The sequence below is a fragment of the Streptomyces sp. NPDC107575 genome, assembly GCF_055657265.1.
The window spans coordinates 1-54489 of the sequence record NZ_JBVKBG010000005.1 but is presented as its reverse complement, the minus strand read 5'-3'; the positions used below and the strand labels follow the sequence as shown (position 1 = coordinate 54489).

Here is a 54489-nt window from a genome sequence, read left to right as displayed (position 1 = left end):
CCTCGACCGCCTCGCCGTAGTCGTGGCCGTACGCGAAGACGTACAGGTCGAGCCGGCCGGGCTCGCGGGATGCCACCCACCCCTCGTCGTCGAAGAGGAACGACGCCGAGTCGTCGACGACGGCGATCCCGTCGCGGGCGGCGACACCGTCCTCCAACCGGATGCGGCCGTCCGCGTCGTCGAGGGTGCGGGCCGTGCCGCCCAGGTTGTCCGGGCGCCGCTCGCCGAACCGCCAGCGGCCACCGGCCGGCGACGTGACGACCAGGCCGTTCGCGCTGAACTCCCGTCGGTCGTAGAGGAGATGAAGGCGGCTCGTGGACACCTCGAGCGCGTCGTCGCTCTCGCGGACCGTGAACTCGGGTGTGAGCCGGTCGCGGTGGAGCGCGAAGCTCGACGCGCGGTCCTCGAAGCCGCCGTCCTCGGACCACTCCAGACGCAGCAGACCCTCGGTGAGCACGGTGACACGCCAGTGGTCGCCGCGCAGGACCGACGCGTCCCGGGCGCGGGGGTGGGCCGGGATCCTGCTGAGTGCTGTCGCTGTCATTGCTTGACGGCCCCTTGGGTCAGTCCGCTGATCACCCAGCGCTGGGAGAACAGGTAGACGAGTACGGTCGGTGCCATCGCCATGAGGTAGGAGGCGAAGGCGACGTTGTAGTTGGTGTCGAACTGGCTCTGGAAGATGTTCTGCAGGACCGGCAGCGTCTGCAGCCCGGGGTCGGATGTGATCAGCGAGGGCAGCATGAAGTCGTTCCACGAGGCGAGGAACGCGAAGATGCCGACCGTCGCGTTCATCGGCCCGAGCAGCGGCAGGATGATTCGCCGGAAGATCTGCCACGTGGTGGCCCCGTCCATCCGGGCGCTCTCCTCCAGTTCCAGCGGGATGGAGCGCAGATACGCGGTGTAGAGCAACACACTGAACGACAGCTGGAAGACGATGTGCAGCAGGGCGACACCCACCGGACTGTCGATGCTCAGGAGGGCGGTCAGCTTGATCTGCGGCAGCGCCACCACCGGGAACGGCAGGAACATCGCGCCCAGCAGATAGAAGAACGACCAGCGGAAGATCCGCCTGTCCCAGTTGCGGGCGATGGCGTACGCGGCGAGCGAGCTGAGCGCCAGCGTGCCGAGCACCGACGCCGCGGCCACCCCAACGGAGATCGTGAACGAGACGGGGAAGCGCGTGATGCGCCACGCCTCGGCGAAGTTGCCGGGGTTGATGGGCCACGGCAGTGCGAAGGCATCGCCGTCGGCCACCTGCGCGGAGGTCTTCAGGGACATCGCGACGGTGACGTACAGCGGTATCAGGACCGTGAGCGAGGCGACCATGAGCAGGAGGGTGGCCGGCCGGTTGGTGGCGTCCTTGCCGCGGCGGCGGGCGCGAGCGACGGCCTGCCGCAGCGGTGGGGTGCGGCGTGTGGTCCGCTCGGACGGCGGGAGAGTGGTGGTCATGACAGCCGGAGCCCCCTTCCTCGGGTGGCCAGGAGTTGCAGCAGGGACACCGCGACCGTGAGCACGAAGAAGATCGTGGCGTTGGACATCTGGTAGGCGTAGTCGCCGCCCGAGTAGCCGCTGAAGATCTTCATGGCGACGCTGTTGGTCGCGGTCCCGGGGCCGCCGTCGGTGAGGCCCTTGATGATGTCGTAGGCGTTCAGATAGCCCTTGACGCCGAGGATGGTGTTGATGACGACGTATCCGGACACCAGGGGCAGCGTGATGGACCGGAAGCGGCGCCAGGCGGACGCGCCGTCGATGGCGGCCGCCTCGTACAGCTCGCCGGGGATCGCGAGCAGACCGGCGATGTAGATGAGCAGCGCGCCCGGCAGCGTCTGCCACGCCGAGACGATCATGATGGCGACCCAGGCGAGCCCGGGATCGCCCAGGATGCTCTCCTCCAGCGGCCCGATCCCCAGCGACGTGGCGATCGAGGGAAGGGTGTTGGCGAACAGATAGCTGAAGACGTACGCGGCGACGATCCCGGAGATCATCATCGGGACGACGAAGATGCCCCGCAGCGCCGTCAGGAACCGGACGCGGCTCGTCAGCCCGATCGCCAGCGCCAGCGCGACGCTCTGCGCGAGCACCACGGTCACCAGGGCGAAGCCGAGGGTGAACTTGTACGACTCCCAGATCGCGGGGTCGGAGAACAGTGCCACGTAGTTCGTGAGGCCCGTGAACTGCCAGTCGCCGAAGCCCACATAGTCGGTGAAGCTGTAGAAGATGCCGACCAGGGCCGGGCCCAGGACGAGGCCGGTGAAGAGCAGGAGCGTCGGCAGCAGGAACCAGTAGTAGAGGGGTTCGACCCGGCGGCGCCCGCGGTCGGGCGGAGCGGCGGACGCGCCTCGTGGGACGGGGGGAGGGACTGCCATGAGGTCTCCTACTTCGTCTTCGTCGAGGAGCGGATCGCGATGCGCCGCCAGTCGGCGTCCAGTTGCCGGAGCATCCCGTCGAAGTTCCCGGTGGCGATCGCCGTCTGGAGGTAGTTGCCCACGGGGATGGACGGCGGGATGAAGGTGCCCGCACCGAGATAGAAGGCCGCCGAGTCGACGTAGGGCTGCAGGCCGGACAGCCGAGGGTCCTTCGCCGCCGGCGCGTCCTTGGTGACTCCGTACGCGAGGTTGTCCCGGTTGTACGCGTCGATGATCTCGGGCCGCATCAGGAAGTCGACCAGCTCCTTGGCCTCGTCAGGGTGGTCGGCCCCGGTCGGGATCCACAGCGCGAGGTCGATGTTCACGCGGGCCTTGCGGTCGGCGGCGCGCTCCGTCACCGGCAGCGGGAACGTGCCGATCTCCAGGTGCGGATCGACCGCCGCGATCTGCGTCAACGCCCAGGGGCCTTGCAGATACATGGCCGCGCGGCCCTTGCCGAAGGCGAGATTCCCGTCCGGGTAGGAGCGGGTGGCGGCGTCCCGGTTGTAGAACTTCGTGAGCGTACGGGCCCGGTCCATGGCCTCGGCGAAGTCCTTCTGGAACGAGACGGGGGAGGAAGGACCGACGTCCGTGCCCTGCTCCTGGAGCCTGCGGAAGAAGGAGGCGCTGTCGACCAGTCCGCCGGCGCAGTAGTCGAAGAGGCCCTGCCAGACCGTCCACACCTCCTTGCTGGTCGCGTAGATCGGGGTGACCTTCGCGGCCCGCAACTCCTTGCACACATCGACGAATTCGGACCACGTCGTCGGTACCGGCAGGCGGTACTTCGCGAAGATCTTCTTGTTGTAGATGACTCCGGCGGCGGCCAGCGAGTACGGCAGGACGCTGGTGCGTCCCGGGTACGTCGCGTACTGCTCGGCGAGCCGGGCGATGCTGCCGGTGATGCGGCGGGTCGCGGGCCGGTCCGACACGTCGGAAAGCACACCGCGCTCGATGTACCGGGCCAGCTCCAGGTTGTTGTTGAAGCAGCCCACGTCGGCGGGCTGGGCGCGGACGAACTGCGGTGCGATGGCATCCGTCGTGTCGTGCACCACCCGCACCCCGGGCCGGCTCCGCTCGAACTTCCCGAGCACCTTGTCGAAGTAGGCGATGACCTCCCGCTTCTGCAGATAGAAGCGCATGGTGGTCCGCGACTGCCCGGCCGCGTCGCCGCCACAGCCGGTGAGCCCGAGAGCGCCGAGCGCGGCGCCGGCACCGGCCGCCGCGACGAGGCCGCGCCGGCTCGGGCCGCGGGCACCCCGGATCGTGGCTCGCTCTGGTCCGATCGACACCTCGTCGCCTCCTGAGGTCGGGGTCACGCGACCGCGGGGCATGCGGACCCCGGGGTGTGTGAGTTCAGTTACGAGCAGAGCGCGGCGAACTTACAGCGCTGTAAATTTGGGTGTCAACAGGTAGGGTTCGGCGCGCAGTCGGCGGGGCGTCCGACCAGGCGCGGGCCCCGCGCCCGGTCCACGCGACTCCCGCGTAGGCCCACCAGGAGGCGAATTGCCCAACGTCCGCCTGAGCGATGTCGCCCAGCACGCAGGCGTCTCGACGAAGACGGTCTCGAACGTCGTGCACGGCTATGTGCACGTGCGCGAGAGCACGCGCGCCAAGGTCCAGCGCGCCATCGACGAGCTGGGCTACCGGCCCAACCTGCGCGGCCGCAACCTCGCCACCGGCCGCACCGGAATGATCGCGCTCGCCTTTCCCGACCTGCGCATCCCGTATTTCGCCGAGCTCGCGCACGTCCTGTCGCGGGCGGCCGGCGAGCGCGGCTACCGGCTGCTGCTCGAGGAGTCGGGCGACGATCCGGAGATCGAGCGCGCCATCCTGTCCGCGCAGGAGGCGGGCGTCGTCGACGGTGTGCTCCTGCAGCCCTCGTGGCTGAACTCGACGGAGATCGCCCAGCACCGTCGAGGGGTCCCGGTCGTGCTCCTGGGGGAGAGTGCCGCGCCGCTGACCGTCGACCACGTACGGATCGACAACATCGCCGCCGCCGCGCAGGTCGTGGAGCACCTCGCCGCTTTGGGGCGCCGCCGCATCGCCTTCCTGTGCGCCGAGGAGACGGCCCCCAGTGAGACGTCCAGGCAGCGCCTCATCGGCTACCAGCAGGGGCTGGAGGCCTGCGGACTTCCGGTCGATCCCGCCCTGATCGTCACCGGGCGGGTGGCCGACGCGGACTCCGGCGCGCAGACCCTCGGGGCCGCGCTCGACGGTGGGATGGCGCCGGACGCGGTCTTCTGCCGCGACGACCTGGTCGCGCTGGGCGCCCTGCGGGCGCTGGGGGAGCGGGGGCTTCGGGTGCCGGAGGACGTCGCGGTCACGGGCTGGGACGACAGCAGGCTCGCGTCGGCGGTGCGGCCGAGCCTGACCTGCGTACGGGCCGACGAGGCCGAACTCGCGCGGCGCGCGCTGGACTTGCTCATCGAGCGCATCGAGGGCTTCGAGGGGCTCGGCAGGCACGAGGTCGTCACGCACTCACTGGTGGTCAGGGAGAGCGCGCCGCGGCCGACGGGCTGAGCGGGGGGCGGGGCCGGGCAGACCGGCAGGTGTTCTGTGCGGATCTCCCGCGCAGTTCTCCGGTTCTCGTTTACAGCGGTGTAAAACGATGCTGTGATGACTGCCGAGGGCATCCGGTTCGGCGGCGCGTGGACCGTGCCGCACCCCGCTCCTCGCACGTACCCGTCACGACGCCCCAGGAGAGTGCATGGCCCAGGACCTGCCCCGCCCGGAGTACCCGCGCCCCGGCTTCGTCCGGACGGACTGGCTCAACCTCAACGGCCCGTGGCAGTTCGCCCGGGACCCCGGCGACAGCGGGCTCGAACGCGGCCTGGTCGACGCCGAGTTGCCCGAGCGGATCACCGTGCCGTTCTGTCCGGAGTCGGAGCTGTCCGGCATCGGTGACACGGACTTCCACGCCGCCGTCTGGTACCGGCGCACCGTGCGGGTGCCCGCCGAGTGGGCCGGGCGCAGGGTCGTGCTGCATTTCGGAGCCGTCGACCACGACGCGACGGTCTGGGTGAACGGGCGGGAAGTGGCCCGGCACAGCGGCGGGTTCACCTCGTTCAGCGCCGACCTGGGCGACGCGGTGCGGCCCGGCGAGGACGCCACCGTCGTCGTGCGGGCCAGGGACGAATCCAAGGGCCCGCAGGCACGCGGCAAGCAGTCCGACCGCTACGCCAACTACAGCTGCCTCTACACCCGTACGACCGGGATCTGGCAGACGGTGTGGATGGAACCGGTCGCCGACACCCACCTCGGCCGCCCGCGCATCACCCCCGATCTGGCCGCGGGCTGCTTCCACCTCGAACTCCCGCTGTCCGGGAGCCGCGTGGGCCACCGCGTCCGTGCCCGGCTCACCGACGCGCAGGGGACGGTCACGGAGGCCTCGGTCGCCGCCCACCTCGACCTCGCACCGCGCCTCGTCCTGCCCATCCCCGAGGAGCGGCGCAGGAGTTGGTCGCCCGAGGACCCGCACCTGTACGAGATCCACCTCGACGTCGTCGACGCGTCCGGCGCCGTCGTCGACTCGGCGGTGTGCACGGCGGGCCTGCGCTCGGTCACCGTCGACGGCAAGCGGGTGCTGCTCAACGGCGAGCCGGTCTTCCAGCGGCTCGTCCTCGACCAGGGCTACTACCCCGACGGCCTGATGACGGCCCCCGACGACGCCGCGCTCGTCCGCGACATCGAGCTCTCCCTCGCCGCCGGCTTCAACGGGGCCCGCCTGCACCAGAAGGTGTTCGAGGAGCGCTTCCTGCACCACGCCGACCGGCTCGGCTACCTGGTGTGGGGCGAGTTCGGCGACTGGGGTGCGAGCACGGGGCCCGTGAGCACCGACAACCAGCAGCCCACCAGCGGGTTCGTGGCGCAGTGGCTGGAGGCCGTCGAGCGCGACTACAACCACCCGTCGATCATCGGCTGGTGCCCGCTCAACGAGACACGTCAGCGGCTCTCGGACCGCCGGTCCGTCCTCGACGAGGTCACCCGCGCGATGTTCCTCGCCACCAAGGCCGCCGACACCACACGGCCGGTCCTCGACGCCTCCGGCTACGCGCACCGCGTACCGGAGACGGACATCTACGACTCCCACTGCTACGAGCAGAACCCGGAGATCTTCGGCGAGCTGATGAGCGGCCTCGCCAAGGACGAACCGTTCGTCAATCCGCAGGACGAGGCGCCGGACGCCACCTGGTCCGTCCCCTACCGCGGACAGCCGTACTTCTGCAGCGAGTTCGGCGGCATCTGGTGGAACCCCGACGAGGCGGAGGCCGCGGGCGAGGACCGCGACGTCTCGTGGGGCTACGGCCAACGCCCCCGCGACGAGGAGGAGTTCCACCACCGCTTCACGGGGCTCACCGGCGTCCTCCTCGACGACCCGGACATGTTCGGCTACTGCTACACGCAGCTCACCGACGTCTTCCAGGAGCAGAACGGCGTCTACCGCTTCGACCGCTCCGAGAAGCTGGACGTGGCGCGGGTTCGGGCGGCACAGGTGCGGCCCGCGGCCATCGAGGGCAACGGTCAACCGAGGACATGACGTAGATAGCTGTGCGGGTCGGCCAGATAGCGGCGCCAGTGGTCGACCAGCGCCAGCTCCTGCCAGGTGCTGCGCCGCATCCCGTGCTCGCCGAGCTCCAGGATGTCGGCGCCGGGCAGCGCCGTCAGGAGAGGGGAGTGGGTGGCGCAGACGACCTGGCCACCCGCCTTCGTCAGCTCGGAGATGTGGCCCAGCAGCTCAAGGCACGATGTGAAGGAGAGCGCCGCCTCCGGTTCGTCGAGGACGTACAGGCCGGGCTGCAGGAACTTGCCGCGGAACGCGGCGAGGAAGCCCTCGCCGTGGCTGACCGAGTCCGGCTCGAACCCCTCCCGGTCCAGCGCGTCGATCGCCGTCTCGGCGCGCAGGAAGAATCCCTTGCGCGCCGACCAGCTGCCCAGCATGCGCCGCCCGCGGGGCGCGGCGTCGAACCGTATGTGCTCGCCGAGCACCGACTTCCGCCGGTGCGACGCGTAGCGCCAGTCGTGCGAGCCGCCCCAGGAGTCCAGGCCGAAGCCTTCCGCGAGCGCCTCGACCAGCGTCGACTTGCCCGAGCCGTTCTCACCGACGAGGAACGTGACCGGCGCGGTGAAGCGGAGCCCCTCGGTGGTGAGGGTCCGTATGCACGGCACCGACCACGGCCATGTGTCGGCCCGCGCGGTCGGGACGACCGGCACATGGGCCCGCTCGACGATCATGTGGCGCGGCCCTTCGCGGGGTGCGCGGACGGTGCGTTCGGCATGGCTTCATCATCACAGGCGGCACTGACAGTCGCCGTCCCGCGCGTCGGCCCGTGAGCGCGGCGCCGAGCTCTCCGCCGAGGTGCAGGAACGCCGGGCGCCCGCACCGGTGGGTGCTCGGGACGGCCCGGCGCGGCGGCACCCGCCGCGAGACCGAAAGGCCGACCGGCGTCTGCCCCCGGTGACCTGGTCACCCACCGCGACGCGCGACTCCGCGACGGCTTGCGTGCCACGCGTGAGACACGACGATGGACGAGGAAGGAAGCGACACCGATACCGATACCGACACCGATGCCGTCAGTTGCGCGGACGCAGGTGAGTGACGAACCCGGTGATCCGGGCAGTCGTTCGGACACCGCGGTTCGAACCGGTTGGAGGCCCCGCATGACACCGAAACCCCTGCAGATCGCCGCCCTTGTCATCGACGCCGAGGACCCCGAACGGCTGGCCGCGTTCTGGTCCGAGCTGCTCGGGCGGCCCGTCGAGAGTCGTACGGGGCCCTACATCTGGCTGCGCCGGGAGGGCGGCCTGGTGTTCGGGTTTCAGCGGAATCCTCGGCCCACGCCCGGCAAGGACCGCATGCACGTCGACCTGACCTCGCCCGACCTGGCCGCCGAGCAGCGGCGCGTCGAGGCGCTCGGCGGGCGGCGGCTGACGGAGTACGACGAGGGCGGGTTCCTGGTGATGGCGGACCCGGAGGGCAACGAGTTCTGCATCCTGCCCGAAGGGTCCGTGGACATGGACGACGACGGGCGCGCCCACTACCTGGAGTGATCCGGCGCGCCGGACGGATCCCGTGGCGCGCGGGCGGGCGGGACCACGCCCTCCGGCACCGTGCTGTCCGGCAGCGCGCCGGCCGTCTCGTACCGCCGCGCGCCGAACCGGTACACCAGCACCAGCACGGCGAAGAACGGCAGGCCCGCCTTCCAGGAGTCCTCCAGGCCCTCGATGAACACGGTCGAGACCAGGATCGCCGCGAGGGCGAGCGCCGCCGCGACGGTGGTGAACGGCGCGCCGCGCAGCCGGGCCGGTGAGGCCGGGAGGCCGTTCCGTGTGCGATGGCGGCGGAAGGCCAGATGCGTGGCCAGGATGAGGATCCACACCACCAGCGCGCCGAACACCGAGATGCCGAAGAGCAGGATGTACGCCGTGTCCTCGGAGTGCACTGACAGGAGCGCCGCCGCGCCGAGGCCGATGCCGGACACGGCGAGCGCCCGGTGCGGGACGCCGCGCGTTCCGACCCGTGCGAAGAGCCGCGGGGCGTGCCGGTCCACCGCCAGGGAGTGGATCATGCGGGTGGCGAGATAGGTGTTGGCGTTGGCGCTGGAGAGGGCCGCGGTGAGCACGACGAAGTTCATGATGCCTGCCGCCGCCGGGATGCCCGCGACGTCGAAGAGCTGCACGAACGGGCTCGCCGTGACGTCGCCGCCCTTCGCGGTGCGCGTCCACGGCACGACGGTGACGACGACCGCCATGGCCAGGACGTAGAACAGCGCGAGGCGGACGACCATCCGGCGGGCCGCGCGGGGGATGTCCCGCACCGGGTTCTCGGACTCGGCGGCGGTCACCGCGATGATCTCGGTGCCGATGTAGCTGAAGATGACGAACACGAAGGCCGTGGCGAGGCCGCTCATGCCGTGCGGCAGCAGTCCGCCGTGTCCCGACAGGTTCGAGGTGCCGACCGCGGTGTGTCCGGGCAGGCCGAGGAACACGTACGCGCAGCCGAGCAGGACGAAGACGCCGATCGCGGTGATCTTGATGGTGGAGAACCAGTACTCCAGGCGGCCGAACACCCCGACGCTCAGCGCGTTCGCCGCGAGCAGCAGCAGCGAGAACGCCACCACCGGGAGCCAGAGCGGGAGTTCGGGCCACCAGAAACGCACATAGATGCCGGCCGCGATCACCTCGCCACCGATCGCGATCACCTGGATCGTCCAGTACGTCCAGCGGATCACGAACCCCGCCAGCGGTCCCAGATAGTGCCGCGCGATGCTGCCGAAGGAGCCCGCCGCCGGGTGCACGGACGTCATCTCGGCGAGCGCCCAGCCGATCACCAGGGCGATCAGCGCACACACCACGTACGCGATCACCGTGGCGGGGCCCGCGGCCGAGATGGCGAGACTCGAACCGAGGAACAGGCCGGTGCCGATGGCGCCGCCAAGACCCATCATGCTGAGCTGACGCCCGGTCAGGGACCGTTTCAGACCGTGGTCCTGCGGTGGTGCCGAGTCGATGCGCGGGTCGTCGGGCATGTCACTCGCTCCGTGGTGGGTGCGGTGTTCCTGGACGTGCGGCTGCTTGGCCACATGAACTACGTGGCGACGTGGCTACTTGGCGCGTATCTCGCCGAGCGCGGCGATCAGCGCGTCGACGTCGGCGAGGGTGTTGTAGTAGTGGAACGAGACGCGGAGCAGGGTGCCGCGCGGGCTGGTGACGATGCGGCGCTCGCCGAGCGCGGCGGCCAGCGTGTCCGGGGCGGAATCTGTGATCGCCACTTGCGGTCCACGGAGTTCGGGATCCGCGGGCGAGGCAAGGGTCTCGCCGGCCTCGGTGAGGCGTTGGTGTGCATACGCGGTGAGCTCGCGGATGTGCGCCTCGACGTCCTTGGCGTCGACCTCCGCCAGCGTGCGCAACCCGGCCGCGGCGGCGTACGCGGAGGGAATCGACGGCGTGCCGGTCTCGAAGCGCCGGGCGGTCTCCGGGAAGTCGAGCGTACGAGGGTCGAACCCGAAGGGATCCACCCGCCCGAACCACCCGGTGAGCTGCGGCGCCACCTCGTCCCGCACACCATCGCGCACGTACAGGAAGGCGATGCCGGGAACGCCAAGGAGATACTTCAGCGCGCCGCACACCAGGTAGTCGCAGTCCAACTCCCGTACGTCGACGGGGAGTACGCCGAGTCCCTGGTACGCGTCGACGAACACCCGCGCGCCCGCGGCCCGCGCCGCCCGGACGGTCTCGGCGACGGGCAGCCGGACACCGTTGCGGTACGACACCAGGGGGATGGAGACGAGGTTGGTGGAGTCGTCGATGGCATCGGCGTATCCCGCGGCGGGAACGATCCCGTCCTCGTCCGGCACGTGCCGCACCTGCGCGCCCCGCCCGCCCTGCGCCAGCCACACATGCGCGATGGACGGGAACTCCATGTCCGTCGTGACAAGGCCGGGACGGCGTGACCAGTCCAGAGTGGACGCCACCTGGTACGCCCCGTCGGAGGCGCAGCCCACCACCGCGATCTCGTCCGCGGTGGCACCGATGTGCGCGGCGAACGCGGCCCGCGCGGCATCGACCTGGACCATCCACTCACCCCACGGCGCGCCGTGGCTGCGCATGGACCACTGGAACTCCTGCAGCGCCGTCAGCACGTGCTCGGACGCCGCCCCCTGGCTGCAACTGGCCAGGTGGACCGTGTCCTTGAGGGAGGGGAAGCGGGCGCGGAAGCGTTCGGGGGTGTCCAGGGTGTCGATCGGCACGGGGCGACTCGCATTCAATCCCGGTGAACTTGTTCAGTGCGGGTGATCGAACCAGCCGGGTGTGCGCCGCGTCAATGGGTGTGCGGGCACGGGTACTTGTGGCCGCGGGGGCCCGTGGGCTCACCGGCTCGGCGGCGTCACGCTCACCAGGAAACGTGCGGTCTCCTCGCCCTCGTTGACGTAGCGGTGCGGGACACGGGAGTCGAAGGTGCAGCTGTCGCCCGGCCCCAACTCGTAACGCCCGTCGCCCGCTTCGACGACGAGGCTGCCGCTCAGCAGCAGCACGCACTCCTCGGACGGATGGCTGTACCGCTCGTCGGAGGACGACCCGCCCGGCTCCAGCGTCCCTTCCAGGACCTCGAGCCGCGCCGACCCGGCCGACACCCGCGTGTACTCGATCCCGCCCTGCGGCGAGCGCACCTGAATCCGCCGCTCGCGCCGCACCACCGCGACCTCCTCCGCCTCGTCCTGCCGGAACAGGTCGAACAGCGGAAGCCCGAGCGCGGCGGAGAGCCGGCGCAGCGTCTCCAGACTGGGGTCGGTGAGCCCGCGCTCGACCTGACTCACCAGCCCGGTCGACACCCCGGCCGCCACCGACAGCTGGCGCACGGTCATCTTGTGGGCCTTGCGCAGCTCACGTATCCGATTACCGATCACGGGGCGAGGCTAGACCACCGCCGCTCGTCCTCCGAGGGGCCGGTCAATTGATCCGCCGCGCCGTCCCCGCCCACGCCTTGTCCCGCAGGACGTACTTCTGGATCTTGCCGGTCGACGTCTTGGGGAGTTCGCCGAAGGTCACCGACTTCGGGGCCTTGAAGCGGGCGAGGCGGGCGCGGACGTGGTCGATGATCTCCGCGGCGGTCGCCGAGGCGCCGTCCCGGAGGGTGATGTACGCGGCCGGAACCTCGCCCCAGCGTTCGTCGGGGACCGCGATCACCGCCGCCTCCAGGACCGCCGGGTGGTCCATGATGGCCTGTTCGACTTCGACCGACGCGATGTTCTCGCCGCCCGAGACGATGACGTCCTTGGAGCGGTCGCGGAGCTCGACGTAGCCGTCGGGGTGCACGACGCCGATGTCGCCGGTGCGGAACCAGCCGTCCGGAGCGGCGGCCGCCGTCGCCTCCGGGTCGTCCAGGTAGCCGAGCATGACGTTGTTGCCGCGCAGTGCGATCTGGCCGGTGGTCGTGCCGTCCGCCGGGACGTCGGTGCCGTCGTCGGCGATCACGCGGGCCGTGCACGAGATCATGTTGCCCACGCCCTGCCGGGCCTTGAGGCGGGCCTGCGCCGCGCCGTCCAGGGAGTCCCACTCGGGCCGCCAGTCGCAGAGCATCGCGGGCCCGTACGTCTCCGTGAGCCCGTACAGGTGCGTGACGTCGAAGCCCAACTCGCCCATCCTGCGCAGGATCGCGGGGAAGGGCGGGGCGCCGCCCGTCGCCATGCGGATCGTGCGGCCCTTCGGCAGCGGGGCGGCCTCCGGGGCGTAGGCGATCATCGAGAGGACCGTGGGCGCGCCGTTGAGGTGTGTCACGCCCTCCTCGCGGATCAGCCGCCACACCTCGGCCGGGTCGAGCTTCGGAAGGCACACATGTGTGGCCGCCGCCGCGGTCACCGCCCACGGGAAGCACCAGCCGTTGCAGTGGAACATCGGCAGCGTCCACAGGTGCACCGAGGACGGGGTGAGTCCCGTGTGGGCGACCATCGCGACCGCTTGCAGGTACGCGCCTCTGTGGTGGTACATGACGCCCTTGGGGCGGCCCGTCGTGCCCGAGGTGTAGTTGACGGCGAGGAGGGAGCGTTCGTCGGCCGGGGTCTCGTGGAGCGGCTCGGCACCGGCGAGCAGCGACTCGTACTCCTCGCCCGACCTGATGCGGCGGGGCGGGGTGTCCAGGCGGGCCAGCGCGTCGTCCACCAGGAGGTCGAAGGACGGGTCGTGGATCAGCACGGCCGCCTTCGAATGGCTCAGGATGTACGCCACTTCGGCCGCCGCGAGCCGCGTGTTGACCGCCACGAGCGGCACGCCTGCCCACGGCACACCGTAGTGCGCCTCCAGGAGTTCGTGGGTGTTCGGGGCCAGGACCGCCACAGGCCGTCCGTCGGCCAGCGGGGCGAGAGCGCCCGCCAGACGGGTGCAGCGGTCGTGCAACTCCGCGTAGGTCCAGCGCCGTTCACCGTCGATGACCCCGATCCGGTCGCCGTGCGCCGAGGCGGCACGGTCCAGGTACGCGGTGGGGGTCAGCGGCTCGTACGACAGGGCGTCGAGGTCGGTGACGGTTTCCGGCATGGTGGCCTCCTGAGGGAGAGCGGGGTCCCGACACCGGCTCTACCCCGTTCCGTGGCGGCCAAGCCGTGGGAACAGCGCCCGCCGCGCCTCGCCCGCGACGTCGTGCACGAGCGGCGCCAGTTCCTTGAAGTCCACCGCCTGCCGGTCCCCGCACAGGGACAGCGCCGCCGTGGCCTGGCCGCAACCGCGCAACGGCGCGGCGATGCAGCGGACGCCGGACAGCGTCTCCTCGTTGTCGACGGCCAGGCCCTCGCGCCCCCGGATCCTGGCCAGTTCCTGGCGCAGATCCGCGGCCGTGCGCAGGCTGCGTGCGGTGCTCTGGGGGAGCCGGCCGCGGTACGCCGAGTCGACCAGGCCGGGTTCGAGGGTCGCGAGGATCGCCTTGCCGACGGCCGTCGTGTGCGCGGGCAGCCGGGCGCCGAGCCGGGTGGGAAGGCGGGCCGCCGGGCGGCCGCCCGCCTTGTCGAGGAAGACCACCTCGCGCCCGTCGAGGACGGCGAGGTGTCCCGCGAGCCCGGTGCGCCGGCACATCTCGTGCAGCAGCGGCGTGACGACGTCCCTGATCTCGCTGTGCCCCGCGGCCCGTCCGCCGAGCTCCAGCGGGCGCATGCCGAGGCGGTAGCCGCCGGTGGAGTGGGTGAGCCAGCGCAGCCGGATCATCTGGTCGAGGATGCGGTGCAGCGTCGAGCGCGGCAGGCCCGTGCGGTCGATGAGGTCGAGCAGGGAGAGGCTCGGGGTGTGCGGCTCGAACGCGTCGAGGATGACCGTCATGCGTTCGATCATCGAGATCGGGGCGGCGGGGGACGGGCCGCGAGGCTCTGCTGTGTTGGTGTCTGCCGTCGCCGGTGTCGTCATGGTCGCCTCCCTGGTGGGTGTGCTGACCGGGATCGCCAAGTGTCGACCGAACGGGGGCACGCGGGGGAGTCCCTTGCGGGCTTCGCGTCGCGCATATACAGAATCCTCACTTCTGCGCAGGGCTCGGACCGGCTGCCGGCCGTCCGTCGGTGAGTCCCACTGAGCGGGAGTGGCGGGCCCGGTGAGCGGGACGCGGCCGCCGGGCCCCTTCCGGGTGGCGCCGCGCACCCACAGAGTGCGGCACGTCAGCCGGATCTGACGGTCTGTCAAGTCTGGTGGGCCCACCCGAGCCTCAAGGCCACGTCTACGTGAAGGGCATCGATGTCCGAGCGAGGAACTCACGCCGTCCCCCGGCGGGCCCGCGCGCTCTGCGGGGCGGGCACGGCCGTGCTTCTGGTGCTGTTGCCCGCGGCGACCGGTGCGGCGGGCGCCGCAGAACCGGAAGCGGCCGAGGGAGAGGACTGCCCGGTGACCGCGACGGCGCAGGGCGTGCAGGTGACCGTGAGCGCGAGCAACGACACACTGCTGTCGGCGCCCGCCGGGGTGGGCATCCCGGTGGCCAGGTCCTGTGTGAACTACGCGGTCGGCGAGTCCTCGGGGTGGGCGAGCAGCCCGTTCCCCGGTGAGACGGTCATCTCCGCCCCCGCGCTCATCGGCGGCCAGACAGGGCAGAAGTTCCCCGACTACCCGCTGTACGCGGCCTCCAAGTACCCGTCCGAGGACAGCGCGAAGGCCGGCAAGGCCCCGCACACCATGCGCGCGCACAGCACCAAGACGTCCACCGACGCGGTGGCCGGCACCGTCCTGGGCAAGGACGCGACCGGCGCCTCCACCAGGACGGCCGCCCACTCCTCCGTCGACCCCGACGCCCTCACCGGCACGGCGGAGGCGAGCGCCGACACCCGGCCCTGGTCCGTGAACGGCGTCCTCGACATCGGCCGCATCCGCAGCTCGGCCGACGCCTCCGTCGACCGCTCCGGGAAGGTCGTCCGCGACTCCGAACTCGCCATCGGCCGCACCGAGATCGCGGGCCAGGGCGTGGAGATCACACCGGACGGGCTCAAGGTCGCGGGAAAGGCCCTGAAGCTGCCCGGCGGAGGCACCGGCGGGGCGGACCCGGCCGAGACGCTGACGCAGGCCCTCGCCAAGGCCGGCGTCAAGCTCCGCTACCTGGACGAGAAGCGGACCAAGCACGGCATCGTGTCCGCCGGACTCGAGGTGCGGGCCCGCCAGCAGGACACCCGGTCCGGGTCCGTCTACACCGTCACCTATGTCTTCGGCCGCGCCTCCGCCGACGCAGGACGCGTCGAGGCACCTCCCGGCACCGGCGGCATGCCACCCGCCCCCGCCCCGCAAGCCCCCTCCGGGACGGGCGGCGGTGATGGTGCGGGGGCGCCCGCACCCACCGGCGGAGGCGGCGCCGACACCCCGAAGACACCGTCCGACGGCGGCGGATCCCCGTCAGGGCCCAAGGACACCCGGACCGTCCGACTCGCCACCAATCCGACCGACATGGGTGTCACCGGCCTCTACATCGTGCTCGCGTTCGGCGCCGTGGCCACGTTCGCCGCCGGCACCCTGCTGCGCCTGTTGGGAGTGAAGACTCGATGGACCTCGTGACCCGGATACGCAGTCAGTGGGACCGGCTGACCGCCGCGCTCACCGCGCTCGCGGGCGCCGTGACCCTCGTCCTCGGCTGGCGCGGGGTGAGCGGCACGCCGTACCCCGCCGAGCAGCTGCCGTACGTGATCAGCGCCGGGCTCGGCAGCCTGTTCCTGCTCGGCCTGTCCAGCGCGCTCTGGCTCTCGGCCGACCTGCGCGACGAGTGGCGCAAGCTCGACCGCATCGAGCAGGCGTTGCGGACGGGCGGCGGGGCGGCTCCCTCCGTCGCGGCCCCCGGCGGCTCCGAGACACCGACTTCCGCGGCCGTACCCGAAGGGAGCCTCCGATGACCGGCGCCGACCCGCGCGCCGTCCCCTGGCGCGACCGCGACGTCGTCACCGTCTGCGGTACGAGCCTGGCCGGGATCGCCCTGATCGTGACCGCGTGGTTCGGCGCGAGTGCCACGGTGTCGACCGCCCGGCAGGCGGCCTGGACGAACCTCGGCGTCGCCGGATTCGCGGTCGGCGCGGGCGGCCTCTGTCTGTGGCTGCTGCGGGCCCGCCGGGCGCTGGGGGAGCGGCGCGTGACGCTGATCGCCCTCGCGCCCGCGGACGACGACGAGGACACACGGACCAGGCCCACGCCTCGGACCAGGAGCACGGACGACACACTCGCCCTGCCGCTCGTGCGCGCCGAGGGCATGGACCGCCCGCACCGGCCTCACTGCCCGCTGGTCGCGGGCAAGGAGGTGACGCCGGCCGCGGTCGGCGCGGGTGAACCGTGCGGGGTGTGCGCGCCGTGAACGAACTGCTGCCGTTCCTCGTCGTCGGCGTCACCACCGGATCCGTGTACGGACTCGCCGCCATGGGACTCGTCCTCACCTACAAGACCTCGGGCATCTTCAACTTCGCGCACGGGGCCATCGCCGCGATCTCCGCGTTCGTCTACTACGACCTGCGGACGCTGCGCGGCCTGCCCTGGCCCGTGGCGCTCGCCGTCGCCGTGGTCGTGGTGCCGCCGGTCGTCGCGCTGCTCATGGAACGCGTCACGCGCACCCTCGCCGCTGCGACCGTCGCCACCAAGGTCGTCGCCACCGTCGGCCTGCAACTCGTCGTCACGAGCGCGCTGATCGCCGGCTACGGCAGCTCGGCCCTCGACTTCCCCGGCTTCCTGCCCACCGACACGGTCACGGTGATCGGCGTGCACGTCGGCATCGACCAGCTGACCTCGGCGATCGTCGCGGCGGCCGGAGCGCTCGGGTTCTTCGTCTTCTTCCGGCTGTCCTCGATGGGCGTACGGATGCGGGCGGTCGTCGACGACCCGGATCTGCTGGAACTCTCCGGTACGAGTGCGTTCGCGGTACGCACCCGGGCCTGGCTCATCGGCTGCTGGTTCGCCGCCGCGTCCGGCATCCTGCTGGCGCCCCAACTCGGCCTGGACGTCCTGCTGTTGACCCTCCTGGTGGTGCAGGCGTACGGAGCCGCGGCCGTCGGACTCTTCTCCAGCCTCCCCCTCACCTACGCGGGCGGGCTGCTCATCGGCGTCCTCTCCGCGCTCGCCACGAAGTGGGTCGCCACGTCCGAGACACTCTCGGGCCTGCCGCCCGCGATGCCGTTCGTGGTGCTGTTCGCCGTGCTGCTGCTCGTCGGCCGGGGCAGGCTCGCCGAGATCGGCGCACACCGTCCCGCGCCCGCCTCGAAGCCACTGGTGAGCCGCGCCACCGGCCGGATCGTGGCCGTGGTCGCGGTGGTGCTCGCGGGCTGCGTCCCGCTCGTCGCGGCGTCCAAACTCCCCGTCTACTCCTCGGCGTTGGTGTACGTCCTGATCTTCGCCTCGCTGCAGCTCCTCGTGTGCACCTCGGGGCAGGTCTCGCTGGCGCACGCCGCGCTGGTCGCGGTGGGTGCCTCGACGTTCTCCCACCTCGCGGTCGGCGCCGGACTGCCCTGGCTGCTGGCCGTGCTCCTCGCCGGCGTCGTCGCCGTGCCCGTCGGCATGCTGGTGGCGATCCCCGCGATCCGGCTCTCCGGCCTCTATCTCGCCCTGGCCACCTTCGGCCTCGGACTGCTCCTGGAACGGGCGATCTACGGCACGACCTGGATGTTCGGCAAGACCAACACGCTGCCCGCGCCCCGCCCCGGCCTCTTCGAGGGCGACGAGGCCTTCTACTACGTCCTCCTCGCCTTCGCCGTCGCGGGCTCCCTGCTCATCGCCCTCGTCGGCCGAAGCCGCCTCGGTCGGCTGCTGCGCGCCATGGCCGACTCGCCCACGACGCTCTCCACGCTCGGCCTCGGGGTGAACGTCACCCGCGTCACCGTCTTCGCCATCTCGGCGTTCGTCGCCGGTGTCGCGGGCGCTCTGTACGCGTCCCAGGGCCGCTCGGCGACGGGCGCGCCCTTCCTCTCGTACACCTCGCTGACCTGGCTGACCGTCCTGATCCTGTGCGCGGGCCTGCGCTCGGCGGGCCCGCCCCTCGCGGCGGTCCTCGTCGCGGTCGTCCCCGCGTATCTCACCAACGACACCTTCGCCCAGGCACTCCCGGTCCTCTTCGGCTTCGGCGCGCTCCTCGTCGCGCTGTACGAGGCGGGTGCGGCGAGGCGCCGCGGCACGGGAGCGCCCGCCCCGGAGGAGTCGCACGGCTCGCGCGCCGACGAACGCCTCGGGGCGCCGGGCCCGGCGGCGCAGCGCCTGACGGCGGCGAGGAAGGCCCGCGCCGCGCGGTCGGCGCCGGCGCGGATCCGGGTGGGTCCGGGGCTGCGGAAGGAGACGGCGCGATGAACGGGACATCCGACGCGAACGTGGACGGGCTCGAGATCGACGACCTCACCATCCGTTTCGGCGGGAACACCGCCGTCGACTCCGCCGCCTTCGCCGCCCCGCTCGGCCGCGTCACCGGACTCATCGGGCCCAACGGGGCCGGGAAGACCACCACCTTCAACGCTTGCTCCGGGCTGCTGCGGCCCACCCAGGGGGAGATCCGGCTGTTCGGCAGGAACATCACCGGACGGACGCCCGCCGCTCGCGCAGGGCTCGGCCTCGGCCGGACCTTCCAGCGCATGGACCTGTTCGACTCGCTCACCGTCGAGCAGAACATCGCGCTCGGACGCGAGGCCGGGCTCGCCCGCGGCAACCCCTTCAGACAGCTCGTGGCCACCCCCGCCGAGTCGAAGGCCGTACGGGCCGCCACCGAGGAGGTGCTCGAACTGTGCGGCCTCGGCGCCCTGCGCCACGAGATCGCGGGCTCACTCTCGACCGGGCAGCGCCGCCTCGTCGACCTCGGCCGCGTTCTCGCCGGGGACTTCAGGCTGCTGCTGCTCGACGAGCCGTCCTCGGGCCTCGACACCGCCGAGACGGAGAAGTTCGGCGCCATCGTCACCAGGGTCGTCGCCGAACGCGGCTGCGGAGTGCTCCTCGTCGAGCACGACATGGGCCTCGTCATGTCGGTCTGCGACCACCTCTACGTACTCGACTTCGGCCGGCTGATCTTCGAGGGCACACCGGCCGAGGTGCGTGCGAGCCCCGCCGTGCGCGCCGCCTACCTCGGATCGGAGGCCGCGTAGTGCTGGAACTCGACGACATCGACGCCGGATACGGCGGCGCCCGCGTCCTGCGCGAGGTGAACGTGTGGCTCCCGCCCAAGTCCGTCGTGGCGCTGCTCGGCACCAACGGGGCGGGAAAGACAACCCTGTTGAGAGTCGCGTCCGGGCTGCTGGCACCCACCTCCGGGCGCCTCACCATCGACGGCAAGGACCTCACGGGCAAGCGCCCGCACGCCCTCGCCCGCGCGGGTGTCTGCCATGTCCCCGAAGGGCGCGGGGTGTTCCCGACCCTGACGGTCAAGGAGAACATCCTCATCCAGGCGGCCGGCGGCGACGTCGACGAAGCCGTGGAACGTGCCGTCACCGCCTTCCCGGTCCTCGGTGAGAAGCTCGGCCAGCTCGCGGGCTCGCTCAGCGGCGGCCAGCAGCAGATGCTGGCCCTCGCCCGCGCCCATGTCACCGACGCCGACTACGTACTGCTCGACGAGGTGTCGATGGGCCTCGCCCCCGTCGTCGTCGACGAGATCTTCGAGTTCCTCGGCAGGCTGGCCGAGGACGGCCGGGCCCTGCTCCTCGTCGAGCAGTACGTCTCCCGCGCCCTCGAACTCGCCGACTACGTCTACCTGATGAACCGGGGCCGTATCGAATTCGCCGGAGAACCGGGCGAGTTGGACGGCGACCGGCTCGTCGCGCAGTACCTGGGCGCGCACACCTGATCCCCCTCGCATGCCACTTCGTTCCCGCTCCGGAGGAGAACCATGACCCCAACCCGTACACGCGCCGGCCTGGCGGCCGTGGCGGCGCTGAGCCTGGTGCTCGCCGCCTGCGGCAGCCGGGTCGACCACGACACCGTCGTACGCTCCGTGGGCAGCGGCGGAAAGGTAGCCACCGGGGCCGCGGGCTCGGACACCGGAGTGGGCGCCGACGGCTCGTCCGGCTCCACCACGCCGGACGACGGCTCGAAGGCCGACGGGACGTCCGGCAGCGGGACCGGAGCCGGTGGGGCCGGTGCTGACGGTGGCGGCTCGGCGTCCGGCGGCGGTGGCGGAAAGGCGGGCGGCGGCAGGTCCGGCGGCGGCCCCATCGTCATCGGCAGCGTCGGTACGACATCGGGACCCGGCGGCGTCGCCTTCGCCCAGGGCCCGCGCGCCCTCCAGGCATGGGCGGCCACCGTCAACGCGAACGGCGGCATCAAGGGCCGCCAGGTCAAGGTCATCGTCATGGACGACGGCGCCGACGCCTCCAAGGGCCGCAGCCAGATGCAGGAGCTGGTCGAACAGCGCAAGGCCGTCGCGATCGTGGCCTCCTTCACCACCACGCAGACCATGAACGCCTGGAGGAGCTACGTGGAGAAGAAGCAGGTCCCCGTCATCGGCGGCGACTGCTCCACCACCGCGTGGACCGCGAGCCCCATGCTGTTCAGCGAGTGCCCCGGCACCAACTCGGCGCTCGACGGACTCGCTCAGGTCGGCGCGAAGTACGGCAAGGGCAAGAAGCTCGGCGCCCTCTTCTGCACCGACTCCGACGCCTGCACCCATGTGCACGAGCGGTTCTTCGGCAGTGGGAACGCCGCCAAGCGCTACGGCCTCGACCCCGTCTACAACGCGAAGATCTCCGTCACCCAGCCCGACTTCACGGCCGAGTGCATCCAGGCGCGCAACGCGGACGTCGACCTGATGCTGGTGACCGGCGACCCCAACACCGTGAACCGGGTCGCCTCCTCGTGCAGCCGGCAGAACTTCAACCCGCAGTTCCTGCAGCCGGGCGCCACCGTCGACGGCACCACCGCCTCCAAGCCGGGCCTGAAGAACGTCCTGGCGGTGACCCCGGTGTTCCCCTTCAAGGGCTCGTCGGCGGCCGGGTTCGGGCAGTTCAACTCGGCCTGGAACAAGTACGGCGGCGGCAAGGTGCCCGGCCCCTCGGCCGCGCAGGGCTGGGCCTCGGCGAAGGTGTTCGAGAAGGCGGCGCGCGGCGCCGGTGACATCACCAGGGCCGGACTGATCAAGGAGCTGCGCACCTTCCGCGGCCAGCGCTTCGACGGCCTGACCGTCCCGCTGACGTACACCGGTAAGGGCTCGAACGACACCAAGTGCGCCTTCGGGATGCGGGGTTCGGGCGGCCGGTGGACGGCGATGTCCGGTGGAAAGGCGTTCTGCTGGTGAGCCGCCGACCGGACCGCACCCGCGACAGGCGGCGCACCCTGCTGTGGCACCAGATCCTCACCGGGGCGGTCGCCGTGGCGGCGACGGGCGGCATGGCCACGGCGACGGTCTGGCAGCTGGCGGACATGGCACCGGTGTCGGCCACGCGTGCGCCGTCGCCCGGCGCGCAGGCGGGCGGCGGCAGCCCACCGCTGTACCCGCAGGCGCCGACGGAGATCCCGGGGACGCGCCCGGTGCCGTTCAAGACCGGGAAACGCGACGGTGGGAAGCCTCCGAAGGACCTCCCGGCGCTCCCGACGGCGCACGGGATTCCCGGCCGGGTCCTCGCCGCCTACCGGAGCGCCGTCAAGGATCTCGCGTCCGAATCGCCGGGGTGCGGGCTACGCATGCCGCTGCTCGCGGCGATCGGCCGGGTGGAATCCGGGCATGCGCGCGGCGGCGCCCTGGACGGGAACGGCCGTACGCGAACCCCGATACTCGGCCCGCGCCTCGACGGCGGCCCGGACATGGCCGCCATCCACGACTCGGACGGCGGGGCCTGGGACGGCGACCGCACCTGGGACCGTGCCGTGGGCCCCGCCCAGTTCATCCCCTCCACGTGGCGCCACTGGGGCAGCGACGGCAACGGTGACGGAGCCCGCGACCCGCACCAGATCGACGACGCGTGGCTGGCGGCGGGCCGCTACCTGTGCGCGGCGGGCGGCGACCTGACGCGCGGCGCCGGAATCCGCAGGGCGGTGCTGGCGTACAACCACTCGGATTCCTACCTGGAGTTGGTGCTGAGCTGGATGCGGGTGTACGGGAACGGGGCCGTGCCGACGGCCGGGTTGCCGGGAGACGGGGAAGCGCCGGGCAAGCCCGGGAGGTCCGAGAAGCCGGACAAGGGCCAGGGGAGAGGGAAGGAGGAGGACGGAAAGCGGAAGGGCCACGGAAAGGGCGGCAAGGAGCCGGGCTCGCCCTCTGCCACCACGCCCGGCCCCTCGCCGTCGGAGAGCCCGTCGGGCGGCGGCAAGCGGCCGTCGGAACCCAAGCTGCCGAGCCTTCCCAGTCCCACCTTCCGGTTGCCGACCTCTGGTCACACGCCCTCGCCGCTGCTTCCCTCGCGCCGGTCGAAGTGAGCCCGGGAGGTCAGGCGTCGGCGAGCTGCGTGTCCAGCGCGGCGAGGAGCCAGTCGTGGGCCGTGCCCGGAGTCGGCTCCGGGCGACCGCCTTCCGGGGTGGTCAGCTCCGCCACCAGGTCCCAGTAACGGTCGAGACGCGGATCGGAGGCGAGCTGCCCTGCGAGGCCGCGGCGGAAGGCCGGGGTGTCGCGGGCCCTGGTCACGCTCGCGTACGTCGCGACGAAGCAGTCGAGCGCCTCACCAGGGGTGGGGGCCCGGCCCGCCCGTATCGGCTCGGCCGCCAGGTCGTAGGCCTCGGCCAACCCGGCGTACAGGACCGAGGATTCGCGCGCCCCGGCCGTGCTGTGCGCGGCGGGCTGCGTCGGTCCCGTGTCCGGCGTGCACGGGCGTGACACCAGCGCGCACAGCCGCGCGAAGGCGAGCACCTGGCCCGGGGACGGGGAGTCGGGCGGGGACGGAACGGCGGCCTCCAGAAAGGCCGTTCGCGACGAGGCCAGCATGCGGGGCGGCAGCCAGGCCCGCCAGAATCTGGCCAGTGGCGCCGTGCTCGGCGGGGTGTCCAACGCGCCGACGAGCCGCAGCCGGTCCGCCCGCTCCTGCGGCGGGCACTCCTGAACGAGGCGCAGCGCCGCCTCCTGCCAGCGCAGCGCACTGAGCTGCGAGCCGAGGGTGCGCAGCTGTCCCGCGACGGCGTCCTCCAGCACCCCGTCCGCCCCCGACCGCTCGTCGACGATGCGCCGCACCTCGGGAACGGGCAGGCCCAGACCGCGCAGTGAGCGGATCATGCGGAGCCGGTCGAGGGCGTCCGAGTCGTACCGGCGGTGCCCGCCCGCGCTGCGGGTGCGCTCCGGCAGCAGGCCGTTGTCGGAGTAGAAGCGGACCGTCTTGACGGTCGTGCCCGCATGCTCGGCGAGCTCACCGATGGACCACAGCCCGTCGGGCGAGCCGGACGGCCCGGGCGAGTCGGTCGACAGCTGCACTTGAACCTCCCTCAGGGGGAGTTCCTAACGTACCTCCCGCCACTGACAGCCACTGCTGGAGGACGGGGAAATGACGGAGTTCGTACTGGTGCCGGGCCTGTTCACGGGCCCGGACGCGTGGCGGGAGACGGCCGGGAAACTGGCGGCCGAGGGCGCGAGGACCCACGTGGTGGACCTCGGGCCGGCCCAGGACCTGGACGCGCACATCGCAAGGGTCGTAGCGGCCATCGACACGATCACAGAGGGAGCCGAGGAGGGCCAGGGTGTCGTCCTCGTCGGGCACGATTACGGCGTGTATCCGGCGGTGGGCGCGGCCGACCTGCGGGCCCATCGCATCGCGCGGCTGGTCTACCTCGACACGGGACCGGTGCAGGACGGCGCCGTGGCCCTCGCCGCGGTCCCCGACCAGGAACTGCGCGAACGCCTCACCAAGGAGGAGAACACCAAGGGAGAGCTTCCGGCCCCCACGCGGGAGGAATGGCGGCGCTGGGGAAGCACCGTCGGCGTCTCCGACGAGGCCCTCGACCGGCTGACCGCCCACGCCGCTCCCCACCCGCTCGGCACGCTCCTGCAACCGTTGCGTCTGACCGGCGCGGGGGACCGCCTGCCGACCACCGGGGTGCTGTGCGCGGAGAGCGGCGCGACCATCGACACCGTCCGCATGCTGCTCAGCTTCGGCGACCCGACGATCAAGGCGCTCGCCCGCCCCGACGTGACCTTCTTCGAACTGCCCACCGGGCACTGGCCGATGCTGTCCTGCCCGGACGAACTCGCCGACGTGCTGCTGCGCGCGGCGGCCGACGAAGGCACGCGGCTCGAACCCGTGGGCGAGCCGGAGACGACACAGACCGGATACCTCCGGCCCTTCCTCCTGGACGTGCCGGAGATCCCGCGCGAACGGCGCGGCGCCATCGACCTGTACGTTCCCGAGGGCGTGTCGGCGGAGCCCCGCCCGGCGGTCGTGATCGTGCACGGCGGCCCCGTCCCTGAGGACGCACGGCCGTCTCCGCGCGACTGGCCGACCCTGATCGGCTACGCCCGCCTCGCGGCGTCACGCGGCGCGATCGGCGTCACCCTGGACCACCGGCTGCACGCGGTCACGGCGTATCCGACGGCGGCCGAGGACGTGGCCGCCGCGGTGGCCGAGGTGCGCGCCGACCCGCGGGTCGACGCCGACCGGATCGCGCTGTGGTTCTTCTCCGGCGGCGGCCCCCTGACGGCGCCGTGGCTGAGCGAGGCCCCGCCGTGGCTGCGCTGCCTGGCGGCCAGCTACCCGATCATGGCGCCGCTGCCCAGCTGGGGCGTGAACGATCCCCGGTTCCGGCCCGCGGAGGTGGTGGCCCACGGCGGGACGTCCCCATTCGTCCTCATCCGGGTCGGCCGCGAGGCCCCCGCGGTCGCGACGACGGTAGCCGAGTTCGTCGCCGCGGCCGAGTCGGCCCACGCCCCGCTGGACATCATCGACGTACCGGGAGCGCCCCACGCCTTCGAGGGCCTCGACCACAGCGATGCCGCACGCGAGGCGGTGAGGGAGGCGATGGGGCGGGTGTTGGGCCGGTTGGGGCTGGAGTGAGGAGGTCCGCCCCGACGGCTGCTCTATCGCGCCTGCCGTCCACCGCCGTCAGCCTCCGTACAACTCGCTGAGCAACGCGATGGCCGCGTGTGTACGGGGGTGTGGGTCCCGCTCGTCCCATATCACCCGCACCGGCACCGGATCTGCGCCCGACACCGGGCGGAAGACGACGCCCTCGCGCCGGTACTGGGCGACGGTGGCCTGCGGGGTGACCCCGACGCAGCGGCCAGTGGCGATGGCGGCGAGCCAGTCGTCCACGTCGGCCGTGTACTCGACGTCGCCGTGCGGATCGCCCGGCCACAGGTCCGCGGTCGTCGTGCCGGTGCGCCGGTCCACCACGACGGTGCGTTCACGGATGTCCGCGAGGGGGACGCGGCGGCGTTTGGCCCAGGGATCGTCGGCTGCCATCACCACATAGCGGGGCTCGTGGCCGACGACGGCGGAAGCGCAACGTCCGCGCAGATCCGCCCGGTGGCGTACGACGGCGAGATCGCAGGCGCCCTCGGCGAGGCCGCCAGTGGGGCTGTTGTGCCGCACAAGGTGCAACTCGACGTCCGAGTAACGCTGATGCCAGCGCCGCTGGAACTCGGTGGTGTGCCGACCGAACGCTCCCCAGGCGTGCCCGATCCGTAGCCGCGTGTGCCCTGTGGTGGCCTCGCGCACGAGGTTCTCGGCATCGGTGAGCAGCTGCCGGGCGTGGTGGACGACCCGGACGCCGGTGGTGGTGGGCGTGACGGTGCGACTCGTGCGGTGCAGGAGGCGGACGCCGAGCACGTTCTCCAGCGCGTGCAGGGTGCGGGACACCGAGGCCTGGGAAATGCCGAGTTGGATTGCCGCGTCGGTGAAGCTGCCCGTGTCGACGATCGCGAGCAGACAGCGCAGATGCCGCAGTTCGAGACCGGCGAGACCGCTTCCTTCATCCATACGCTCAGCGTATGCGAGACACGCGTCATGCATTTTGCGTATGGCTTGGGCGGGGCGAACCTCACACCATGACGATCACACCCCACCCCTCCGCGCAGCCGACCCGCAGTGCCGCCGGTGCCCACGCGGGCGGTGTCGCACTGATGCTCGGCAGCGGCCTTTCGAACCAGGTCGGCGCGTCGCTGGGAGCCCTGGCGTTCCCCGTGCTCGGCCCGGCGGGTGTCGTGTCCGTACGTCAATGGGTCGCCGCCGTCGTGCTGTTGACGGCGGGCCGCCCGCGCATACGCTCCTTCACCGCCGCTCAGTGGCGCCTGGTGCTGGCCCTGGCCGCCGTCTTCGCCACGATGAACCTGACGCTGTACCTCGCCATCGACCGGATCGGCCTGGGCCTCGCGGTCACCCTCGAATTCCTCGGACCGCTCACCGTCGCCCTTGCCGGGTCGAGGCGTCGCCTCGACCTGCTCTGCGCCCTCGCGGCGGCGGGGGCCGTCGTCGTGCTGACCCGGCCGCGGCCGAGCACGGACTACCTCGGCATCGGGCTGGCTTTGGTCGCCGCAGCGTGCTGGGGCTGCTACATCCTGCTCAACCGGGCCGTGGGCAACCGCCTCCCCGGCCTCCAGGGCTCGGCCGCGGCGGCCGGCGTATCCGGCCTGCTCTACCTGCCGATCGGCATCACGGTCCTGTACCTGCACCCGCCGACCGTCACGGCGTTCCTCTGCGCCCTGGCGGCCGGCGTCCTGTCCTCCGCCGTCCCGTTCCTTTCCGACCTCCTGGCCCTGCGCCGGGTCCCCGCCCGTTTCTTCGGCGTGTTCATGAGCGTCAACCCGGTCTTCGCGGCACTGGTGGGACTCCTGGTGCTGGGCCAGCACCTCGACCGCCCGGCTTGGTTGGCGATCGCCGTCATCGTGGCGGCGAACGCGGCCGCCGTGAGCACCGGTACGCGAGTCGCTCAGCGGTCTACCGACATCTGAACCCGCGGGCCCGCGGTCTCGCGCACGCCCAGCACGACCGTGACGAGTGCGTGTCCGGATCCCTGTCGGCCCTAGACCTGGCATCCAGGGAACGTGAACTCGCGGGAAGGGCCATCGAGTACGCGGACCAAGTGTCGTCGGCGCTCGGCCATTTGCACTGAGTGACCGGCCTCTGGATCACTCCGACCACGCTGCTGTCGCGACAGCACGCTCCCGCCACTGCCGCGCCCCCGCCCCGCCCACCTCCCACCGATCGCAGAACTGGCGCAGCTCCTCACACCTGGCCAGCATGGCTGCCCTGCGCACAGGCCAGGTAGGCACGTCTCCGCCGTAGGACCGAAAGAAGGGGGCCAGCGCGACCCGGTGCGCGGGGTGGTGCATCCGCACGATCCACTCGCACCAGGCCAGGTCCTCCACCGGAGCGCCGAAGTGGGTGAACTCCCAGTCGACGACGGCCGTGACCTCGAACGTGTCCGGGTCGAAGAGCAGGTTGTTGGGGCCGAAGTCGCCGTGTACGAGGACCTCGTTCGCCCCGCGCGCGCCCAGGGCGGGCACGGGCGGAGTGAGTTCGTGGATCCGGCGGAGCAGCTTCCCGCAGCGCGCCAAGACCTGCGCGGCGTGCCCGGCGTCCAGCAATTCCTGCCCCGGTATGCCTGGCAGGCACTCGAGTTTCAGGGTGGTCGCGGTCGCGCCAAGTACTGGAGGGACGGGCAACTGGCCCTGGAGATGCGGGAGCAGCGTGCGTTCGCGGCGCAGTCTCAGTGCGGCGTCGGGGCCGTCGTAGGCCTTCTCCACGACCGTGCCGTCGGCGAGCGTGCGGTTGGTGTAGCCGTGTTTCAGCGGACGCATGCGCTGATCATCGGCCAAGGGCGGGCTGTCGGCAACGGCATCGATCGGGGCCAGTTGCCGTCTCACATGTCCCGCTCCAGCAGCGCGCGAAAGCTGCCCGGTGCTCGCCCGGTGACGCGCTGGACCGTGTCCGTGGTGCGGTCCTCCGTGCCCTCGGCGATCGCCCGGTCCATGGCGGCCAGCATCGCGGCGAATTCTTCCGGGACCGGGTCCGGGATCTGCGTCGCCAGGCGGTCGCGCAGCTGCTCGTACGAGAGTTGCTGGTGGGACACGGGGTGGCCGGTGACCTCGGTGAAGAGGCGTGCGATGTCGTCGTAGGAGAGGGCCTCGGGGCCGGTGAGGACGAGGTCGGTGTTGGGGGCGACGTCGTCGGTCAGGGCGCGGACGGCGACGGCCGCGATGTCCTCGGCGTCGACGAAACCGACCCGGCCGCTCCCGGTCGCGGTCCGCACGACGCCCTCCTCGCGGATGCTCACGGCGTGCGCGTGCGAACCGGTGAAGTTCTGCATGAACCACGAGGGCCGCAGCACCGCCCAGTTGTCGAAGAGTTTGGGCAGTTCCTGGTGGACCGTTCCGACCGCCGGTCCGCCCTCGGGGATCGCGGAGGCGCTCAGCAGCACCGCGCGGTGGACACCTGCTGCGCGGGCCCGGCGGAAGAACGGCAGCATGACCGCCGCGGGGTCGGAGTCGCCGACGGGCGGGACGAGGTAGACACGGTCGACTCCGTCGAGGGCGGTGTCGTGGGTGGCGGGGTCGTACCAGTCGAAGCGGACCGGCTCCGTGCCGGGGACCGGCGTCGCGCGACGGCCGGCGGCTCTGGCCCGGTGGCCGGCAGCCGTGAGGTGTGCGGCGACGCGACTGCCCGTCGTTCCGGTGGCGCCGATGACCAGTGTGGTGGCGGAGGCGGTGGTCATCGGGTGCTCCCGGCGAAGTCCGCGCCGTCCTGCTGGACGGCCAGAGGGTTCCAGTAGTCGCGGTACGACGTGATGCGTCCGGCCTCGACGGTGACGACGGCGATGTAGGTCATGTCGAAGGGGCGGTCGGTCTCGATCAGGCGGCCGACGCCGCGCATCTCGACCACGATCGTCCGCGGATCGGTGGTCTCGTGAATGCGCAGTTCGGGGAAGTCGTGCAGGTCGATGTGGTCGGGATAGTGGCGCATGTACGACGCGACGGCCTGCTTGCCGTCCAGTCGCGGCGGCCAGCCCGGGGGAGCGAAGGGGAACTCCATCACGCCGTCCTCGGCCCACAGGCCGACCCAGCCGGCGATGTTCTTGTCGAGGAGCAGTGTGAGGCTGTGGCGGAAGAGGTCGGCCGGGGCGGCAGGTGCGGACACGCGTGTCTCCTTCTCGTAGAATGCGGACCGTGGGTCCGTTTCGAAGGTAGCGGACCGCGGGTCCGTTTTGCAATGAGAGGAAGAAGCGCATGCCGCCCGAGCGCAAGCCCCGCAAGGACGCCGCCCGCAACCGCGAGGCCGTCCTCGCGGCCGCCGACGCGCTGTTCGCCCGTGGCACGAGCCCCGAGGACGTCACCATGGCCGACATCGCGGCGGAGGCGGGCGTCGGCAAGGGCACGCTCTTCCGGGCCTACGGCGACCGTTCAGGACTGCTCCGCGCGCTGTACGAGGCACGGTTCGAACCGGTCACCGAGGCCGTCGAATCCGGCCCGCCCCCGCTCGGCCCCGACACACCGCCGCGGCAGCGTGTCCCCGCCCTGCTCGACGCCGTGCTGTGCTTCAAGCTGGACAACCGGCGCCTCGCGCTGGCCCTCGAGGGGAGCGGCAGCGGCAGCCCGTACCAGGCGGAGCACTACGAGCGGTGGCACGGCCTGCTCCGAGCCGTGCTGGAGCGGATTCCCGGTCTCGGTGACGGCGACTTCACCGCCCACGCCCTGCTGGCCGCCACACGCGCCGACCTCGTCGAGCATCTGGCCGGGCAGGAGCACGTCCCGCGCGAACGGATGCGGGCCCAACTGGCGGACTTCGCGGCCCGCGTGATGGCCGACGCGCCGAGCGAGTCGTGAGGTCCCGCCACTGTCTCAGTGCAGCGCCTGCGCCCCTATGACGGACAGCAGCCGCAGCTTCTCGTGGCTCTCGCTGCCGGGGACGGCCGTGTAGACGAGGAGCAGATGGGACTGGCCGGGGTCGACGAGCGTCTGGCACGTCAGCTCCAGCGCGCCGACCTCGGGGTGCACGAAGTGCTTCACCTCGTGCGGGCGGATACCGACCTCGTGGTCGTCCCACACCCGGCGGAACTCCTCGCTCTGCGCGAGCAGCAGGTCGGCGTAGTGGGCCGCGCGCGAACCGGGCCCCCGGAGCGTCGCCACGCCCCGCAGGCCCGAGACGAACATGCGGGTCAGGAAGGCGTGGTCCTCGGGGGCGTAGAGGCTGCGCGTGGCGGGGTCGGTGAACCAGCGGTAGCCGATGCTGCGGGACGGGCCGGTGTGGACGGTCTGGTCGCCGGTGAGCGCGACGCAGAGCGGGGTCTGGCGCAGGGTCTCGCCGAGCTCGGTGACGATCTCCGCGGGGGTGTCGTGGAGGCGGTCGAGGATGCGCAGCAGGCCGGGGCCGATGTGCGCGCTGTCCGCGCCGCGCGGGGGCGGGGTGTGTCCGGCGAGCCGGAACAGATGGTCGCGCTCGTCGAGGGAGAGATGGAGGCCCTGCGCGATGGCGGCGATCATCTGCTCGGACGGGTGGGGGCCGCGCTCACGCTCAAGCCGTGCGTAGTAGTCGGTCGACATGTGGCACAGCCCGGCGACCTCCTCGCGGCGCAGACCGGCGGTCCTGCGGCGTCGCCCACGGGGCAGGCCGACGTCCTCGGGCTGAAGCGACTCACGGCGGCGCCTGAGGAACTCCGCGAGTCCGGTCCGGTCGATCACTCTTGCCTCCGTCACGCCGCGCACCGCTCCTGACGCCCATTTCTACCGCCCCGACGAAGCCCCAACCACGGACTGACGATCCCCCCTTCACGGGTTGCCGTCACCACGGCGCCGTCCGAGGCTCTGGGCATGCCCCGCAAACCGATCGACATCACCGTCCCCGACCTGTCCGGCAGGCGCGCCGTCGTCACCGGAGCGAGCGACGGCATCGGGCTCGGCCTCGCCACCAGGCTCGCCGCGGCCGGTGCCGAAGTGGTCCTGCCCGTCCGCAACCCGCGCAAGGGCGAGGCGGCGCTCGCCACGATCCGCGAGCAGGCCCCGCACGCGAACGTGTCGCTCCGCGAACTCGACCTGTCCTCGCTCGACTCCGTCGCGGCCCTCGGCGAGACCCTGCGGGCCGAGGACCGGCCGATCCACCTGCTCATCAACAACGCCGGCGTCATGACCCCGCCCGACCGGCAGACCACCACGGACGGCTTCGAGCTGCAGTTCGGCACCAACCACCTCGGCCACTTCGCCCTCGTCGCCCAGCTGCTGCCGCTGTTGCGTGCCGGCCGGGCACGGGTGACCTCGCAGGTCAGCGTCGCGGCCAACCAGGGCGCCATCAACTGGGACGACCTGAACTGGGAACGCTCCTACGACGGCATGAAGGCCTACAGCCAGTCGAAGATCGCGTTCGGACTCTTCGGCCTCGAACTCGACCGGCGCAGCCGGGCCCACGGCTGGGACATCACCAGCAACCTCTCCCACCCCGGCGTCGCCCCGACGAACCTGCTCGCCGCCCGCCCCGAGGTCGGCCGCGCCAAGGACACCCTGGGCGTCCGCCTGATCCGGGTGCTGTCCGCCCGCGGCATCGTCGTCGGCACGGTCCGCACCGCGCAGCTCCCGGCCCTCTACGCCGCCACCTCCCCGGACGCCGAACGCGGCCGCTTCTACGGCCCGCGAGGAATCGGGCACATGGGCGGCCCGCCCGCGGAACAGAAGCTCTACTCGCGCCTGCGGGGCACGGAGGAGGCGCGGCGGGTGTGGCAGGTCTCCGAAGACCTCACGAAGGTGACCTTTCCCCGCGATGACTAGCCGACTGGGGGCACGAGGGCAGCCGCGTACGTAAGCTGGCTCGCATGCGTACGCGACCGACCCTGACCTGGGAACCGTCCGGCGATCTGCCGCCCGCCACGACCGACCCCGCCCCCGTCGTCGAGGCCGTGCGGGCCGGTGGGGTCGTCGTGCTGAGCGGGGCCGGGCTCTCCACCGAGTCGGGGATCCCGGACTACCGCGGGGAGCACGGCTCGCTGCGGCAGCACACCCCCATGACGTACCAGGAGTTCACCGGCAGCGAGCACGCCCGGCAGCGGTACTGGGCGCGCAGCCAGCTCGGCTGGCGGGCCATGATCCGGGCCAGGCCCAATGCCGGACACCTCGCCGTGGCCGAGCTGGCCGAGGCGGGCCTGGTCACCGGCGTGATCACGCAGAACGTCGACGGGCTGCAGCAGGCCGCCGGCGCCCCGGACGTCATCGAGCTGCACGGCAGCCTGAGCCGCGTGCTCTGCCTGCACTGCCGCGCCTTCACCACCCGCGCGGAAGTCGACCGGCGGCTGCGCGAGGCCAACCCGGACTTCGAGGCCGAGGCCGAGCGGCACCGCACCGCGCGCGTCAATCCGGACGGCGACGTGGAGCTCCCCGACGAGGCCGTGCGCGACTTCCAGGTGGTGACGTGCGCGGCCTGCGGCGTCGGGGTGCTCAAGCCGGACGTCGTCTTCTTCGGCGAGAACGTGCCGCCGGACCGGGTCGCCGCCTGCCGCGAACTCGTCGCCGGGGCTGCCTCGCTGCTCGTCCTGGGCTCCTCGCTGACCGTCATGTCAGGGCTGCGCTTCGTGCGGCAGGCCGCGGACGCCGGAACGCCGGTCCTGATCGTCAACAACCAGCCCACCCGCGGCGACCGGTGGGGTGTGCGGGTGGAGCTGCCGTTGGGGGAGGCGCTGCGGGACGTGGTGGCAGGGGTTCGCGGGTGAACGTCAGCGCAGGCCGGTTTCCGCACGGAGCCGTTCGAGCCACTCCCTGCCCATCTGCTCACCGTCGGGGTACTCGTCGTCCCGGTCCCAGCGCCACGTCGTGACGACCGCCAGGACGAGCGTCCGGCACGCTGCCAGCAAGTCCATGTCGATGCCCGCATAGTGCGCGGCGACTTCCTCCGGAGCATGCGCGAGGTCGAATTCGACGGGCCCGCGGCAGCACGTCTCCAGGTCGATGAAGAGCAGCCCGTCGTTCTTCGTGTCGAGCACGTTGCCGGGGTGCGGCTCACCGTGCAGCAACTGCTCGCCGCCGCCGCGCTCGTTGATCGTTCGACCCAGCTCGCGCAGTGTGTCGCGCAGCAACTCGCGGTCCGCCTCGGTCAGTTCCGGGGTGCGATCACGGTCCGCGAGCAGGCGTTCGGCCTGGGCGATCCGGTCCGTGATGTGCGGGGCCCGGACGTCGACGGTACGCATGCCGGCGTGCAGACGTTCGAGCGCGTGGGCGTAGTCGGCCGCTGCGGCGTGGCGCGTGTCACCGGGTGCGTAGTACGTCCACAGCGTGACCACGAAGCCGTCCCGCTCGTACACCCGTGGCTCCACCCGGGGCTCGAGCGCCGCCACCGGACACCCGGCGTCGGCGAGCGACCGCGCGAGCCCGACCTCGAACTCCGCCACCTGGTCGGTCACCGGTGCCACCCGGGCCAGGACGTCGCAGGGCAGCAGCCGCGCGGTGAGCTTGTTGGAGTCGTGCAGGACGGTCGCGTCGTCGGCGGCAAGGCCCAGCGACGTGCCCACCGATTGCGCCGCCGCCAGCGCCCGAGCGGCCTCGGATGCGCGCATCGTCACCTTCCGTTCCGTTCCGTTCTCAGACGGTGTAACCACCGTCCACCGCGAGGTGCTGTCCCGTGATGAACCCGGCCCGGTCCGACGCCAGGAACGCGACCGCCTCCGCGATGTCCTGCGCGGTACCGAAGCGACGCAGGGGAATGTTACGACGCGTCACCTGCAGGGCCACGTCGTCGAGTTCACCGTCCTCGATGAGGCGGGCGGCGATGCCATCGGTGAGCATGCCGGGGCCGACGCAGTTGAAGCGGACCCCGTAACGGCCCTCCTCCGCGGCGAGCGCGCGGACCACCGCCTCCACCGCGCTCTTCGTGCCCGAGGACAGGCCGTCGCGGACGGGATAGCGGTGGGTGGCGGCGGTGGTGACCGCGACGACGCTGCCTGCGGCTTCCCGCAGCGGGGCGAGCGCGGGGTGGACCAGGTTGTAGAACGCCTGGGCCTCGGTGTGGAGTTGCTGCCGGTACCGGGACGGCGGCACCTGACTCAGGTGCACCATCGGGACGTGCGGGCCCGCCGCGTGGACGAGCGTGTGCAGGGCACCGAAGCGGTCCACCGCCGCCCCGATCGCGCCCGCCGCCCCGTCCTCGTCCGTGAGGTCCGCGCGCAGGGGCTCCACCTGGCCGCCCTCGGCGCGGAGTTCGGCGGTGAGGGCCTCGGCAGCCTCCTGGTTCGAGCGATACGTGAACAGCACCGTGCTGCCGCGCCGGGCCAGCGCCCGGACGACCGCCGCGCCGATGCCTCCGGTGCCGCCCGCCACGAGCGCGGCGCCCTTGCGGGAGCCGAAGTCCTGTTCCGTGTCCGTATGTGTGCCGTTCAACGCGCCAACTCCCTCACAAGCTCCGGACGGTCGGCGACGGCCGTCGTCACGATGTCGCCCGTCCCCGCGTATATATCCGCAACCGCCGAAGAGTTGAAGGCATGTTCGGCCGCCGACGGGTGCCACGGAGGTATCTTCGATGCCCTGACGAAGGAGCGGATGTGGAGTCGCCGACGAGCGGTGTGGCCGAGCGTGTCGACCGGGCGTCGAAGGGCGGCCGCCCGCGCGCCACCTCCCGCGCCGACCTGGAACGGATCGGCTTCGAGCTCTTCGCCCGGCAGGGCTTCGACGCCACGACGGTCGACGACATCGCGGGCGCGGCCGGCATCGCACGGCGGACCTTCTTCCGCTACTTCGCGTCGAAGAACGACCTCGTGTGGGGCGACTTCGAGCAGCAACTGGCCGGATTCCGCAAGCTGTTGAGCGCGACGGGCCCCGACGTCCCGATCATGACGGCGCTGCGCGCGGCCGTCGTCGACTTCAACCGGTTCGACGCCACCGTCGTGCCCTGGCACCGACAGCGCATGCGGCTGATCCTGTCCGTGCCCACCCTGCAGGCCGACGCCACACTGCGGTACGCCTCGTGGCGCGCGATCGTCACGGACTTCGCCGCCCACCGCCTCCGCCTCGCCCCGTCCGACGTGCGCCCGCGGCTCTACGGCCACTCCGTCCTGGCCGCGGCGGTCACGGCGTACGAGCACTGGCTCGCGGTGCCGGACGCGGAGCTGAGCGAACTGCTCGACACGGCGATCCGGCACCTGGAGGTCGGGCTCGGCGGGGCGCCTTCCGCGTAGTCCGGGTCTCAAGGCAGCTCGAGGTAGTCCCGGTCTCAAGGCAGCTCGCGCCGCATCGCGTCGGCGATCAGCTCACCGATCAGCACGGCGGTCGCGGCCGGGCCGCGATGCGGTGTGTCCGGCAGCATCGACGTGTCCGCCACCCGCAGCCCGCGTATGCCGTGCACCCGCCCGTACTGGTCCACTGCCGGGCCCATCGGGACGGTGCCGCAGGTGTGCTGCGCCGTGCCGAGGTGGTCGCGGATCCATGTGTCGAGCGTGCGGTCGTCGCCGAGGACGTCCGGTCCGGGGGTGAGCAGGCCACCGTCGGAGAGCGTGGTGAACGGCGCGGTGTCCAACAGCTCGGCCGTGGTGCGCACGGCCACGCGCAGGCGGCGCAGGACCTCGTCGTCGCGCAGATAGTCGTAGTCGATGGCGGGGGAGACGGCGGGATCGGCGGAGAGCAGCCGCAGTCGACCGGTGGGGCGCGGAGTCTGGACGGAGGCGAGGAAGGAGAGTGGCGCGCCCGGCACGCGTGCGGTCCCGGTGACGAGCCCGGCCATCGGGACCAGTGACTGGAGGATCTCGATGTCACCGGGCCGATCGGTCGCCCCTGTGCGGGAGTTGAGGTGCAGACACCCGCCGAGCCAGCCGGTCGCGGGCGGCTCGACGTCCTCGCGCGGCAGCCAGTCCAGGACCAGTTGCGGATGGTCGGACAGGTCGGCCCCGACCGCGGGCGCGTCGCGGACGACGGTAACCCCGGCCCGTTCGAGATCCGCGCGGGGCCCGATCCCGGAGAGCAGCAGCAGGTGTGGCGTGACCAGCGCCCCCGCGCTCAGCACCACGCACCCGGCGTCGAGCGTCTCCCGTACCCCGTCGCGCTCGACCACGACCCCCGTGGCCCGGCCGCGCTCGACCACCACCCGCCGTACCGAACAGTCGCCCAGCACAGTGAGGTTGGGGCGTGCGAGCACCGGTGCCGACACGTACGCGAGCCCGGTGTTGTGCCGCACGCCGTCGACGGAGTTCGAGGGCACGGGCCCGAAGCCGGGCGGGCCCTGGCCGTTCTTGTCGGGCTCGGCGGCGAAGCCCAGCTGTCGGGCGGCCGCGCGGAAGGCCGCGGAGGCAGGGTGGGCCAGCGGTTCCCGGGCGACAGGCATCGGACCGCCACGGCCGTGCATCTCGTCCGGACCGAAGTCGAGATCGTCCTCCATGGTGCGCAGCAACGGCAGCACCCGTTCGTACGCCCAGGCCGGACGGCCCGCCGCGGCCCAACGGTCGAAGTCGGGGCGCCGGGCCCGGACGAAGTACCCGCCGTTCACCGTGGTGGACCCGCCAAGGATCCGCCCGCGCGGAACCGACCACGGCCGCCGCGGAGTGAGCCGTACGGGATGGGAGGACGTGGCGGGATGGTTCGGCTGGGCGCCCGGAACGAGGCGTGCGTCCAGCAGGGCCGGGTCGAACGCCGCCCCCACCGGTCCGGCCTCCACCAGCAGCACCCTCCGGTCGGCATCCTCGCTCAGCCGCGCCGCCAGCACGGCACCCGCGCCGCCGGCGCCGACGACCAGCACATCGGGACGGGCTGACGCGATCGGAGCCATGGGACCGGATCCAATCCCGCCACGACGGCAGCGCGCAAGACCTCCGGCGATGCCCGCACCCTTTCTTTTGGCATCGCATGCCAATACTCTCGGTCCCGTTCGCGCACACCCTCAACCACCCTTCGGTATCAGGGAGTTCCGCATGAACGAACAGCTCGAAGCCACCGCTGCCCCCGAGGCGCCCGCCACCTCGACCGCTCCGGCCGACGAACCCCTCATCGAGGCCGACGACCTGGTCGAAGAGGTCTCGATCGACGGCATGTGCGGCGTGTACTGATCGTGCCCGCCCCCGCCTCAGGACTCGACGCCCCCGCGTTCGACCTGGACCGCGCCTGGGACGTGCACCCCCAGGTGTCGGTCAGGCCCGAACCCTTCGGCGCGCTGCTGTACCACTTCGGCACGCGCAAACTGTCCTTCCTCAAGGACCGCGGACTGCTCGCCGTCGTCCAGGCGCTGTCGACGGCCCCCACCGCCCGCGCCGCCTGCGCGAGCGCCGGCGCGGGCGACGCGGACACGGCGCGGTACGCGCGCGCCCTCGCCGTCCTGGCCCGCTCGTCGATGCTGGTCGAAAGGAGCCCGACATCGTGACCTCAACTCCCGTGGCGGCCAAGCCCGGTGAACGCCTGGTGGACCTCTTCGAATACGGCCTCGACGCCCCGATCTGCCTCACGTGGGAACTCACCTACGCCTGCAACCTGTCCTGCTCCCACTGCCTGTCCAGCTCGGGCCGCCGAGACCCGCGCGAGCTGTCCACCGCAGAGGCCAAGGCGGTCATCGACGAGCTGGAGGCCATGCAGGTCTTCTACGTCAACATCGGCGGCGGCGAGCCGACCGTGCGCCCCGACTTCTTCGAACTCCTCGACTACGCGACCGCCCACCACGTCGGCGTCAAGTTCTCCACCAACGGCGTGCGCCTCACCCCGGACGTCGCCCGGCGCCTCGCCGCCAACGACTACGTCGACGTACAGATCTCCCTCGACGGCGCCACCGCCGACGTCAACGACGCGGTGCGCGGGACGGGTTCGTACGACACGGCGCTCAAGGCGATGGCGAACCTCGCCGACGCGGGCATGAAGAACTTCAAGCTGTCAGTCGTCTGCACCCGGCACAACATCCCGCAGATGGACGACTTCAAGGCCCTCGCCGACCGGTACGGCGCCCAACTCCGCCTCACCCGCCTGCGCCCCTCCGGCCGCGGCGCCGACGTATGGGACGAGCTGCACCCGCTGCCGACGCAGCAACGCCAGCTCTACGATTGGCTGGTGGCGCACGACGGGGAGGTCCTCACCGGCGACTCCTTCTTCCACCTGTCCGCGTACGGCGAGCCGCTGTCGGGGCTCAATCTGTGCGGGGCCGGGCGGGTCGTGTGTCTCATCGACCCCGTCGGGGACGTGTACGCGTGCCCGTTCGCCATCCACGACGAGTTCCTCGCGGGGAGTGTGCGCGACACGGGTGGCTTCGCCGGTGTGTGGCGGGAGTCGGAGCTGTTCCAGCGGCTGCGCGAGCCGCAGCACGGCGGCGCCTGCGCCTCCTGCGCCTTCTACGACACCTGCAAGGGCGGCTGCATGGCCGCGAAGTTCTTCACCGGCCTGCCGCTCGACGGGCCCGACCCGGAGTGCGTCCAGGGATACGGCGAGCAGCTCCTCGCCGACCGAGGCCCTGGCCAGGTACCGAAGCCGTCCGGCGACCACTCCCACCGCACCGGACCGGTCACCGTGCCACTCATGCGACGGCCCCCGGTGAGCGCGTGCGACGAGAACCCCGTAGCCGGAATCCGCTGATCCACGAGGAGACAGCCGCCCCATGGCAAGAAACCCATGGTTCGAAACGGTCGCCGAGGCCCAGCGGCGCGCCAAGAAACACCTCCCCAGCAGCGTCTACGGCGCCCTGGTCGCCGGCTCCGAACGCGGCCGCACCATCAACGACAACATCGGCGCGTTCGCCGAACTCGGCTTCGCACCACGGGTGGTGGGCCACCACGCCGACCGGAGTCTGACGACCACCGTCCTCGGCATCGAGTCCGCGTTCCCGGTGCTGATCTCGCCGACCGGTGTGCAGGCCGTGCACCCGGAGGGCGAGGTGGCCGTGGCCCGCGCCGCCGCCAACCGGGGCGTCATCATGGGGCTCAGCTCGTTCGCGAGCCGGTCCGTGGAAGACGTCGCCGAGGCCAACCCGAACACCTTCTACCAGATGTACTGGATGGGCAGCCGCGACTCCATGGTGCAGCGCATGGAGCGCGCCAGGGCCGCCGGGGCCAAGGCGCTGATCGCCACCCTGGACTGGTCGTTCTCCAACGGCCGCGACTGGGGCAGCCCCTCGATCCCGGAACGCCTCGACCTGCGCACGGCCGTGAAGTTCGCCCCCGACGTGCTGCCGCACCCGCGCTGGCTCCTCGCGTTCGCCAAGGCCCGCCGCGTCCCCGACCTCACCACGCCCAACCTCCAGGCACCCGGCGGACAGGCACCGACCTTCTTCGGCGCCTACGGCGAGTGGATGCAGACCCCGCCTCCCACCTGGGACGACGTGGAGTGGCTGCGCAAGGAGTGGGGCGGCCCGTTCCTGCTCAAGGGGGTCAGCAGGGTCGACGACGCCAAACGGGCGGTCGACGCGGGCGTCACCGGCATCTCCGTCTCCAACCACGGCGGCAACAACCTCGACACCACCCCCGCCACCATCCGGCTCCTGCCGTCCATCGCCGAGGCGGTCGGCGCCGACATCGAGGTCCTGCTCGACGGCGGTGTGCGGCGCGGCGGCGACGTCGCCAAGGCCCTCGCGCTCGGCGCCCGCGCCGTCCTCATCGGCCGCGCCTACCTGTGGGGCCTGGCCGCGAACGGGCAGGCGGGCGTGGAGAACGTCCTGGACATCCTGCGCGGCGGCCTCGACTCCGCCGTCCTCGGCCTCGGGCACGCCTCCGTCGACGAGCTGGGCCCGGACGACCTGGTGATCCCGGACGGCTTCACCCGCACTATCGGGGTCCCGCGTGCCTGAACCGGTGGACCTTGCGCGCGCGACCTGGCCCAGGGTTCCGGAGGGCGCCCTGGTCCTCGTCCCGGTCGGGTCCACCGAACAGCACGGCCCGCACCTGCCGTTGAACACGGACAGCGTGATCGCGGAAGCGGTGGCGCGGGGCCTGGGGCGCCAACTCCCCTACGAACACGTCATCTTGGCGCCCGCCCTTGCCTACGGTGCCAGCGGTGAGCACGCCGGATTCCCCGGCACGCTCTCCATCGGCCACGAGGCGCTGCACGCGGTCCTCGTGGAGACCATGCGGTCCCTGTCCCTGTGGGCGGGCCGCGTCGTCCTCGTCAACGGCCACGGCGGCAACGTCACCACCCTCGACGCGGCCTGCACCCAACTCCGCCACGAGGACCACGACGTGGCGTGGCTCGGCTGCGCCCCGCCCGGCGGCGACGCCCACGCCGGCCGCACCGAGACCTCGATCATGCTGCACCTCGCCCCGGACGACGTACGTCTCCCGAAAGCGGCCCCCGGCGACACCCGTCCGCTGCCCGAACTGCTGCCGCACCTCATCGCCCACGGCGTGCGCGGTGTCGCCCCGAACGGCGTCCTCGGCGACCCGACCGGCGCCACCGCCGAAGAAGGGCGTGAGCTGGTCGAGGCGATGGTGTCGCGCGCCGCACACCTCGTCACGGCGGGCCACGCGGACGTACGGGGTCGGCTCCTGGCCGCCGCACCGCAAGGAGCCGTATGACCCTCCCGCACGGTTTCGTCGTCGCGCTCGACCGGCGCACCCGCGTCCTCGACGGCGGCGGCGCCCTGCTCGGCGGATACCCGACACGCCTGCTGCGGCTGACACCACGCGCCCGCGCGCTCCTGACCGGGCGCACCCTGCGCGTACGCGACCGGGCGGGCGCGGTCCTCGCCGACCGGCTGCTCGCCACCGGCCTCGCCCACCCGCTGGTCGGAGAGCTGCCACCGAACGACCCGAACGCCACGGTCACCTACGTCATCCCCGTACGCGACCGACCCGATCAACTCGACCGCGCACTCGCGAGCATCCGGGCCACCACGGCCGACGCCCCGGTGCTCGTCGTCGACGACGCCTCGCACGAACCGGCTCCCGTCGCCGCCGTGGCCGCACGCCACCACGCGCGCGTGCTCCCGCTCCCCGCCAACCTCGGTCCGGCCGGAGCCCGCAACGCGGGCCTGCGCGAGGTCACCACGCCGTACGTGGCGTTCGTCGACTCCGACATCGTCCTCGCGCCCGACACGGTCGACGTCCTGCTGCGCCACTTCGCCGACCCGGCCGTCGTGATGGCAGTGCCCCGGATCACCGCGCTGCCGGGACCCGACGCCGAGCGCTGGCTGGGTCGCTACGAGAGCGTCCGCTCCTCCCTCGACCTGGGCAGCCGACCGGCCGCCGTACGCACCGGCACCCCCGTCTCCTGGGTCCCCAGCGCCTGCATGATCGCCCGCACCGACGCGCTCCTCAAGGCCGACGGCTTCGACGCCGCGATGCGCGTGGGGGAGGACGTCGACCTGTGCTGGCGGCTGACCGCAGGCGGCGGCCGCGTCCGCTACGAACCCGCCGTGCGGGCCGCCCACGAGCACCGCGTCGAACTCGCGGACTGGTTTCGCCGCAAGGCCGTCTACGGCACCGGGGCCCACCCCCTGGCGTGCCGTCACCCCGACAACATCGCCCCCGCGATCCTCGCCCCATGGAGCGCGGCACTTCTGGTCGTCCTGCTCGCGCAGCGCCGCTGGTCGCTGCCCGTCGCGGGCGGGCTCGCCGCCGTGGCCACCGTGAGCAACGCCCGGAAACTGCGGGGCATCGCGCATCCGCTGCCGCACGCGGCCCGGCTCACCGCTCTCGGCACGCTCGCGTCGCTCACCCAGGGCGCCGCGCTGCTCACCCGGCACTGGTGGCCGCTGACGGCGGCGGGCTGCCTGGCCTCGCGCCGCCTTCGCCGGGCCACGGCCGTCGCGGCGGTCGCGGACGTCGCCCTGGAAACCGTCGGGCGCGGCACGAACCCCACCCGCCTCGACCCCGTCCGCTACGCCGTCGCCCGCCGCCTCGACGACCTCGCGTACGGCTCCGGGGTGTGGCTCTCGGCGCTCAAGGGCCGCTCAACGGCTGCCTTGCGCCCTCGGATCGCGTGGCCGGCCCGTCCACCCGGGTCAGCACCCAGGAGCGCCACACCGCCGCGAACGGATCGCGGCGCTCGAGGACCGTCTCGGCGGTGGCCCCGGAGAGCCGGAACCGGAGCAGCGGACCCAGCGACCAGATGACGATCGGCAGCACCCGACCCACCAGCGTGTACGGCGAACAGACGTGGACGGGTGCGCCGCCACAACTCGTCGACGGACAGCGGACCAGCGCCGGCATGAGGAACACCGGCGCCGCCACGGCCCCGACGGCCCGCAACGGATCCAAGCCCCCGTCCGCGTACGCCGCATAGGAGGCACGAAGATCATGACGCCCGGCGCGACACGCGGGGTTCCCGGTGCGGGACGGTCACCCCGCGTACGTCGCTCCGAACGCCTCCAGGAACTCCAGCGTCGCCGCCGCCGACCGGTTCGGACACGACACGGCCACCCACGTCACCCCGGCCTTCTCCAGCGCGGCGAACGTCTCCCGGTGCCGGTCCGCGTCCAGGGCCGGCTCCGCGAGGGCGTCGTCGCGGTAGGAGTGCAGGACGTCGACGTCGGCACCGCGCCCAGCCGCGGCCGTGGCCTCGCGCACCTCCGCGATCGCGCCCGCCAGTTCGGGCAGCGGGCCGAGCGTCGGGGTGCGGGCCGTGGTGCTCAGTTCGGGGCCGCCGGACATCGGCATCCAGCCCTGCGCCCGCTCGGCCACGCGACGCCGGGTCAGCCGCGAGTTGCCGCCGATCCACAGCGGGATCGGCCGCTGCGCCGGCCGGGGCAGGGCCTGCGCGTCGCGGACGTTGAAGTGCCGGCCCTCGTAGCTGAACGGTTCGCCGCTCCAGTGCAGCGGCAGCACGTCGAGCACCTCTTCGAAGAGCGCGTTGCGCTCCTCGAAGTCGACGCCCAGGGCGTGGAACTCGCCCTTCAGATACCCGGCGCCGAGGCCCAGGATCAGCCGCCCGCCGGAGAGACGGTCGAGCGTCGCAGCCTGCTTGGCGAGCAGCAGCGGATTGCGGTAGGGCGCGACGGCCAGGTAGGTGAGCAGTCGCAGCCTGCTGGTCACGGCCGCCGCGTGGGAGAGCGCGACGAACGGATCCAGGGTCTGGTGCCCGCCGTGGTTCAGCCATCGCGCGCCGGGCGCCGGGTGTTCGCTGAAGGAGAGCCCGGAGAACCCGAACCGCTCGGCCGCGCGCGCCACTTCGGTCAGCGGGCCCGCGTCCAGCATGTCGGCGTCCGGTCCGTGCGCCTCCGGGTAGTGAAACAGGAATCGCATGGCACGCATCTACCCACGCGCGCCGCAAAAGGGAAGAGCTTCGGCGGCTCTCCTTGTGTGGTTCAGGCTGTTCAGGAGCGGGGCCAGGGCTGACCGCTGATCCGTTCGATGCTGGTGTTGAAGCGCTGCAGGTAGTGCGCGAAGGTCTCCACGTCGTCGGCCGACCAGTCCTCGAAGACCTTGTCCAGCTCCTGGACGTGGGTCGCGCGCTCGTGGTCGAGACGCTGCTCGCCCTCTTCGGTGATCCGGAACTTGCGGGCCATGCCCCCGTCCGGATCGGGGATCCGCTCCAGGAGACCGGCCCGCATCGCGCTCGCCGTCTGCCGGTTGAGCGTGGAAGCGTCGAGCAGCAACGCCTCGCTGAGCTGCCCGATCGACATCGGTCCCTGAACCCTGATCCGGCTCAGCAGGATGTATGCGCTGCGCTCCATGCGGGCCGCCTCGCGGCGCCGCTTCTCGCTGCCGAGCTGATGCCGGCCGAGCACCATGTGCTCGAACTCGACCAGGTGCGATGGCTTGTCCATGTACGTGCGTCCTCCCAGGTCGACCGTATCGCAGGGCGTCGCGGCCGAAGCCCTCCGTCCCGGCTCCCGCCCCGCTCGAGCGCCGCACCGTTACATATGTGTGCCATGCATGGAGTATGTACGGTGCACAAGATGTGTACGATGCATATCGTTGCACACGCTGAAGAGTTTGAAGAGATTGAGGAGTCCTTCATGGATGCGCCCCAGTCGAGCGGTCGGTCGGGCGTCGTCGTCGCCACCCTCGCGCTCGCCGGAACCGTCGCCGCGATCATGCAGACGCTGGTGACCCCGCTCATCGCCGAACTGCCCCGGATCCTGGACACGTCCGCATCGAACGCGGCCTGGGTGATCACGGTGACCCTGCTCGTCTCCGGTGTGTGCGTGCCCGTCTCCGGGCGCCTCGGCGACCTGATCGGCAAGCGCCGCATGATGCTCGCCTGCGCGGTGCCGCTGGTCGTCGGCTCCGTGGTGTGCGCCCTCTCGTCGTCCGTCGTACCGATGATCATCGGGCGCGGGCTGCAGGGGATGGGCATGGGCATGGTGCCGCTCGGCATCGCGCTGCTGCGCGACGTCGTGCCGGCCGAGAGGCTCAGCGGCTCCATCGCCCTGGTCAGCGCGTCCATGGGGATCGGCGGCGCGATAGGCCTGCCGATCGCCGCCGCGGTCGCGCAGTACGCGAACTGGCGTGTGCTGTTCTGGGGCGCCGCCGTGCTCGCCCTGATCATCGGCGCCATGATCTTCCTGATCGTGCCGGACGTCCCCGCCGCCGCCAAGGGGCAGCGCTTCGACGCGCCCGGCGCGATCGGCCTGGCCATCGGCCTCGTCTCGCTGCTGCTCGCGATCTCCAAGGGCGCCGACTGGGGCTGGTCGTCCGGCACCACGCTGGGCCTCTTCGGTGTAGCCGTCGTGGCGCTCCTCGTGTGGGGCCGCTACGAACTGCGCACCCGTGACCCGCTGGTCGACCTGCGGACGACCGCCCGCCCGCGCGTGCTGTTCACCAACGCCGCCTCGATCCTCGTCGGCGTCGGCATGTACTCCTTCATGCTGATCGCGCCCCAGGTCCTGCAGTTCCCCGAGGCCACCGGATACGGACTCGGCCAGTCGATGCTGGCGGCCGGCCTGTGGCTGGCACCCGGTGGCGTCATGATGATGCTGATCTCGCCGCTCGGCGGAAAGCTCATCAACGCCCGCGGCCCGAAGTTCGCCCTCATCAGCGGGGCCCTCGTGATCGCCCTCGGCTACGGTGCCGCACTGCCGCTCATGGGTACGGCCTGGGGCATCATGCTCGCCGGAATCATCATCAACAGCGGTGTCGCCCTCGCCTACGGCTCCATGCCCGCGCTCATCATGGGCTCGGTGCCGATCTCCGAGACGGCCGCGGCCAACGGCTTCAACACCCTGATGCGTTCGCTCGGCACGACGATCGGCTCCGCCGTGATCGGTGTGGTGCTCGCGCAGATGACCGTCTCCATGGGCGGCTTCACGCTCGCCTCCGAGGGCGGGTTCCGCACCGGACTGATGATCGGCTGTGGTGTCGCCCTGCTCTCCGCCGCCGTCGCGACGCTCATCCCGGCGCTGCGCCAGGCGGGCGCGGAGTCGGCCGCCGACGCGCGACCGGCCGAGGACGGCCAGGCCGCGGCGCGCGCCTGACGTGGTTCCCGGGGGAGGGGTGGCCTGCTCACGGGCCACCCCGGTCACCCGCCCCACGCATACGCGGAGGGGCGGTTGTCATGCGAAGTGCCGGGCAGGAGTGGTAAAAGGTCACTCGGGTTCCCTTGCCAGGCACGGCACTTGGAGGTGCACCGTGATGCTCCCGGCTCGCCGACACGCAGCGGGCGCTGACTGCGAGAGGGCAGAACGGGCCGCCGAACTCGAGGCCAAGGTCGAGCAGTTGAAGGAAGCGGTGACCTCGCACGCCGAGGTCGACCAGGCCATCGGTGTCGTGATCGCCGTGGGCGGTGTCACGCCGGCCGAGGCCTGGGACGTGCTGCGCGAGGTCTCCATGCGCACCAACACCCGGCTCCGGCTGGTCGCCCGGCAGCTGATCGCCTGGCCGCGCACCCATGAACTCGACCCGGCCATCCGCGTCGAGCTGGAGCGTCAGCTCGCCCAGCGCCGGACCACGGCGAGCCCGGTGGCGACCGAACCTCGCTGAAGCCCCGCTCCCCGGCTTGGGCCGCGAAGGCTCCCGCCGAGAAGCGGGAGCGGGCTCACTGCCGAACCCGCCACGGCCAGCATTGACCGCTTCACCCCTCGGAGTAACACGCAGGCCCGCTCACTAACGCAAATGTGCCCGGAATCTTCACGGGTGCTGGCCCGCCCGGTCACCGAGTGCCTCAGGCGCGTGCCAGCGCCGCCTCGATGAGCCGGCGGGCCGCCGCGTCGGTGCGGTCCGCGTCGCCCGTGACCAGCCGGTCCTGGCACAGGCCGCGCAGCCCGGAGACGAGCAGCGTCGCGCGCTCGCGCGCCGCGGGTGCCGGGTGGCCGAGGCGGGCATAGGCGTCCGCGATCGGATCGACCATGAAGGCGACGGTCTCGCGGGCCAGCTCCCCGTACTGCTCGGGATCGGTCGCCGCCAGGCTCAGCAGCTGGAGCAGCATCCGGATCGGCCCGGCCTGCTCGCCCACCGTGATCGCCTCCCACAGGTCGTGGGACGAACGGCGCAGCGCCTCGACGTCCTCGACCGGGTCGAACATCGCGTGGGCGTCGGGCCTGCTCGCGGCGAGGGCCCGCGCGATGAGCGTCTCGCGGCTGCCGAAGTAGTACAGCAGCATCCGCTTCGTCGTGCCGATCTCCTCGGCGAGCGGGGTGAGCGACAGCTGCGCGAGGCCGTGGCGCTGCACGTACTCGACCACCTGGCCGAGCAGCTCGGCGCGCTTCTCGGTGTTCACGGTTCGGGGCACCCTTTGAACGTACCGGACGGTACATGTATCGTCCATTCATCATGGATTCCTGTTCCGACCGGTACAACAACGGGTGGCCGCGCGGCGCCGCGCTCAAGGCCTTCGCCGAGGCCGCCTGGTTCCCCGCCGTCCTCTTCCTCGGCATCCTCTGCTTCTTCGCCCCGGCCCTGCACGCCCCGAAGCCGCACCACGTCCGGGTGGCCGTCGCGGGCTCGGCGGACCGGATCGAGGGCGAACTGCGCGCGCGGTACCCCGACGGCTTCGACGTGACGCCCGTGGATACCGCCCGCCAGGCCCGCCGGGCGGTCCTCGACCGGGACGCCTATGCCGGATACGTCACCGGGGACCACCCCGTCCTCTACGTGGCCAAGGGCAACGGCGCCTCCCTGGAACAGACCCTCACCAGCGCCTTCGGCGATCTCACGGGCGGCGCCCCCACCGTCCGCGACGTCGCGCCCACCGCGCCGAAGGACCTGCTCGGCTCGACGGTGCTCTACTTCGCCATCGCCTGGAACATCCCCGCGTACATCCTCGCCACGACCCTGCTGCGCGCCGTCGCCCTCGACCGGCGCCGCAAGCTCCTGGCCATCGCGGCCGTCGCCGCCGTGTTCAGCCTCGTCGGATACGCGGCCGGGGCCGGGCTCGGCTACTTCGACGCCCACCCGGCGGTCCTGGCCGTGGCCTTCCTGCTCACCACGGCGGTCGCCACGGTCGCCTCCGGGCTCGCGCCCTTCACCCGGCAGTTCCTGCCCGCGGTCGGCATGACGCTGTTCATCGTGATGTCGATCCCGACCAGCGGGGGAGCGGTGCCCGCCCCGCTGCTCCCGGAGTTCTTCCAGGACGTGCACGCCGTGATGCCGCTCGCCAACGCCGTCGACGCGCTGCGCGGAGTGCTGTACTTCGACGGGGCCGGGGTGCTCAAGCCGCTGCTTGTGCTGTGCGGCTGGATCGTGGCGGGCCTGGCGCTGCTCGGCCTTGACTTCGCACGCCATCGCCGCGCGGACGGGGGCGAGCCGGCCCCCGTCGACGACCCCGCCGCCGAGACGCCCGTGCCCACCGCGCTGCCCGGCAGGCGCCACCACTTCGGCGAACCGGTCCCCACGCTGACCGGCGCCGTCACCGACGCCGGTCACGAACCGCTGCGGGGCGCCGCCGTCGTCGTCCTCGACGGCCGCGGACGCCAACTCGTCTCCACCTTCACCGACGACCAGGGCCGCTACGCGGTGGCGGGCCTGCCCGAGGACCACCTCAGCCTGGTGGCCTCCGCCCCCGGCAGGCACCCCGAGGCGCAGCGCATCCTCGTACGTCAAGGAGCCCCGGCCACGGCGGACTTCATGCTGCGGGCCCGCGAGGGCGTCCTCGTCAGCGGGTGACGCCGGAGCCTTCGGCGAGCGCCTCGGCCGTCCGGCTCAGGATCACGTCGACCTCCTCGTCCGTCAGCGGTACGAGTTCCAGGGCCAGTTCGCCGTCGTCCTGGCGGTCCGTGTAGAGCCAGATCTGCGGGTCCCCGGACCTGAGCGCGTCCGCGAGGGCGGAGGCGTCGAGCCCGGCCCGTGTCGCGTCGACCCGCAGCGCCGCGCGGGGGAACGGCAGGCCGGTCGGGTCGGGGACCGGGTGCGCGGTGAGGCCGGGGAGCGCCGCGGCGCGGGCGCAGAAGCGCGCGACCTTCTCCTCCTGGCGCCGCGCCCACGCGGACACGTCCAGCTCCTGCCGAGCCTCCAGCGCGGCGAGCGTGCCCACGATCGACTCCTTGCTCGCCTTCATCGCCCGGCCGATGCCCCTGCCCTGCGCCCGCACCGCCCGGACGGCCTCGGCGCAGCCGAGCACCAGGCCCGCGGTCGGACCGCCCAGATACTTCTGGCCGCTCACAAGGACCAGGTCGGCGCCGGTGGCCAGGAGTTCGCCGACCCGGAAGTCCTGCGCCGCCCCGTCGACGACCGCGGGCACCCCGCGCCGGTGCGCCGCGGCGACCGCCTCGGTGAGCGGGACGCGCGCCCCGCGCGTGAGCCGCGATGACACCAGCACGAGGCACGCGGTGCCGGGGTGCGCGAGATCCTTCTCCAGCTCCTCCAGGGTGCACGCGGAATCGGACCCCGACAGGACGGGCGTGGCGCCCGCCAGCCGGATGTCCTGGATCAGCGGGTGCCCGTAGTCGACCGAGTGTCCCGCGGGCAGCACCACGCGCGCGGGCAGCCCGCCGGTGTCCGGCAGTGCGGCGATCCGCTCCGCCGATTCGCCCGTCATCGCGGCCGCGACCGCGAGGGTGATCGCCGACGACGTGCAGTGCACGACCGTTCCGGCCTCCGCGCCCGTGGCGCGCGCGAGGGTGCGGTCGGCGAGCTCGTGCAGCTCCTCCATCACGAAGAACCCGGACAGCGCCTCCGCGACCGCGCGCCCGAGCCGCCCCTCGCTGCGCGAGACACCGGCCGGGGTGAAGGGCCCCCGCGCGTTGATCAGCCGCGTCAGCCCGTATCGCTCGTGCGGCCCCTGCTGTTCGTGAAGTCCCATGGGCAGCATGGTGCCTGGTCGGCGCCGTGTGCCGGGCGACCGGCTCAGCGGGTCGCGTGCAGCGCGTCGCCGAACCGCCGATGGCTGTGCCGCCAACCGCCCGAGACCCGCACGGCATCGCGCACATGCGGATGGTCCGCGGCGAGCCCCACGTGCTCGTGCTCCACCTCGGGGACCGACCCGTCCGCGCCCGCCGGCCACAGGCGGGCCGCCGCGACCCCCGCGCCCACCGCCACCACTCCGAGCCCCGCCACGGCCGCGCCGAGACCGGCCCGCGCGCCCAGCCAGCCGGCCAGCGGGTAGGTGAGCAGCCAGCACGCGTGGGACAGGGAGAACTGCGCGGCGAACACGGCCGCACGGTCCCGCTCCGGCGCGGCCCGCCGGACCAGCCGCCCGGTCGGCGTGAGCACCATCGAGCACGCGCCGCCGAACGCGGCCCACGCGGCGAGCAGCGCGGGCACCCGCCAACTCCCGCTCGGCGCCGCCGTGACGACCCCGACGGCCACGAACACGCCACCCAGCGCCAGCGCCCCGCGCACCATCACCGCCCGCTCGCCCACCCGCTCCAGCACGCGCGGCACCACGAGCGCCACCGCCATCGACCCGGCCCCGTACGCGCCGAGCGCCACCGGCAGCGCGCCCGACGACAAGCCCAGGAAGTCCCTCACGTAGACGACGGAGTTGACGGTCACCAGGGCGCTCGCCGCCGCCACGGCCAGGTTCAGCGCCAGCAGGCCGCGCAGTTGCGGAAGCGCGAGGAAGAGCCGGGTCCCGGCCGTCGCCCTGGCGAACACGCCGCCCGCGCGCGGGGGAGCGGGCGCGCGCCCGGGCAGCGTCGTCGAGACCACGAGTGCGGCCGAGGCGAGGAAGCCCACGACCGTGCCCGTGAACAGCCGGTGGTACGAGAGCACCGACAGCAGCGCCGCGGCGAGCGCGGGACTGAACAGACTCTCCAGGTCGTACGCGAGCCGGGCGAGCGACAACGCGCGCGTGTAGTCGCGTTCGTCGGGCAGCACGTCCGGGATCAGCGCCTGGAAGGTGGGCGTGAACACGGCCGAGGCGGACTGCAGCACGAACACCAGGACGTAGACCTGCCACACCTGGTCCACGAACGGCAGCATCAGGGCCACGGCCGCCCGCAGCAGATCGGAGCCCACCAGCACCGCGCGCCGCGGCAGCCGCTCCGCGAACGCCCCCACCAGCGGGGCGACCAGAACGTACGCCGTCATCTTGATCGCGAGCGCGGTGCCGAGCACGGCCCCCGCGTCCGCCCCCGCGATGTCGTACGCCAGGAGCCCGAGCGCGACGGTGGCGAGGCCGGTGCCCACCAGGGCGACGACCTGGGCGCCGAACAGGCGGCGGTACGTGCGGTGGCGCAGAACCGTGAGCATGCGGGCCCCTCCCGAAGGCTGCGTCGCCAGAATACTCGTCATGTGCGCACCTGCGCACATGACGAGTATGAAACCCCGGGGTGGTCCGTTCGCACAAGAGCTCCATGATCAGGGCTCTAGGCTGGGGCCATGCCCGCAAGCGACCCGACCCCCGCAGCGGCCCACGCGGCCGTCGCGCACCCGCGCGAGCCCGACGCCGCCCGACTCGCCGAGGCGACACGGGTGTTCGCCCTGCTGTCGGACGCGACCCGGCTGCACGTGCTGTGGCTGCTCGCCCTGGAGGAGTCGGACGTGGGCTCGCTCGCCGACCGCGTAGCGGCCTCGCGCACGGCCGTCAGCCAGCACCTGGCGAAGCTGCGCCTCGCGGGCCTGGTCGAGGCGCGCCGCGAGGGTCGGCACATGCATTACCGGCTCACCGACGGACACCTGCGGCGCCTGGTCACGGAGGCGCTGAGCCACGCGGACCACCGGGTGACAGGAGAGGCCCCGCACGACTGAAAAGGTGCACGTCACGTACGGTCGCGGACCGAGGTGAGCAGCCCGTAGAGCACGACGTTGCCCGCGTACCCGGTGCTCTTGCTGTACGTGCCGCCGCAGGTGATGACGCGGAGTTCGGGCAGGCCGGTACCGCCGTAGACCCGGCGGGACGGGAAGCGCTTCTTGTCGACGACGTCGATGCCGTGGATCTCGAACACGGCCGTCTTCCCGTCCGAGCGGTCGATCTCGATGTGCTCGCCCTTCTTGAGCGCGCCGAGGCCGTAGAAGACGGCGCGGCCCTCGGCGTTGTCCACGTGCCCGTCGACGACCGCGGTGCCGCGCTCGCCGGGCGTGACCGCGCCAGGGAACCAGCCCGCCAGATTCGCCCTGTCCGGCGGCGGCGCGTCCAGCCAGCCCTCCGGGTCCCGGCCGACGCGCGTCAGCGGCGCGTTCACACCGATCTCGGGGATGCGGATGCGCTGCGGCGTCGCGGCGGGCAGCGGGTCGGCCGGCGGGGTGTTGGTGCCGAGCTTCGCCGCCCCGGGGTCGGGCTGCGGCGGCCCGTCACCGGAGATCCCGTGGTGCACCAGCAGTACGCCGGCGAGCAGCGTCGCCGCGAGGAAGGACCACGTGGGGCGGCGGCGCTGCACGGCAGGAGACGATTCGGCTATCGCAGGCATCAGTGGGCCCCGCTCTGCCGGCGTCGTCGGCGCAGCCGCCTGCCGAGGAGCACCGGCACGGACGCCAGGGCGAGCAGCCCGGCCGCCGCGCCGAGGTGGCGGCCGAGCCCGCCCGACGTGTCGGCAGCCGCCATGGCGCCCGTGGCGGGCGCGGGCGCCGGAACGGCCGCCGCCAACTGCTGCGGAGCCGACAGCGGCCGGGAAGCCTCCGCCTGCCGGGCGTGCAACGGCGCCGCCTCCGCGCCCCAGTCGAGCAGCGCGCGGCTCTCCTCGTAGACCGCGTTGAAGTCCTCGGCCTGCGGGTTCATGACGGTCACCAGGACCGTCTGCCCCGCGTGGGTCGCGGCGGAGACCAGGGTGCAGCCGGCCTTCGACGTGTAGCCGTTCTTGACCCCGATCAGGCCCGGATACGGCGCCACCCCGTGTGAGCCCACGAGCAGCCGGTTGGTGTTCTCGATGCCGAACGCCCGAGGGCCGCCGGACGCCGGGAAACGCGCCCACTTCGTGGCCATGTAGCGCCGGAAGTCGTGGTTCTTGAGGCCCTCCCTCGCGATCAGCGCCAGATCGTGGGCGGAGGAGAACTGGCCGGGCGTGTCGTAGCCGTCGGGGGAGCGGACCTGGGTGTCGCGGGCGCCGATCCGGTGGGCGGTCGCCTGCATCTGCGCGACGGTGCGGGAGACGCCGCCGTTCATGTGCGCGAGTGTGTGCACGGCGTCGTTGCCGGAGCTGAGGAACACGCCGCGCCACAGGTCGGCCACCGTGTAGCGGTGCCCCTCGTCGACCCCGACGAGACTGCTGCCCTCGGAGACGTCGGAGAGATCCCCGTACGTCGCCCGGTGCACCTCGTCCTGACGCAGCTTCGGCAGCACCGTCAGGGCGAACAGGGTCTTGAGGGTGCTCGCGGGCGGCAGCCTGCGGTGCGGCGCCTTCGCGGCGAGGACGTCACCGGTGCGCGCGTCCATGACCTCCCACGACAGCGCGGTCAGGGACGACGGCGGCGCGGGCGGGTCGGGCACCGGAGGATCGGCGACGGCCGGGCCGACGGCGGTGCCGACGGACACCGTCGCGCACACGCCGCAGGTGACAACGGCCCTGCTCAGGGCAGGGCGAAAGCGGAAGAATGACGCCATGCCGGAAACGTAGGACCGGCTCGGCGCAACCGCGCTCCACGTACGCCATACGGCCTCCGCACACGGGGGACGCCTGCCACGAGGTGCGCGCGGTACGCCCCGGAAATACGCTGTTCGGGTGACGGCCGCTCCGCCCGGGGCGGCCGTGATCCTCCCCGCCGAGCCGGGCGGGCCACGAACGTGACGTACGTACGCTGGAATGACACGACGGTGGAGGTGGCCGCCATGACGGCCCAGACACGACTCCTGAACCGGCTCTCGCACGCGGACCGGGACCGGCTGATGCCCCTGGCCAAAGAGGTCTCGTTCGCGCAGGACACCCGGATCTTCGAGGAGGGGGACCGGGCGGACCGGTTCTGGATCATCCGGACCGGGATGGTCACCCTCGACGTCCGCGTCTCCGACCGGGCCCTGTTGCCCATCGATCCGCTCGGCCCCGGCGACCTGCTGGGCTGGTCCTGGCTGTTCGAGCCGTACGAGTGGGACTTCGGCGCGGAGGCGTTCAGCCCCGTGCGGGCCTACGAGTTCGACGGCTCGTCCGTCCGCACGCTGTGCGAGCAGGAGCCGCGGCTCGGCGTGGCGGTGCTGCACGCGGTGGCCGAGGTGATGGCGCACCGGCTGGAGGCGGCGCGGGTCAAGCTGGTCGAGGCGCATCGGACGCACGGACGGATCATGTAGGCGAGGACAGGAGCTCGCGGCGGCTCTACGGGGTTCCGCGGGCGTCCTTGTCACCCGACTCGACGCCTCGACAGGCGGTGGGCGCGTCCACGCGGTGGGATCGGTCGCGGAGCATCCGCACAACCGTGGTCCGGCCACCGGGCCCGCCGAGAGGATCCGCATGGGCCGCACCGCGTCCTGGCCGACCGCCGCCGTCGCCGCGGCCGCACTCGCCTTCGGGGCGCTGGCATGCCCCGCCGCCTGGGCCGCGGACGACGACCCCTGGGAGACCGACACCTCGTGGACCGAGAGCCCGCCGATGGCCGACTCCTCGGGAACGCTGGAGCTCGTGCCCGCCGACCCGGGGCCGGGCGCGAGCGTCACGGCGAGCACGAGCGGCTGCGGCGAGGACCGGACCGCAGCGGGTGACGCCGACAGTCTCGGGGCCGGAGAGTTCCCCTTGCAGACGGCGACGCAGGAGGGTTCCGTCACGGGTCAGTTCACGGTGCCGACGGGCGCCAGGTCCGGGACCTTCCCGATCACCGTGACCTGCGAGAGCGGCACCGAGGTGCGGCAGACGCTCACCGTGTCGGGGCGGGGGAGCACCGAACTGGGCGGCGTGAAGGCCGGGGACGGCGGCTCGCTGGGCACGCTGAGCGTCGCGCAACTCGCCCTGGGCGGCGTCCTCATCGCGGGCGCGCTGGGCGCGGCCGGGCACTACGCACGCCGCCGCGCCCAGGAGACATGATGGTCTTCCCGGGCGCGGCGGTGGACTTGAACTCCCTTAACCCTTGCGGGTCTTGACCTCTTCGGTCAAGGCGGGGACGACGTCGAAGAGGTCGCCGACGACGCCGTAGTCGACGAGGTCGAAGATCGGCGCCTCGGCGTCCTTGTTGATCGCGACGATCGTCT

The 54489-nt window shown here is 72.3% G+C and carries 56 protein-coding genes and 1 pseudogene (1 of these 57 only partly in view); 30 read left to right on the top strand and 27 right to left on the bottom strand.

What is annotated here, in order from left to right:
• The 4 genes in view from ACZ7L4_RS25070 to ACZ7L4_RS25055 are tightly spaced (at most 8 nt apart) and all read right to left on the bottom strand, a layout consistent with a single transcriptional unit that may run on beyond the window.
• On the bottom strand, positions 1-544 hold the 5' end (the start) of the coding sequence (locus ACZ7L4_RS25070) for a glycoside hydrolase family 31 protein (RefSeq protein WP_472105787.1). Its footprint begins 1820 nt before the window's first position; only the first 544 of its 2364 coding nucleotides appear in the window; it begins with the start codon at positions 542-544; its stop codon lies beyond the left edge, outside the window.
• Entirely contained in the window at positions 541-1449 is a 909-nt protein-coding gene (locus tag ACZ7L4_RS25065; protein ID WP_472105785.1) for a carbohydrate ABC transporter permease, read from the bottom strand. Before ACZ7L4_RS25065 ends, ACZ7L4_RS25070 begins: the two co-directional genes overlap by 4 nt.
• Positions 1446-2366, bottom strand: a complete 921-nt coding sequence (locus ACZ7L4_RS25060) for a carbohydrate ABC transporter permease (RefSeq protein WP_472105783.1) — start codon at positions 2364-2366, stop codon at positions 1446-1448. The genes ACZ7L4_RS25065 and ACZ7L4_RS25060 overlap by 4 nt, the downstream gene beginning before the upstream one ends.
• An 8-nt stretch (positions 2367-2374) precedes the next feature.
• Positions 2375-3694, bottom strand: a complete 1320-nt coding sequence (locus ACZ7L4_RS25055) for an ABC transporter substrate-binding protein (RefSeq protein WP_472105781.1) — start codon at positions 3692-3694, stop codon at positions 2375-2377.
• 214 nt (positions 3695-3908) lie between these two features.
• Here ACZ7L4_RS25055 and ACZ7L4_RS25050 point away from each other — a divergent pair, with 214 nt between their 5' ends.
• Both ACZ7L4_RS25050 and ACZ7L4_RS25045 read left to right on the top strand, forming a co-directional pair.
• Positions 3909-4925: a LacI family DNA-binding transcriptional regulator gene (locus ACZ7L4_RS25050; protein WP_472105779.1), complete on the top strand. Its 1017-nt coding sequence runs from the start codon at positions 3909-3911 to the stop codon at positions 4923-4925.
• A gap of 187 nt (positions 4926-5112) precedes the next feature.
• Positions 5113-6942 (top strand): glycoside hydrolase family 2 protein, encoded by a 1830-nt coding sequence (locus ACZ7L4_RS25045; RefSeq protein WP_472105777.1) that lies wholly within the window; start codon positions 5113-5115, stop codon positions 6940-6942.
• On the opposite strand, the gene ACZ7L4_RS25040 is transcribed toward ACZ7L4_RS25045, so the two are convergent.
• Entirely contained in the window at positions 6927-7637 is a 711-nt protein-coding gene (locus ACZ7L4_RS25040) for an AAA family ATPase (protein WP_472105775.1), read from the bottom strand. The two genes, ACZ7L4_RS25045 and ACZ7L4_RS25040, sit on opposite strands and share 16 nt — an antisense overlap.
• A 426-nt stretch (positions 7638-8063) precedes the next feature.
• Between ACZ7L4_RS25040 and ACZ7L4_RS25035 the strand changes: the two genes are divergently transcribed.
• Positions 8064-8453 (top strand): VOC family protein, encoded by a 390-nt coding sequence (locus tag ACZ7L4_RS25035; protein WP_472105773.1) that lies wholly within the window; start codon positions 8064-8066, stop codon positions 8451-8453.
• Here ACZ7L4_RS25035 and ACZ7L4_RS25030 read toward each other — a convergent pair.
• The 5 genes from ACZ7L4_RS25030 to ACZ7L4_RS25010 all read right to left on the bottom strand — a co-directional run bounded on the left by ACZ7L4_RS25030 (position 8441) and on the right by ACZ7L4_RS25010 (position 14288).
• Entirely contained in the window at positions 8441-9931 is a 1491-nt protein-coding gene (locus tag ACZ7L4_RS25030) for an amino acid permease (protein ID WP_472105771.1), read from the bottom strand. The two genes, ACZ7L4_RS25035 and ACZ7L4_RS25030, sit on opposite strands and share 13 nt — an antisense overlap.
• 75 nt (positions 9932-10006) lie before the next feature.
• Positions 10007-11152: an aminotransferase class V-fold PLP-dependent enzyme gene (locus ACZ7L4_RS25025; protein ID WP_472105769.1), complete on the bottom strand. Its 1146-nt coding sequence runs from the start codon at positions 11150-11152 to the stop codon at positions 10007-10009.
• A 120-nt stretch (positions 11153-11272) separates the two neighbouring features.
• Positions 11273-11809, bottom strand: a complete 537-nt coding sequence (locus ACZ7L4_RS25020) for a helix-turn-helix domain-containing protein (RefSeq protein ID WP_472105767.1) — start codon at positions 11807-11809, stop codon at positions 11273-11275.
• Between the two features lie 43 nt (positions 11810-11852).
• Positions 11853-13433 (bottom strand): acyl--CoA ligase family protein, encoded by a 1581-nt coding sequence (locus ACZ7L4_RS25015; protein ID WP_472105765.1) that lies wholly within the window; start codon positions 13431-13433, stop codon positions 11853-11855.
• 39 nt (positions 13434-13472) lie between these two features.
• Positions 13473-14288, bottom strand: a complete 816-nt coding sequence (locus ACZ7L4_RS25010) for an IclR family transcriptional regulator (protein ID WP_472105763.1) — start codon at positions 14286-14288, stop codon at positions 13473-13475.
• 321 nt (positions 14289-14609) lie between these two features.
• On the opposite strand from ACZ7L4_RS25010, the gene ACZ7L4_RS25005 reads away from it, so the two are divergent.
• The 8 genes from ACZ7L4_RS25005 to ACZ7L4_RS24970 are packed head-to-tail and all read left to right on the top strand — an operon-like array spanning position 14610 to position 22706.
• Positions 14610-15908, top strand: a complete 1299-nt coding sequence (locus ACZ7L4_RS25005; protein WP_472105761.1) for a hypothetical protein — start codon at positions 14610-14612, stop codon at positions 15906-15908.
• A complete protein-coding gene (locus tag ACZ7L4_RS25000; RefSeq protein ID WP_472105759.1) occupies positions 15896-16240 on the top strand; it encodes a hypothetical protein in 345 nt (114 codons plus the stop codon). Before ACZ7L4_RS25005 ends, ACZ7L4_RS25000 begins: the two co-directional genes overlap by 13 nt.
• Entirely contained in the window at positions 16237-16692 is a 456-nt protein-coding gene (locus tag ACZ7L4_RS24995) for a hypothetical protein (protein WP_472105757.1), read from the top strand. The genes ACZ7L4_RS25000 and ACZ7L4_RS24995 overlap by 4 nt, the downstream gene beginning before the upstream one ends.
• Complete coding sequence (locus ACZ7L4_RS24990; protein ID WP_472105756.1) at positions 16680-18665, top strand: branched-chain amino acid ABC transporter permease; 1986 nt, start codon at positions 16680-16682, stop codon at positions 18663-18665. The genes ACZ7L4_RS24995 and ACZ7L4_RS24990 overlap by 13 nt, the downstream gene beginning before the upstream one ends.
• Positions 18662-19447, top strand: a complete 786-nt coding sequence (locus ACZ7L4_RS24985) for an ABC transporter ATP-binding protein (RefSeq protein ID WP_472105754.1) — start codon at positions 18662-18664, stop codon at positions 19445-19447. Before ACZ7L4_RS24990 ends, ACZ7L4_RS24985 begins: the two co-directional genes overlap by 4 nt.
• The gene (locus tag ACZ7L4_RS24980) at positions 19447-20142 is read left to right on the top strand and encodes an ABC transporter ATP-binding protein (RefSeq protein ID WP_472105752.1); all 696 of its coding nucleotides are present in this window, start codon (positions 19447-19449) and stop codon (positions 20140-20142) included. The genes ACZ7L4_RS24985 and ACZ7L4_RS24980 overlap by 1 nt, the downstream gene beginning before the upstream one ends.
• A gap of 42 nt (positions 20143-20184) precedes the next feature.
• The gene (locus ACZ7L4_RS24975) at positions 20185-21588 is read left to right on the top strand and encodes an ABC transporter substrate-binding protein (protein WP_472105750.1); all 1404 of its coding nucleotides are present in this window, start codon (positions 20185-20187) and stop codon (positions 21586-21588) included.
• Complete coding sequence (locus ACZ7L4_RS24970; RefSeq protein ID WP_472105748.1) at positions 21585-22706, top strand: lytic transglycosylase domain-containing protein; 1122 nt, start codon at positions 21585-21587, stop codon at positions 22704-22706. Before ACZ7L4_RS24975 ends, ACZ7L4_RS24970 begins: the two co-directional genes overlap by 4 nt.
• 10 nt (positions 22707-22716) lie before the next feature.
• On the opposite strand, the gene ACZ7L4_RS24965 is transcribed toward ACZ7L4_RS24970, so the two are convergent.
• On the bottom strand, positions 22717-23688 hold the full coding sequence (locus ACZ7L4_RS24965; RefSeq protein ID WP_472105746.1) for a helix-turn-helix domain-containing protein: 972 nt from the start codon (positions 23686-23688) through the stop codon (positions 22717-22719).
• Between the two features lie 70 nt (positions 23689-23758).
• Between ACZ7L4_RS24965 and ACZ7L4_RS24960 the strand changes: the two genes are divergently transcribed.
• Positions 23759-25261, top strand: coding sequence for an alpha/beta fold hydrolase (locus ACZ7L4_RS24960; RefSeq protein ID WP_472105744.1), 1503 nt, complete (start codon positions 23759-23761; stop codon positions 25259-25261).
• A gap of 48 nt (positions 25262-25309) precedes the next feature.
• Here ACZ7L4_RS24960 and ACZ7L4_RS24955 read toward each other — a convergent pair whose 3' ends face one another.
• Complete coding sequence (locus ACZ7L4_RS24955; protein ID WP_472105742.1) at positions 25310-26185, bottom strand: LysR family transcriptional regulator; 876 nt, start codon at positions 26183-26185, stop codon at positions 25310-25312.
• A 68-nt stretch (positions 26186-26253) separates the two neighbouring features.
• Here ACZ7L4_RS24955 and ACZ7L4_RS24950 point away from each other — a divergent pair, with 68 nt between their 5' ends.
• The gene (locus ACZ7L4_RS24950) at positions 26254-27156 is read left to right on the top strand and encodes an EamA family transporter (protein WP_472105740.1); all 903 of its coding nucleotides are present in this window, start codon (positions 26254-26256) and stop codon (positions 27154-27156) included.
• 177 nt (positions 27157-27333) lie between these two features.
• Here the strand turns inward: ACZ7L4_RS24950 and ACZ7L4_RS24945 are convergent, their stop codons facing one another.
• The 3 genes from ACZ7L4_RS24945 to ACZ7L4_RS24935 form a co-directional block, all read right to left on the bottom strand.
• A complete protein-coding gene (locus ACZ7L4_RS24945) occupies positions 27334-28005 on the bottom strand; it encodes an aminoglycoside phosphotransferase family protein (RefSeq protein ID WP_472105738.1) in 672 nt (223 codons plus the stop codon).
• A gap of 62 nt (positions 28006-28067) precedes the next feature.
• Complete coding sequence (locus tag ACZ7L4_RS24940) at positions 28068-28919, bottom strand: NmrA family NAD(P)-binding protein (protein WP_472105736.1); 852 nt, start codon at positions 28917-28919, stop codon at positions 28068-28070.
• Positions 28916-29341 (bottom strand): nuclear transport factor 2 family protein, encoded by a 426-nt coding sequence (locus tag ACZ7L4_RS24935; protein ID WP_472105734.1) that lies wholly within the window; start codon positions 29339-29341, stop codon positions 28916-28918. Before ACZ7L4_RS24935 ends, ACZ7L4_RS24940 begins: the two co-directional genes overlap by 4 nt.
• 89 nt (positions 29342-29430) lie before the next feature.
• Between ACZ7L4_RS24935 and ACZ7L4_RS24930 the strand changes: the two genes are divergently transcribed.
• Positions 29431-30027, top strand: coding sequence for a TetR/AcrR family transcriptional regulator (locus tag ACZ7L4_RS24930; RefSeq protein WP_472105732.1), 597 nt, complete (start codon positions 29431-29433; stop codon positions 30025-30027).
• A 15-nt stretch (positions 30028-30042) separates the two neighbouring features.
• Here the strand turns inward: ACZ7L4_RS24930 and ACZ7L4_RS24925 are convergent, their stop codons facing one another.
• The gene (locus ACZ7L4_RS24925; protein ID WP_472107335.1) at positions 30043-30882 is read right to left on the bottom strand and encodes a helix-turn-helix transcriptional regulator; all 840 of its coding nucleotides are present in this window, start codon (positions 30880-30882) and stop codon (positions 30043-30045) included.
• 129 nt (positions 30883-31011) lie between these two features.
• Here ACZ7L4_RS24925 and ACZ7L4_RS24920 point away from each other — a divergent pair, with 129 nt between their 5' ends.
• Positions 31012-31959 carry an SDR family oxidoreductase gene (locus ACZ7L4_RS24920; RefSeq protein ID WP_472105730.1) on the top strand — a complete coding sequence of 316 codons (948 nt, stop codon included), beginning with the start codon at positions 31012-31014 and terminating at the stop codon, positions 31957-31959.
• 44 nt (positions 31960-32003) lie between these two features.
• The gene (locus tag ACZ7L4_RS24915; protein ID WP_472105728.1) at positions 32004-32894 is read left to right on the top strand and encodes a Sir2 family NAD-dependent protein deacetylase; all 891 of its coding nucleotides are present in this window, start codon (positions 32004-32006) and stop codon (positions 32892-32894) included.
• Positions 32895-32897: 3 nt separating this feature from the next.
• On the opposite strand, the gene ACZ7L4_RS24910 is transcribed toward ACZ7L4_RS24915, so the two are convergent.
• Both ACZ7L4_RS24910 and ACZ7L4_RS24905 read right to left on the bottom strand, forming a co-directional pair.
• The gene (locus ACZ7L4_RS24910) at positions 32898-33734 is read right to left on the bottom strand and encodes a phosphotransferase family protein (protein ID WP_472105726.1); all 837 of its coding nucleotides are present in this window, start codon (positions 33732-33734) and stop codon (positions 32898-32900) included.
• 25 nt (positions 33735-33759) lie between these two features.
• Positions 33760-34554, bottom strand: coding sequence for an SDR family NAD(P)-dependent oxidoreductase (locus tag ACZ7L4_RS24905; RefSeq protein WP_472105724.1), 795 nt, complete (start codon positions 34552-34554; stop codon positions 33760-33762).
• A gap of 161 nt (positions 34555-34715) precedes the next feature.
• Here ACZ7L4_RS24905 and mftR point away from each other — a divergent pair, with 161 nt between their 5' ends.
• A complete protein-coding gene (gene mftR, locus ACZ7L4_RS24900) occupies positions 34716-35348 on the top strand; it encodes a mycofactocin system transcriptional regulator (protein WP_472105722.1) in 633 nt (210 codons plus the stop codon).
• A 35-nt stretch (positions 35349-35383) separates the two neighbouring features.
• Here the strand turns inward: mftR and mftG are convergent, their stop codons facing one another.
• On the bottom strand, positions 35384-36928 hold the full coding sequence (mftG, locus tag ACZ7L4_RS24895; protein WP_472105720.1) for a mycofactocin dehydrogenase MftG: 1545 nt from the start codon (positions 36926-36928) through the stop codon (positions 35384-35386).
• 142 nt (positions 36929-37070) lie between these two features.
• On the opposite strand from mftG, the gene mftA reads away from it, so the two are divergent.
• From mftA to ACZ7L4_RS24860, 7 genes are read left to right on the top strand one after another with little or no spacing between them, the layout of a single operon-like run.
• Entirely contained in the window at positions 37071-37205 is a 135-nt protein-coding gene (gene mftA, locus ACZ7L4_RS24890; protein WP_472105718.1) for a mycofactocin precursor MftA, read from the top strand.
• Complete coding sequence (gene mftB / locus ACZ7L4_RS24885) at positions 37190-37516, top strand: mycofactocin biosynthesis chaperone MftB (protein ID WP_472105717.1); 327 nt, start codon at positions 37190-37192, stop codon at positions 37514-37516. The genes mftA and mftB overlap by 16 nt, the downstream gene beginning before the upstream one ends.
• Entirely contained in the window at positions 37513-38709 is a 1197-nt protein-coding gene (gene mftC, locus ACZ7L4_RS24880) for a mycofactocin radical SAM maturase (RefSeq protein WP_472105715.1), read from the top strand. Before mftB ends, mftC begins: the two co-directional genes overlap by 4 nt.
• A 22-nt stretch (positions 38710-38731) precedes the next feature.
• Entirely contained in the window at positions 38732-39916 is a 1185-nt protein-coding gene (gene mftD / locus ACZ7L4_RS24875; protein ID WP_472105713.1) for a pre-mycofactocin synthase MftD, read from the top strand.
• Positions 39909-40640, top strand: coding sequence for a mycofactocin biosynthesis peptidyl-dipeptidase MftE (mftE, locus tag ACZ7L4_RS24870; protein ID WP_472105711.1), 732 nt, complete (start codon positions 39909-39911; stop codon positions 40638-40640). The genes mftD and mftE overlap by 8 nt, the downstream gene beginning before the upstream one ends.
• Positions 40637-42178 (top strand): mycofactocin biosynthesis glycosyltransferase MftF, encoded by a 1542-nt coding sequence (gene mftF, locus ACZ7L4_RS24865; protein ID WP_472105709.1) that lies wholly within the window; start codon positions 40637-40639, stop codon positions 42176-42178. Before mftE ends, mftF begins: the two co-directional genes overlap by 4 nt.
• Positions 42175-42348, top strand: a complete 174-nt coding sequence (locus ACZ7L4_RS24860) for a hypothetical protein (RefSeq protein ID WP_472105707.1) — start codon at positions 42175-42177, stop codon at positions 42346-42348. Before mftF ends, ACZ7L4_RS24860 begins: the two co-directional genes overlap by 4 nt.
• 56 nt (positions 42349-42404) lie before the next feature.
• Here the strand turns inward: ACZ7L4_RS24860 and ACZ7L4_RS24855 are convergent, their stop codons facing one another.
• Together ACZ7L4_RS24855 and ACZ7L4_RS24850 are read right to left on the bottom strand one after the other, a co-directional pair.
• A complete protein-coding gene (locus ACZ7L4_RS24855; RefSeq protein WP_472105705.1) occupies positions 42405-43307 on the bottom strand; it encodes an LLM class F420-dependent oxidoreductase in 903 nt (300 codons plus the stop codon).
• Positions 43308-43378: 71 nt separating this feature from the next.
• Positions 43379-43831, bottom strand: coding sequence for a MarR family winged helix-turn-helix transcriptional regulator (locus tag ACZ7L4_RS24850; RefSeq protein WP_450812280.1), 453 nt, complete (start codon positions 43829-43831; stop codon positions 43379-43381).
• Between the two features lie 192 nt (positions 43832-44023).
• On the opposite strand from ACZ7L4_RS24850, the gene ACZ7L4_RS24845 reads away from it, so the two are divergent.
• Together ACZ7L4_RS24845 and ACZ7L4_RS24840 are read left to right on the top strand one after the other, a co-directional pair.
• The gene (locus ACZ7L4_RS24845; RefSeq protein ID WP_472105703.1) at positions 44024-45481 is read left to right on the top strand and encodes an MFS transporter; all 1458 of its coding nucleotides are present in this window, start codon (positions 44024-44026) and stop codon (positions 45479-45481) included.
• A 157-nt stretch (positions 45482-45638) separates the two neighbouring features.
• Positions 45639-45986, top strand: a complete 348-nt coding sequence (locus ACZ7L4_RS24840) for an ANTAR domain-containing protein (RefSeq protein WP_472105701.1) — start codon at positions 45639-45641, stop codon at positions 45984-45986.
• A 181-nt stretch (positions 45987-46167) separates the two neighbouring features.
• Here the strand turns inward: ACZ7L4_RS24840 and ACZ7L4_RS24835 are convergent, their stop codons facing one another.
• A complete protein-coding gene (locus tag ACZ7L4_RS24835; protein ID WP_472105699.1) occupies positions 46168-46734 on the bottom strand; it encodes a TetR family transcriptional regulator in 567 nt (188 codons plus the stop codon).
• Positions 46735-46775: 41 nt separating this feature from the next.
• Between ACZ7L4_RS24835 and ACZ7L4_RS24830 the strand changes: the two genes are divergently transcribed.
• On the top strand, positions 46776-48107 hold the full coding sequence (locus ACZ7L4_RS24830; protein ID WP_472105697.1) for a carboxypeptidase regulatory-like domain-containing protein: 1332 nt from the start codon (positions 46776-46778) through the stop codon (positions 48105-48107).
• Here ACZ7L4_RS24830 and ACZ7L4_RS24825 read toward each other — a convergent pair.
• Together ACZ7L4_RS24825 and ACZ7L4_RS24820 are read right to left on the bottom strand one after the other, a co-directional pair.
• Entirely contained in the window at positions 48097-49242 is a 1146-nt protein-coding gene (locus ACZ7L4_RS24825; RefSeq protein ID WP_472105695.1) for a PLP-dependent aminotransferase family protein, read from the bottom strand. The genes ACZ7L4_RS24830 and ACZ7L4_RS24825 overlap by 11 nt on opposite strands.
• A 44-nt stretch (positions 49243-49286) precedes the next feature.
• The gene (locus tag ACZ7L4_RS24820) at positions 49287-50633 is read right to left on the bottom strand and encodes an MFS transporter (RefSeq protein WP_472107333.1); all 1347 of its coding nucleotides are present in this window, start codon (positions 50631-50633) and stop codon (positions 49287-49289) included.
• Between the two features lie 129 nt (positions 50634-50762).
• Between ACZ7L4_RS24820 and ACZ7L4_RS24815 the strand changes: the two genes are divergently transcribed.
• The gene (locus ACZ7L4_RS24815) at positions 50763-51131 is read left to right on the top strand and encodes an ArsR/SmtB family transcription factor (protein ID WP_385757449.1); all 369 of its coding nucleotides are present in this window, start codon (positions 50763-50765) and stop codon (positions 51129-51131) included.
• An 11-nt stretch (positions 51132-51142) separates the two neighbouring features.
• Here ACZ7L4_RS24815 and ACZ7L4_RS24810 read toward each other — a convergent pair whose 3' ends face one another.
• Entirely contained in the window at positions 51143-51790 is a 648-nt protein-coding gene (locus ACZ7L4_RS24810) for a class F sortase (RefSeq protein ID WP_472105693.1), read from the bottom strand.
• Positions 51790-52920 (bottom strand): D-alanyl-D-alanine carboxypeptidase family protein, encoded by a 1131-nt coding sequence (locus tag ACZ7L4_RS24805; RefSeq protein ID WP_472105691.1) that lies wholly within the window; start codon positions 52918-52920, stop codon positions 51790-51792. Before ACZ7L4_RS24805 ends, ACZ7L4_RS24810 begins: the two co-directional genes overlap by 1 nt.
• Positions 52921-53145: 225 nt before the next feature.
• Between ACZ7L4_RS24805 and ACZ7L4_RS24800 the strand changes: the two genes are divergently transcribed.
• The gene (locus ACZ7L4_RS24800) at positions 53146-53598 is read left to right on the top strand and encodes a cyclic nucleotide-binding domain-containing protein (RefSeq protein ID WP_472105689.1); all 453 of its coding nucleotides are present in this window, start codon (positions 53146-53148) and stop codon (positions 53596-53598) included.
• A gap of 160 nt (positions 53599-53758) precedes the next feature.
• On the top strand, positions 53759-54325 hold the full coding sequence (locus ACZ7L4_RS24795; RefSeq protein WP_472105687.1) for a hypothetical protein: 567 nt from the start codon (positions 53759-53761) through the stop codon (positions 54323-54325).
• 36 nt (positions 54326-54361) lie between these two features.
• On the opposite strand, the pseudogene ACZ7L4_RS24790 reads toward ACZ7L4_RS24795, so the two are convergent.
• Positions 54362-54489 (bottom strand): annotated as a pseudogene (locus tag ACZ7L4_RS24790) (electron transfer flavoprotein subunit alpha/FixB family protein); the annotation flags it as partial.

Bases quoted from the DNA above. Each gene is read 5' to 3' on its own strand.
- ACZ7L4_RS25065 (WP_472105785.1), bottom strand. From the start codon at position 1,449: ATGACCACCACTCTCCCGCCGTCCGAGCGGACCACACGCCGCACCCCA.
- ACZ7L4_RS25060 (WP_472105783.1), bottom strand. From the start codon at position 2,366: ATGGCAGTCCCTCCCCCCGTCCCACGAGGCGCGTCCGCCGCTCCGCCC.
- ACZ7L4_RS25045 (WP_472105777.1), top strand. From the start codon at position 5,113: ATGGCCCAGGACCTGCCCCGCCCGGAGTACCCGCGCCCCGGCTTCGTC.
- ACZ7L4_RS25040 (WP_472105775.1), bottom strand. From the start codon at position 7,637: ATGATCGTCGAGCGGGCCCATGTGCCGGTCGTCCCGACCGCGCGGGCC.
- ACZ7L4_RS25035 (WP_472105773.1), top strand. From the start codon at position 8,064: ATGACACCGAAACCCCTGCAGATCGCCGCCCTTGTCATCGACGCCGAG.
- ACZ7L4_RS25030 (WP_472105771.1), bottom strand. From the start codon at position 9,931: ATGCCCGACGACCCGCGCATCGACTCGGCACCACCGCAGGACCACGGT.
- ACZ7L4_RS25015 (WP_472105765.1), bottom strand. From the start codon at position 13,433: ATGCCGGAAACCGTCACCGACCTCGACGCCCTGTCGTACGAGCCGCTG.
- ACZ7L4_RS25010 (WP_472105763.1), bottom strand. From the start codon at position 14,288: ATGACGACACCGGCGACGGCAGACACCAACACAGCAGAGCCTCGCGGC.
- ACZ7L4_RS25005 (WP_472105761.1), top strand. From the start codon at position 14,610: ATGTCCGAGCGAGGAACTCACGCCGTCCCCCGGCGGGCCCGCGCGCTC.
- ACZ7L4_RS25000 (WP_472105759.1), top strand. From the start codon at position 15,896: ATGGACCTCGTGACCCGGATACGCAGTCAGTGGGACCGGCTGACCGCC.
- ACZ7L4_RS24995 (WP_472105757.1), top strand. From the start codon at position 16,237: ATGACCGGCGCCGACCCGCGCGCCGTCCCCTGGCGCGACCGCGACGTC.
- ACZ7L4_RS24985 (WP_472105754.1), top strand. From the start codon at position 18,662: ATGAACGGGACATCCGACGCGAACGTGGACGGGCTCGAGATCGACGAC.
- ACZ7L4_RS24975 (WP_472105750.1), top strand. From the start codon at position 20,185: ATGACCCCAACCCGTACACGCGCCGGCCTGGCGGCCGTGGCGGCGCTG.
- ACZ7L4_RS24960 (WP_472105744.1), top strand. From the start codon at position 23,759: ATGACGGAGTTCGTACTGGTGCCGGGCCTGTTCACGGGCCCGGACGCG.
- ACZ7L4_RS24955 (WP_472105742.1), bottom strand. From the start codon at position 26,185: ATGGATGAAGGAAGCGGTCTCGCCGGTCTCGAACTGCGGCATCTGCGC.
- ACZ7L4_RS24950 (WP_472105740.1), top strand. From the start codon at position 26,254: ATGACGATCACACCCCACCCCTCCGCGCAGCCGACCCGCAGTGCCGCC.
- ACZ7L4_RS24945 (WP_472105738.1), bottom strand. From the start codon at position 28,005: ATGCGTCCGCTGAAACACGGCTACACCAACCGCACGCTCGCCGACGGC.
- ACZ7L4_RS24940 (WP_472105736.1), bottom strand. From the start codon at position 28,919: ATGACCACCGCCTCCGCCACCACACTGGTCATCGGCGCCACCGGAACG.
- ACZ7L4_RS24930 (WP_472105732.1), top strand. From the start codon at position 29,431: ATGCCGCCCGAGCGCAAGCCCCGCAAGGACGCCGCCCGCAACCGCGAG.
- ACZ7L4_RS24920 (WP_472105730.1), top strand. From the start codon at position 31,012: ATGCCCCGCAAACCGATCGACATCACCGTCCCCGACCTGTCCGGCAGG.
- ACZ7L4_RS24915 (WP_472105728.1), top strand. From the start codon at position 32,004: ATGCGTACGCGACCGACCCTGACCTGGGAACCGTCCGGCGATCTGCCG.
- ACZ7L4_RS24910 (WP_472105726.1), bottom strand. From the start codon at position 33,734: ATGCGCGCATCCGAGGCCGCTCGGGCGCTGGCGGCGGCGCAATCGGTG.
- mftG (WP_472105720.1), bottom strand. From the start codon at position 36,928: ATGGCTCCGATCGCGTCAGCCCGTCCCGATGTGCTGGTCGTCGGCGCC.
- mftA (WP_472105718.1), top strand. From the start codon at position 37,071: ATGAACGAACAGCTCGAAGCCACCGCTGCCCCCGAGGCGCCCGCCACC.
- mftD (WP_472105713.1), top strand. From the start codon at position 38,732: ATGGCAAGAAACCCATGGTTCGAAACGGTCGCCGAGGCCCAGCGGCGC.
- mftF (WP_472105709.1), top strand. From the start codon at position 40,637: ATGACCCTCCCGCACGGTTTCGTCGTCGCGCTCGACCGGCGCACCCGC.
- ACZ7L4_RS24860 (WP_472105707.1), top strand. From the start codon at position 42,175: ATGACGATCGGCAGCACCCGACCCACCAGCGTGTACGGCGAACAGACG.
- ACZ7L4_RS24855 (WP_472105705.1), bottom strand. From the start codon at position 43,307: ATGCGATTCCTGTTTCACTACCCGGAGGCGCACGGACCGGACGCCGAC.
- ACZ7L4_RS24850 (WP_450812280.1), bottom strand. From the start codon at position 43,831: ATGGACAAGCCATCGCACCTGGTCGAGTTCGAGCACATGGTGCTCGGC.
- ACZ7L4_RS24845 (WP_472105703.1), top strand. From the start codon at position 44,024: ATGGATGCGCCCCAGTCGAGCGGTCGGTCGGGCGTCGTCGTCGCCACC.
- ACZ7L4_RS24840 (WP_472105701.1), top strand. From the start codon at position 45,639: ATGCTCCCGGCTCGCCGACACGCAGCGGGCGCTGACTGCGAGAGGGCA.
- ACZ7L4_RS24830 (WP_472105697.1), top strand. From the start codon at position 46,776: ATGGATTCCTGTTCCGACCGGTACAACAACGGGTGGCCGCGCGGCGCC.
- ACZ7L4_RS24825 (WP_472105695.1), bottom strand. From the start codon at position 49,242: ATGGGACTTCACGAACAGCAGGGGCCGCACGAGCGATACGGGCTGACG.
- ACZ7L4_RS24820 (WP_472107333.1), bottom strand. From the start codon at position 50,633: ATGCTCACGGTTCTGCGCCACCGCACGTACCGCCGCCTGTTCGGCGCC.
- ACZ7L4_RS24815 (WP_385757449.1), top strand. From the start codon at position 50,763: ATGCCCGCAAGCGACCCGACCCCCGCAGCGGCCCACGCGGCCGTCGCG.
- ACZ7L4_RS24810 (WP_472105693.1), bottom strand. From the start codon at position 51,790: ATGCCTGCGATAGCCGAATCGTCTCCTGCCGTGCAGCGCCGCCGCCCC.
- ACZ7L4_RS24805 (WP_472105691.1), bottom strand. From the start codon at position 52,920: ATGGCGTCATTCTTCCGCTTTCGCCCTGCCCTGAGCAGGGCCGTTGTC.
- ACZ7L4_RS24800 (WP_472105689.1), top strand. From the start codon at position 53,146: ATGACGGCCCAGACACGACTCCTGAACCGGCTCTCGCACGCGGACCGG.
- ACZ7L4_RS24795 (WP_472105687.1), top strand. From the start codon at position 53,759: ATGGGCCGCACCGCGTCCTGGCCGACCGCCGCCGTCGCCGCGGCCGCA.